Annotated in this window: 54 protein-coding genes and 1 pseudogene (1 of these 55 running past the window's edge); 12 read left to right on the top strand and 43 right to left on the bottom strand. The window is 72.1% G+C overall.

The annotated features are described in order from the left end of the window. Nucleotides 1-528: the 3' end of a UDP-glucose dehydrogenase family protein gene (locus ABT403_RS14500; protein WP_344161425.1), read on the top strand. The gene continues 810 nt to the left of window position 1, outside the view; 528 of the gene's 1338 nt are visible here — the last part of the coding sequence; its start codon lies beyond the left edge, outside the window; the stop codon is at nt 526-528. Between the two features lie 44 nt (nt 529-572). Here ABT403_RS14500 and ABT403_RS14495 read toward each other — a convergent pair whose 3' ends face one another. The 26 genes from ABT403_RS14495 to ABT403_RS14370 form a co-directional block, all read right to left on the bottom strand. Beyond that, nucleotides 573-1361 (bottom strand): AfsR/SARP family transcriptional regulator, encoded by a 789-nt coding sequence (locus ABT403_RS14495; protein WP_344161428.1) that lies wholly within the window; start codon nt 1359-1361, stop codon nt 573-575. 281 nt (nt 1362-1642) lie between these two features. Beyond that, entirely contained in the window at nt 1643-5491 is a 3849-nt protein-coding gene (bpsA, locus tag ABT403_RS14490) for an indigoidine synthase BpsA (RefSeq protein ID WP_344161431.1), read from the bottom strand. 101 nt (nt 5492-5592) lie between these two features. Continuing rightward, complete coding sequence (locus ABT403_RS14485; RefSeq protein ID WP_344161595.1) at nt 5593-6534, bottom strand: ribose-phosphate diphosphokinase; 942 nt, start codon at nt 6532-6534, stop codon at nt 5593-5595. Nucleotides 6535-6548: 14 nt separating this feature from the next. Next, the gene (locus ABT403_RS14480) at nt 6549-7628 is read right to left on the bottom strand and encodes an alkene reductase (protein WP_344161434.1); all 1080 of its coding nucleotides are present in this window, start codon (nt 7626-7628) and stop codon (nt 6549-6551) included. Between the two features lie 53 nt (nt 7629-7681). Then, complete coding sequence (locus ABT403_RS14475; protein WP_344161437.1) at nt 7682-8626, bottom strand: pseudouridine-5'-phosphate glycosidase; 945 nt, start codon at nt 8624-8626, stop codon at nt 7682-7684. Between the two features lie 10 nt (nt 8627-8636). After that, the gene (locus ABT403_RS14470) at nt 8637-8870 is read right to left on the bottom strand and encodes a tautomerase family protein (RefSeq protein WP_344161440.1); all 234 of its coding nucleotides are present in this window, start codon (nt 8868-8870) and stop codon (nt 8637-8639) included. 134 nt (nt 8871-9004) lie between these two features. Next, nucleotides 9005-9928: an EamA family transporter gene (locus ABT403_RS14465; protein WP_344161443.1), complete on the bottom strand. Its 924-nt coding sequence runs from the start codon at nt 9926-9928 to the stop codon at nt 9005-9007. After that, a complete protein-coding gene (upp, locus tag ABT403_RS14460) occupies nt 9928-10593 on the bottom strand; it encodes a uracil phosphoribosyltransferase (protein ID WP_344161446.1) in 666 nt (221 codons plus the stop codon). The genes ABT403_RS14465 and upp overlap by 1 nt, the downstream gene beginning before the upstream one ends. A 98-nt stretch (nt 10594-10691) precedes the next feature. Further along, the gene (locus tag ABT403_RS14455) at nt 10692-11381 is read right to left on the bottom strand and encodes a phosphoribosylanthranilate isomerase (RefSeq protein WP_344161449.1); all 690 of its coding nucleotides are present in this window, start codon (nt 11379-11381) and stop codon (nt 10692-10694) included. Nucleotides 11382-11568: 187 nt separating this feature from the next. Continuing rightward, entirely contained in the window at nt 11569-12486 is a 918-nt protein-coding gene (locus tag ABT403_RS14450; protein ID WP_344161452.1) for an alpha/beta hydrolase, read from the bottom strand. A 49-nt stretch (nt 12487-12535) separates the two neighbouring features. Then, entirely contained in the window at nt 12536-12751 is a 216-nt protein-coding gene (locus tag ABT403_RS14445; RefSeq protein WP_344161455.1) for a hypothetical protein, read from the bottom strand. Nucleotides 12752-12758: 7 nt separating this feature from the next. Then, the gene (locus ABT403_RS14440) at nt 12759-13256 is read right to left on the bottom strand and encodes a nuclear transport factor 2 family protein (protein ID WP_344161458.1); all 498 of its coding nucleotides are present in this window, start codon (nt 13254-13256) and stop codon (nt 12759-12761) included. Nucleotides 13257-13355: 99 nt separating this feature from the next. Next, nucleotides 13356-13595: an acyl-CoA carboxylase subunit epsilon gene (locus ABT403_RS14435; protein ID WP_344161461.1), complete on the bottom strand. Its 240-nt coding sequence runs from the start codon at nt 13593-13595 to the stop codon at nt 13356-13358. Nucleotides 13596-13730: 135 nt separating this feature from the next. Further along, nucleotides 13731-14681, bottom strand: a complete 951-nt coding sequence (locus ABT403_RS14430) for an ACP S-malonyltransferase (RefSeq protein ID WP_344161464.1) — start codon at nt 14679-14681, stop codon at nt 13731-13733. 23 nt (nt 14682-14704) lie between these two features. Next, nucleotides 14705-15532 (bottom strand): 4'-phosphopantetheinyl transferase family protein, encoded by an 828-nt coding sequence (locus tag ABT403_RS14425; RefSeq protein WP_344161467.1) that lies wholly within the window; start codon nt 15530-15532, stop codon nt 14705-14707. Beyond that, a complete protein-coding gene (locus tag ABT403_RS14420) occupies nt 15529-15891 on the bottom strand; it encodes an acyl carrier protein (protein WP_344161470.1) in 363 nt (120 codons plus the stop codon). The genes ABT403_RS14425 and ABT403_RS14420 overlap by 4 nt, the downstream gene beginning before the upstream one ends. 68 nt (nt 15892-15959) lie before the next feature. Beyond that, on the bottom strand, nt 15960-17312 hold the full coding sequence (locus ABT403_RS14415; RefSeq protein ID WP_344161473.1) for an MFS transporter: 1353 nt from the start codon (nt 17310-17312) through the stop codon (nt 15960-15962). A gap of 149 nt (nt 17313-17461) precedes the next feature. Then, on the bottom strand, nt 17462-19822 hold the full coding sequence (locus ABT403_RS14410; protein ID WP_344161476.1) for an SDR family oxidoreductase: 2361 nt from the start codon (nt 19820-19822) through the stop codon (nt 17462-17464). Between the two features lie 129 nt (nt 19823-19951). Further along, entirely contained in the window at nt 19952-20221 is a 270-nt protein-coding gene (locus ABT403_RS14405) for an acyl carrier protein (protein ID WP_344161479.1), read from the bottom strand. 131 nt (nt 20222-20352) lie between these two features. Beyond that, the gene (locus tag ABT403_RS14400; protein ID WP_344161482.1) at nt 20353-21567 is read right to left on the bottom strand and encodes a ketosynthase chain-length factor; all 1215 of its coding nucleotides are present in this window, start codon (nt 21565-21567) and stop codon (nt 20353-20355) included. Next, entirely contained in the window at nt 21564-22835 is a 1272-nt protein-coding gene (locus ABT403_RS14395) for a beta-ketoacyl-[acyl-carrier-protein] synthase family protein (RefSeq protein ID WP_344161598.1), read from the bottom strand. Before ABT403_RS14395 ends, ABT403_RS14400 begins: the two co-directional genes overlap by 4 nt. A gap of 34 nt (nt 22836-22869) precedes the next feature. Further along, nucleotides 22870-23199, bottom strand: a complete 330-nt coding sequence (locus tag ABT403_RS14390) for a TcmI family type II polyketide cyclase (protein ID WP_100865011.1) — start codon at nt 23197-23199, stop codon at nt 22870-22872. A 36-nt stretch (nt 23200-23235) separates the two neighbouring features. Beyond that, nucleotides 23236-23931 (bottom strand): TetR/AcrR family transcriptional regulator C-terminal domain-containing protein, encoded by a 696-nt coding sequence (locus tag ABT403_RS14385; protein ID WP_344161490.1) that lies wholly within the window; start codon nt 23929-23931, stop codon nt 23236-23238. Between the two features lie 81 nt (nt 23932-24012). Beyond that, nucleotides 24013-25482 carry an FAD-dependent monooxygenase gene (locus tag ABT403_RS14380; protein WP_344161493.1) on the bottom strand — a complete coding sequence of 490 codons (1470 nt, stop codon included), beginning with the start codon at nt 25480-25482 and terminating at the stop codon, nt 24013-24015. Between the two features lie 236 nt (nt 25483-25718). After that, nucleotides 25719-26579, bottom strand: a complete 861-nt coding sequence (locus ABT403_RS14375) for a hypothetical protein (RefSeq protein WP_344161496.1) — start codon at nt 26577-26579, stop codon at nt 25719-25721. Between the two features lie 36 nt (nt 26580-26615). Beyond that, nucleotides 26616-27389, bottom strand: coding sequence for a response regulator transcription factor (locus ABT403_RS14370; protein WP_344161499.1), 774 nt, complete (start codon nt 27387-27389; stop codon nt 26616-26618). Between the two features lie 231 nt (nt 27390-27620). Here ABT403_RS14370 and ABT403_RS14365 point away from each other — a divergent pair, with 231 nt between their 5' ends. Beyond that, nucleotides 27621-28235, top strand: coding sequence for a ScbR family autoregulator-binding transcription factor (locus ABT403_RS14365; RefSeq protein ID WP_344161502.1), 615 nt, complete (start codon nt 27621-27623; stop codon nt 28233-28235). Between the two features lie 104 nt (nt 28236-28339). Here ABT403_RS14365 and ABT403_RS14360 read toward each other — a convergent pair whose 3' ends face one another. The 4 genes from ABT403_RS14360 to ABT403_RS14345 form a co-directional block, all read right to left on the bottom strand. Further along, nucleotides 28340-29293, bottom strand: coding sequence for an SRPBCC family protein (locus ABT403_RS14360; RefSeq protein WP_344161505.1), 954 nt, complete (start codon nt 29291-29293; stop codon nt 28340-28342). 74 nt (nt 29294-29367) lie between these two features. Continuing rightward, complete coding sequence (locus ABT403_RS14355) at nt 29368-29631, bottom strand: phosphopantetheine-binding protein (RefSeq protein WP_344161508.1); 264 nt, start codon at nt 29629-29631, stop codon at nt 29368-29370. 153 nt (nt 29632-29784) lie between these two features. Next, entirely contained in the window at nt 29785-30606 is an 822-nt protein-coding gene (locus ABT403_RS14350; protein ID WP_042811903.1) for an AfsR/SARP family transcriptional regulator, read from the bottom strand. Nucleotides 30607-30933: 327 nt separating this feature from the next. After that, nucleotides 30934-31755 carry an AfsR/SARP family transcriptional regulator gene (locus ABT403_RS14345; protein ID WP_344161516.1) on the bottom strand — a complete coding sequence of 274 codons (822 nt, stop codon included), beginning with the start codon at nt 31753-31755 and terminating at the stop codon, nt 30934-30936. 1164 nt (nt 31756-32919) lie between these two features. On the opposite strand from ABT403_RS14345, the gene ABT403_RS14340 reads away from it, so the two are divergent. The 3 genes from ABT403_RS14340 to ABT403_RS14330 all read left to right on the top strand — a co-directional run bounded on the left by ABT403_RS14340 (nt 32920) and on the right by ABT403_RS14330 (nt 35565). Continuing rightward, the gene (locus ABT403_RS14340; RefSeq protein ID WP_344161519.1) at nt 32920-33915 is read left to right on the top strand and encodes a ScbA/BarX family gamma-butyrolactone biosynthesis protein; all 996 of its coding nucleotides are present in this window, start codon (nt 32920-32922) and stop codon (nt 33913-33915) included. 182 nt (nt 33916-34097) lie between these two features. After that, nucleotides 34098-34763, top strand: a complete 666-nt coding sequence (locus ABT403_RS14335) for a ScbR family autoregulator-binding transcription factor (RefSeq protein ID WP_344161521.1) — start codon at nt 34098-34100, stop codon at nt 34761-34763. Nucleotides 34764-35061: 298 nt separating this feature from the next. After that, nucleotides 35062-35565 carry a GNAT family N-acetyltransferase gene (locus tag ABT403_RS14330; protein WP_344161524.1) on the top strand — a complete coding sequence of 168 codons (504 nt, stop codon included), beginning with the start codon at nt 35062-35064 and terminating at the stop codon, nt 35563-35565. Here the strand turns inward: ABT403_RS14330 and ABT403_RS14325 are convergent. The 3 genes from ABT403_RS14325 to ABT403_RS14315 form a co-directional block, all read right to left on the bottom strand. Continuing rightward, on the bottom strand, nt 35562-36542 hold the full coding sequence (locus ABT403_RS14325; protein WP_344161527.1) for an AraC family transcriptional regulator: 981 nt from the start codon (nt 36540-36542) through the stop codon (nt 35562-35564). The genes ABT403_RS14330 and ABT403_RS14325 overlap by 4 nt on opposite strands. Nucleotides 36543-36581: 39 nt before the next feature. Further along, nucleotides 36582-37409: an NAD(P)H-binding protein gene (locus ABT403_RS14320; protein ID WP_344161530.1), complete on the bottom strand. Its 828-nt coding sequence runs from the start codon at nt 37407-37409 to the stop codon at nt 36582-36584. 77 nt (nt 37410-37486) lie between these two features. Continuing rightward, nucleotides 37487-37690 carry a DUF4287 domain-containing protein gene (locus ABT403_RS14315; RefSeq protein ID WP_344161533.1) on the bottom strand — a complete coding sequence of 68 codons (204 nt, stop codon included), beginning with the start codon at nt 37688-37690 and terminating at the stop codon, nt 37487-37489. Nucleotides 37691-37879: 189 nt separating this feature from the next. On the opposite strand from ABT403_RS14315, the gene ABT403_RS14310 reads away from it, so the two are divergent. Continuing rightward, nucleotides 37880-38425, top strand: coding sequence for a flavoprotein (locus tag ABT403_RS14310; RefSeq protein ID WP_344161536.1), 546 nt, complete (start codon nt 37880-37882; stop codon nt 38423-38425). A gap of 111 nt (nt 38426-38536) precedes the next feature. On the opposite strand, the pseudogene ABT403_RS14305 reads toward ABT403_RS14310, so the two are convergent. From ABT403_RS14305 to ABT403_RS14270, 8 genes and pseudogenes are all read right to left on the bottom strand, one after another. Continuing rightward, a pseudogene (locus tag ABT403_RS14305) lies at nt 38537-38842 on the bottom strand (mycothiol transferase); the annotation flags it as partial. A gap of 195 nt (nt 38843-39037) precedes the next feature. Beyond that, nucleotides 39038-39958: an NAD-dependent epimerase/dehydratase family protein gene (locus ABT403_RS14300; RefSeq protein WP_344161539.1), complete on the bottom strand. Its 921-nt coding sequence runs from the start codon at nt 39956-39958 to the stop codon at nt 39038-39040. A 93-nt stretch (nt 39959-40051) separates the two neighbouring features. After that, the gene (locus ABT403_RS14295) at nt 40052-40873 is read right to left on the bottom strand and encodes an AfsR/SARP family transcriptional regulator (RefSeq protein ID WP_344161542.1); all 822 of its coding nucleotides are present in this window, start codon (nt 40871-40873) and stop codon (nt 40052-40054) included. A gap of 65 nt (nt 40874-40938) precedes the next feature. Beyond that, complete coding sequence (locus ABT403_RS14290; protein WP_344161544.1) at nt 40939-41667, bottom strand: ScbR family autoregulator-binding transcription factor; 729 nt, start codon at nt 41665-41667, stop codon at nt 40939-40941. Between the two features lie 89 nt (nt 41668-41756). Further along, nucleotides 41757-42608: an AfsR/SARP family transcriptional regulator gene (locus ABT403_RS14285; protein WP_344161547.1), complete on the bottom strand. Its 852-nt coding sequence runs from the start codon at nt 42606-42608 to the stop codon at nt 41757-41759. Between the two features lie 238 nt (nt 42609-42846). Further along, nucleotides 42847-43473 carry a ScbR family autoregulator-binding transcription factor gene (locus ABT403_RS14280; protein WP_344161550.1) on the bottom strand — a complete coding sequence of 209 codons (627 nt, stop codon included), beginning with the start codon at nt 43471-43473 and terminating at the stop codon, nt 42847-42849. 405 nt (nt 43474-43878) lie between these two features. Further along, the gene (locus ABT403_RS14275) at nt 43879-44616 is read right to left on the bottom strand and encodes a TetR/AcrR family transcriptional regulator (RefSeq protein ID WP_344161553.1); all 738 of its coding nucleotides are present in this window, start codon (nt 44614-44616) and stop codon (nt 43879-43881) included. Nucleotides 44617-44700: 84 nt separating this feature from the next. After that, on the bottom strand, nt 44701-45666 hold the full coding sequence (locus tag ABT403_RS14270) for an NAD-dependent epimerase/dehydratase family protein (RefSeq protein ID WP_344161556.1): 966 nt from the start codon (nt 45664-45666) through the stop codon (nt 44701-44703). Between the two features lie 189 nt (nt 45667-45855). Between ABT403_RS14270 and ABT403_RS14265 the strand changes: the two genes are divergently transcribed. From ABT403_RS14265 to tpg, 6 genes are all read left to right on the top strand, one after another. Beyond that, the gene (locus ABT403_RS14265) at nt 45856-46611 is read left to right on the top strand and encodes an SDR family oxidoreductase (RefSeq protein ID WP_344161601.1); all 756 of its coding nucleotides are present in this window, start codon (nt 45856-45858) and stop codon (nt 46609-46611) included. A 217-nt stretch (nt 46612-46828) separates the two neighbouring features. After that, a complete protein-coding gene (locus ABT403_RS14260; RefSeq protein WP_344161559.1) occupies nt 46829-47497 on the top strand; it encodes a ScbR family autoregulator-binding transcription factor in 669 nt (222 codons plus the stop codon). Between the two features lie 137 nt (nt 47498-47634). Continuing rightward, the gene (locus ABT403_RS14255; RefSeq protein ID WP_344161562.1) at nt 47635-48891 is read left to right on the top strand and encodes a ParA family protein; all 1257 of its coding nucleotides are present in this window, start codon (nt 47635-47637) and stop codon (nt 48889-48891) included. After that, on the top strand, nt 48888-49820 hold the full coding sequence (locus tag ABT403_RS14250; protein ID WP_344161565.1) for a ParB/RepB/Spo0J family partition protein: 933 nt from the start codon (nt 48888-48890) through the stop codon (nt 49818-49820). The genes ABT403_RS14255 and ABT403_RS14250 overlap by 4 nt, the downstream gene beginning before the upstream one ends. Nucleotides 49821-49933: 113 nt before the next feature. Continuing rightward, the gene (tap, locus tag ABT403_RS14245; RefSeq protein ID WP_351648968.1) at nt 49934-52111 is read left to right on the top strand and encodes a telomere-associated protein Tap; all 2178 of its coding nucleotides are present in this window, start codon (nt 49934-49936) and stop codon (nt 52109-52111) included. A 3-nt stretch (nt 52112-52114) separates the two neighbouring features. Next, nucleotides 52115-52669 carry a telomere-protecting terminal protein Tpg gene (gene tpg / locus ABT403_RS14240; protein ID WP_344161571.1) on the top strand — a complete coding sequence of 185 codons (555 nt, stop codon included), beginning with the start codon at nt 52115-52117 and terminating at the stop codon, nt 52667-52669. 145 nt (nt 52670-52814) lie between these two features. Here tpg and ABT403_RS14235 read toward each other — a convergent pair whose 3' ends face one another. Continuing rightward, a complete protein-coding gene (locus tag ABT403_RS14235) occupies nt 52815-53288 on the bottom strand; it encodes a helix-turn-helix domain-containing protein (protein ID WP_042811489.1) in 474 nt (157 codons plus the stop codon). After that, the gene (locus tag ABT403_RS14230; protein WP_042811490.1) at nt 53285-54001 is read right to left on the bottom strand and encodes a hypothetical protein; all 717 of its coding nucleotides are present in this window, start codon (nt 53999-54001) and stop codon (nt 53285-53287) included. The genes ABT403_RS14235 and ABT403_RS14230 overlap by 4 nt, the downstream gene beginning before the upstream one ends. Between the last annotated feature and the right edge of the window lie 1669 nt (nt 54002-55670).

The following is a 55670-nucleotide window of genomic DNA, read 5'->3' as shown; positions in this document are numbered from 1 at the left end:
TCCGCCCGCCAGCTCGGCGCCGACCGCGCGGCCGCCCTCCTGCGCGCCGCCGAAGAGGTCAACGAGTCCCGCACCGACGTCGCCATGCGCCTCATCGACAGCGCCCTGGCGGGCAGGCCCCTCAGGGGTGCCCGGGTCACGGTGTGGGGGGCGGCCTTCAAGCCCGGCACCAACGACGTCCGTGAATCCCCTGCCCTCGCCCTCGCCCACGCCCTCCGGCAGGCCGGCGCCACCGTCACCGTCCACGATCCCCAGGCCGTGGCCACCGCCATGATCCGCAACCCCGAGTTCGACTACACCGACGAGCTCCCCGCCTCCCTCGACGGCGCCGACCTCGTCGTCCTGGCCACCGAATGGCCCGAGTACCGGCAGGTGGACCCCGCCGCCCTCGTCGAGCGCCCCGACACCCCCCTGCTCGTCGACTGCCGCACCACGCTCGACCCCGAGCCCTGGCGCACGGCGGGCTGGACCCTCCACCAGCTCGGACGACCCGGGAAACAGCGCGGTCCCGCAGCGGCGACCGCTTGACGGCGTCCCCCACTGATCAGCCGGCGCGGAGACGCCGCCACGGCTCAGACGGCCGCGCCCACCGCGTGCCGGTCGCCGCGTGCCGGGCTCAGGAGACGGCCGTGCAGTCGCTTGAGTTCCGCGGAGGGTTCCAGGCCCAGTTCCTCCGCGAGCAGCCGGCGCACCTTCTGGTAGGCCTGGAGGGCCTCCGCCCGCCGTCCGGCGGCGCCGAGCGCGCCGATGAGCCGGCTGTGGAACCACTCGTTGAGCGGGTAGTCGTTGATCAGCTTGCGCAGCTCCGGGATGGACTCGCGGTGGCGGCCCAGCGCCTCCTGCGCCTCGATGCGGGTCTCGAAGGCCCTGATCCGCAGCTCCTCCAAGTGCACGACGTGCCCGGCGAGCACGTCGCCGGCGGGGAAGTTCGACAGGGCGGGCCCCCGCCACAGGTCGAGCGCCTGGGCGACCGTGCGCAGCGCCCGCTGCGGCTCCTCCTCGGCCAGCTCGTACCGGGCCCGGGTGACGAGCCGCTCGAAGATCCGCACGTCGACCTCGGAGTCCTCGACGCGCATCACGTAGCCGGACGGCCCGGTGACGATCAGGCAGCGCCCGGGGGGCGCCAGCTCCTCCTGGGTGAACATCCGGCGCGCGTGGTAGACGTACGTCTGGAGCGTGGTGACGGCGCTGCGCGGGGGGTTCTCGCCCCACAGCTCCCGGATGAGGGCCTCGGCCGTGACGATCTCCCCGGGCCGGGTGAGCAGCAGGGCGAGCGTCTGGCAGACCTTGGGGGTACCGGGCTGGTAGGTCCTGCCGTCGTCGGTGACGATCTCGAAGGGGCCGATGAGATTGAAGCGCATGGAAGATGACTCCTCATCAGCGATGAACAACAAAAAACAGGACGGCTGGAATCAATAGAAGTGTCTTGTGTGGGGAATGTGGACGTCAACAGGAGGTATGTCAGAACGCGGTCAATCTGCGTCAGAATTGAGCCACCCGACGCCCTCTGATGGCCGGAAGCTGAAACCGGAAGTTGAAACCGGGAGTTGAAACCGGAAGCCGAAATGCGAAAAGGCGGCCGCCCCGCCGGATTTCTCCGGTGGGGCGGCCGTCTTCATTCGTCCCGCTTTTCCTTACCCGGTCACTCGCCGAGCAGGTAGCGGATGTGCTTGACCAGCTCGCCGATGTCCTCGCGCAGCAGGCTGTAGTGGTCGGCGTCGAGGTCGATGACCGTCGGCGGCTCGGCCGAGTAACCGCTGCTGTTCTCCAGGAACGAGTAGTCGTCGCCCACGGCCTTGAAGATGCTGATCGGCGCCTGGAGGGTGCGCTCGGCCAGCTCGTGGAAGGAGTACTCGAATTCGTACGTCTGGCCCACGACCGAGATGATCCGGCGGGCGAGGTCGACGTCGATTCCCTTGAGCTCGCTGATGAACTCGGCGAAGGAGGCCTCGTCCGTCACGGTCTCCAGGCACCGGTCCAGGTCCGGACCGGAAATGGTGCCGGTGAAGACCGAGAACAGGATCGTGGTGTAGCCGCGGTTGGCGAAGGACGCCTCACGGCCCCACACCTTGCCGTTCTCGGCGCGCACCTTCGGGGAGCCCGGGGCGATCAGGAAGAGGTTGTCCACCTTCTCGCCCGCCTGCTCCAGCTGGTAGGCGGTCTCGAAGGCCACGCGGGCGCCGAAGGAGTAGCCCCACAGGGTGTAGGGGCCGGCCGGCTGGATCTCCTTGAGGGCCTCGATGTCCTTCTTGGCCATCTCGGTGATGGTCTCGTACGGGGTCTCGCCCTCGTTGATGCCGAAGGACTGGACGCCGTAGAACGAGCGGCCGAGGCCGATCTCGCCGGCCAGGCTGCGCAGGTTCATCGGGTAGCCGCCCAGACCCGGCCAGCAGATCACGGGCCGCGCCTTGCCGGTCTCCGCGTGCAGGCGGACGAAGCGCGAGGACTCCTGGGCGACCTCGCGCTCCAGGCGGCGGGCCAGCTTCTCGATGGTCGGGGACTCCAGAACGCTCTGCAGCGGCAGGGAGATGCCCAGGCGGGAGTTGAGCTCGCGCACCAGGCCGACGGCGATCAGCGAGTTGCCGCCCGACTCAAAGAAGTCGTCCTGGACGGAGGCGTTCTCGCGGCGCAGGGCCTTCTCCCAGACCGCCGCGATCTCCTTCTCCGTCTCCGTGCGCGGGGCGACGAAGGGACGCTCGACGAGCTCGGCGTTGACCTGGTCGGAGGCGGCGAGCGCCTTGACGTCGATCTTGCCGTTGGCGGACAGCGGCAGCCGCTCGAAGACCACGACCCGGTTGGGGATCATGTAGTCCGGGAGGAAGCTGACGAGGTCGTCGCGGATGAGCTCGGCCGGGCCGCGCATGTGGACGCTGTCCTCGCGCATGCCCTCGTGGCCGATCTGCTCGTCGCTGATGCGGCCGCCGACGAAGAAGTACATCGGGCCGCTCTCGACGCCGTTCTGGGCGAGGACGGCGTCCATGCGGCGCGAGGCCGGCAGCGGGTTGCCCGTCTTGGAGCTGTAGCCGGAGGACATGAAGCCCAGGTTCAGCCCGTTCATCGACAGGTGCTGGAGCTTCTTGCCGAGGGTGATGTACTTCAGCCACTCCTCCTCGGCGCGGCTGTAGACGCTGATGCCGAAGCTGGCGGCCTGGTACACCGACTGGTTGATCGCGATGACGTGCTTCTTGAGGACGATGTCGTCCGAGAAGCGGGTCAGCTCGCCGTTCTCGTAGCGGTACTGGCCCTCGGGCAGACCGGCGATCTTGCCGCCGTGCGTCTGGACGTAGACCTCGGCCTGGTCGTCGCGCGCGCCCGCGTGCGGGACCAGCTCGAAGGTGCCCAGGTAGTAGTCCTCGTCGGCGACGTCGAGGAGGTCCTTGACCGCCGGCTCGTAGGCGCGGTCGTGGATGTCGAGGCCGTAGGCCGGCAGGATCTGCTCGAAGAGGCCGACCATGTGGCCGGTCTCGATCTCGAGGACCTCGACGATGTTGTTCTTGTAGACCGGCTCGATGCCGCTCTTCTTGCCGATGAAGTGGATCTGTGCCGTGGCCTTGCCGGTGGCCTCGCGCTCGCTGATGAGGACGAGCTGGTGGCGGACCGGCTGGTAGTAGTAGTAGCCCGGCTTGAGACCGCCGACGCCCTCCAGCTCGAAGTACATCTGCGTCGCGTACAGCGCGCCCGGGGAGGCGTAGCCGTACTTCGGCAGGAGCCGCTCGTCGCTGATGTACTGGCCGAACCAGCGCAGGATCTGGCCGAGTTCGGCGGGGGCCAGGTCGGCCGCCTTGCGCGACTGGCCCGCGGTGACCTTGGCGCTCAGCAGGCCCAGCAGGTCGGCCTGGGTGACGGCGCCGCCCTCGTAGAAGCGGTACGTCTTGCGGGCGAAGACCCGGGCGCGCTGCTCGGGGGTGGGCTCGGAGCCCTCCAGGTCGAAGGCCGGGCGGGCGGCCAGCTCGGCGTCGTCGCGCAGGCCCGGGTTGGACAGCTGCGCCTTGACCTGGAGCTTGCTCTTCTTCGACGCGTGGTGGGAGCCGTGGTTGCCCTGGTCCATCAGGGCGGCTTCCTTCTCGCTCAGCTCGATGCAGGCGATCAGGTTCTGGAAGCCGGTGCGGCCGTCGTTCTTGACGATGACGGCGGCGTTGCGGACCCAGTCGTGGTTCTCGATCGCCAGGGATATCTCGTCGAGCTCGACGCGGTAGCCGCGCAGCTTGACCTGGTTGTCGGCGCGGCCGGCGAACTGCACGGTGCCGTCGGTGTTCCACTGGCCGAGGTCGCCCGTCTTGTACAGGCGGACGGGCTCGGCGCCCTCCTCGAGCTCGATCTCCAGGAAGCGCTCGGCGGTCAGGTCGTCGCGGTGCAGGTAGCCGCGGGCCAGCTGGACGCCGCCGATGTACAGCTCGCCGATCTCCCCGACGCCGACCGGCTTGAGGGTCTCCTTGTCGAGGATGTGGTACGTGGTGCCGTGCACCGGGGAGCCGATGGAGATGGACTGCGGTCCCTCGTCCAGGGCGGCCGGGTCGACGGGGAACGAGGACGAGTTGATCGTCGTCTCGGTCGGCCCGTAGACGTTGATGAGCGCCCGGCCGGGCATCTCCTGCGTGGTCTGGATCGCCAGCAGGCGGGAGAGGGCCTCGCCACCGCTGAAGATCTGCTGGAGGGAGACGCACTCGGGGAACTTCTCGGTGTCGATCAGACCCTGGAGCAGCGTCGGGACGCACTGGAGGGTGGTCACGTTGTGCTTGACGATGGTCTCGATGAGGCCCTCGGGGTCGGCGTAGACGCCCGGGGCGCCCATGACGACGGTCGCGCCGTTGGCCGGGGAGAGGATCTCCCACTGGGCGGCGTCGAAGCTCATCGGGGTCTTCTGCAGGATGACCTTGCTGCGGTCGATGGCGTAGGTCTCGCGCAGCCAGTTGAGCTGGTTGACGATGCTGCGGTGCTCGATCATCACACCCTTCGGCTTGCCCGTGCTGCCGGAGGTGTAGATGACGTACGCGAGGGTGTCCGGGCGGGCGCCGCCGGCGGCCGGGGCCTCCGTGCCTTCGGGGCGGACGAAGGCCTCGGACTCGCGCAGGGTCACGATGGTGACGTCCTTCGGCGCGAGCTCGCGCAGGCGGGACACCAGGCGCTGCTGCGCCAGGATGATCTTCGCCTGGCTGTTCTCGATCATGTAGCGGAGCCGGTCCTCGGGGTACTCCGGGGACAGCGGCAGGTAGGCCGCACCGGCGTTGAGGATGCCCCAGGCGCCGACCATCAGGTCGATCGACGGCTCGACGAACAGGCCGACGCAGTCGTCGGCGGAGACACCGAGGTGCTCCAGGTAGTCGGCCAGGGCCGCGCTTCTGGACGCCAGCTCGCGGAAGGTGAGCTTGTCGTCCCGGTAGGCGACCGCGATCGCCTCGGGGTGTTCGGCCACACGCTGGGCGAGCAGGCCGGGCAACGTGGTGGTCCCCTGCAGGGTGGGCTCGAGCACGCTGGTCTCCTGAAGAGTCATTTCCCGCTTCCTTATGACATTCCGTTGTGGAGCGGCTCGGTGCGTGCGGCCGCCTCCCCCTTCGGACGGACGGGCCCCGTCGGGCCCGTCCGTCCGGGCGATCACCGGCTCTGCAGGAGCCTGGTGACGGATCCGTTCTCGAACACGGCGCGCGAGGCGCCCGCGATGAGCGGGGCGATGGACAGGACGGTGACCTTGTCCAGTCCGAGGGCCCCGGGCACCGGCAGGGTGTCCGTGAACACGAACTCGCTCACCTGCGAGTTCTTCAGGCGGTCCGCCGCGGGGCCCGAGAGCACCCCGTGCGTGGCCGCCACGATGACGTCCCGCGCCCCCTGTGCGAAGAGGGCGTCGGCGGCGGCGCAGATCGTGCCGCCGGTGTCGATCATGTCGTCGACCAGGACGCAGACCCGGTCGCGGACCTCGCCGACCACCTCGTGGGCCGTGACCTGGTGGGCCACGTCCTTGTCGCGCCGCTTGTGGACGATGGCCAGCGGAGCGCCGAGGCGGTCGCACCAGCCGTCCGCCACACGCACGCGGCCGGCGTCGGGCGAGACCACGGTCAGCGCCTCACGGTCCACCTTGGAGCCGATGTAGTCCGCGAGGACCGGCATGGCGAACAGGTGGTCCACCGGGCCGTCGAAGAATCCCTGGATCTGGTCGGCGTGCAGGTCGATCGTCAGGATCCGGTCGGCGCCGGCGGTCTTGAGCAGGTCCGCCACCAGGCGGGCCGAGATGGGTTCCCGGCCGCTGTGCTTGCGGTCCTGTCGCGCGTATCCGTAGAAGGGCAGGATCACCGTGACGCTGCGCGCCGAGGCCCGCTTCAGCGCGTCGATCATGATGAGCTGTTCCATGATCGACTTGTTGATGGGGGCCGTGTGGCTCTGGACCACGAAGCAGTCCGCGCCGCGCACGGAGGCGTGGTAGCGGATGTAGATCTCGCCGTTGGCGAAGTCGATCGCCTTCGTCTCGACCAGCTCCGTGCCCAGCTCCGCCGCGATGGCCTGAGCCAGCTCGGGGTGCGCGCGCCCCGAGAAGAGCAGCATCTTCCCGGAGTAGCTCACGCGGCGGTGCCGTCGAGCGTCGGGTAGTCGGTGTAACCGGTGTGGTCACCGCCGTAGAACTTGCTCTGGTCGGCCTCGGCCAGCGCGGCACCGGAGCGGATGCGCTCCGGCAGGTCCGGGTTGGCGACGAAGGACGAGCCGAAGGCGACGGCGCAGGCGACGCCGGCCTCCAGCGCCGCCTCGGCGATCTCGCCGTTGACCGGGACGCCGTTCTCCGGGTGCGGGCACAGCACGATGGTGCCGGTCCACTGCGCGCGCAGGGCCTCGATGTGGTCGCGGTTGCCGCCCTCGAGGATGTGCAGGAAGGCGACGGGCGGCAGGGCCGCGACGAGCGCCTCGTAGATCGCGCGGGTGTCGCCCTCGACGATGTCGTTGTACGGGTTCGACGGCGAGATGCGCACGCCGACGCGGTCGGCGCCGATGCGCTCGGAGACCGCCTCGATGACCTCGATCGCGAACCGGATGCGGTTCTCGATGGAACCGCCGTACTGGTCGGTGCGCTGGTTGGTGTTCTCCGCCAGGAACTGGTGGAGCAGGAAGCCGTTGCCCGCGTGGATCTCCACACCGTCGAAGCCGGCCTCGATGGCGAGCTCGGCGGAGTCCGCGTGCTCCTTGACGACCTCGGCGATCTCCTCGACCGTCAGGGCGCGCGGCTCCGGGTAGTCGAGCGGGCCCTGCGGGCCGTACGCCTGGCCGGCCGCGGCGATGGCGGACGGGGCGACGGACTGGTGGCCGCTCGGGTAGAGCGAGGGGTGGCCGATGCGGCCGCAGTGCATGAGCTGCGCGACGATCAGACCGCCGCGGGCGTGCACGGCCTCGGTGACCGGCTTCCAGGAAGCGGCCTGCTCCTGGGTGTGCAGACCCGGGCTGTTGCCGAAGCCCTGGCCCGTGACGGAGGGCTGGACGCCCTCGGTGATGATCAGGCCGGCTCCCGCGCGCTGGCCGTAGTAGGTGGCCATGAGGTCGGTGGCGAGGCCGTCGGCGGTGGCCCGGTTGCGGGACATGGGCGCCATGACCACTCGGTTGCCCAGGGCCAGCTTCCCCAGGGTGACCGGCTCGAACAGCTTCTCGGACATGTGTGTCTCTCCAGACTGAGGTGCGTGGTGCGGTGGTGGTTCGAAGGTGCGGGTCAGCGCCCGGCGCGCTCGGCGAGGTGTGCCGCGTGCGCGACGGCCAGCCGGCCCGCCGCCTCGGCGCAGGAGGCGAGGACGGCCATGTTGGCCTTGGCGCTGCGGCCGTCGGTGGCGGCGTCGACGGCGCGCATCAGGTACTTGGTGATGGCCTGGCCGGAGACTCCGTCGCGGGTGGCCTCGGCGACCGCGGCCCGGATGGCCGTGTCCACCTCGGTGGAGTCGATGGCGTCCTCTTCCCGGACCGGGGTGGTGATCAGGAAGGAGCTGTTGTTGCCGAGCGCCCAGTGGGCCTCGATGGCGCGGGCGATGACCTGCTCGTCGTCAAGGCGGTGGGGCGCCTTGTGGCCGCTCGTACGGCAGTAGAACGCGGGGAAGTCGTCCGAGCGGTAGGCGACGACGGGGACGCACTGCGTCTCCAGGTACTCCAGGGTCAGCCCGAGGTCGAGGATCATCTTGGCGCCCGCGCAGACCACGGCGACCTTGGACCGGGTGAACTGGATCAGGTCCGAGGACACGTCCCAGGTCTCCTGGGCGCCGCGGTGCACGCCGCCGATGCCGGCGGAGGAGAAGAAGGGGATCCCCGCGAGCTCGGCGGCGACGACGGAGGAGGCCACCGTGGTGGCGCCCAGGCCGCCCTGCGCCAGGATGACGGGCAGGTCCCGGCTGGACACCTTGGGGATGTCCGGCAGGGAGGCGAAGCGCTCGATGTCGGCGTCGGACATGCCGACGCGGATCTCGCCGGCCTCGATGCAGATCGTCGCCGGAACGGCACCGCCGGCCCGCACCGCGTCCTCCACCTTGCGGGCGGTGGCCGCGTTGTCCGGGTAGGGCAGGCCGTGGGTGATGACGTTGCTCTCGAGGGCCACGACGGCCTTGCCCTCGTGGAGGGCCTCCCGGACTTCCTCGGTGTAGACGACGGGGATGCCGCTGCTTGCGCTCATCGGGTCTCTCTCAACTCTCGTTCCAGTAGCCGGGTCGCTTGACCAGCAGATCCGGGCGGGCCGCTATCTCGGAGAGGACCTGGGCGTCCCAGTCCTCCGGGCTGACCGGCTCGACGGAGATCGAGACGGTGTCCTCGCCGGTGGCGAAGGTCTTCGTCACGGCGGCGGTGACCGCCTCGTCGATCGCCTGGAGCTGCTCGGCGGTGAAGTCCCTGGGGTAGTGCCTGATGTGGATGTGGGGCACCGCTTCGGTCCTCTCACGAGTCGTTCGTGCAGGGGGTTGGTGGCACACCGCGGACGGGGGAGGCCGCGGTGTGCCACCACCTCTCCCCGCCCGCCTCGGGGGCGGGGACGGGCGGGGAGTCTGGAGCGGTTGTCCTAGGCCTGGGCCTTGGCGGACGCCCGCGGGGTCTCTCGGGCCGGCTCGGCCTCGGGCTTGGGCTTGCCCTTGCGCGGCTGGGCCAGGATCACCGAGGCGACCACGGTCAGGGCTCCGACGATCTGGATCGGCGAGAGCGACTGGTCGAGGACGAAGTAGCCGAGCAGGGTGGCCGCCAGGGGCGAGGCGAAGCTCAGGAACGAGACCGCCAGCGCGGGCAGCCGGGCCACACCGCGGAACCAGATCGCGTAAGCGAACAGGGCCCCGATGATGCCGAGGTAGGCGAAGCCCCAGAGGTTCTTGCCGGTGATCTCGCTCGGCAGCCCCTCGCCGATCAGCGTGATCGGGAGCAGCACCAGTCCGCCGACGGTGAGCTGCCAGCCCGTGAAGGGCAGCAGACCCACGCCCTCGGGGCGTCCCCAGCGCTTGGTCAGCACGATGCCGGAGGCCATGCTGAGCGCGCCCAGCAGACCGGCGATGACACCGGTGGCGTTGAGCCCGGCGTTCGGCTGGAGGACCAGCAGGGCCACACCGCCCGCGCCGAGGGCGCAGGAGATCAGGTGGATCGGCTTGATCTTGTCCTTCAGCAGGGCCGCGCCCAGCAGGAGCACGATCATCGGCTGGATGGACATCACCAGCGCCGCGACGCCGCCCGGAAGGTGGTAGGCGGCCACGAAGAGCAGGTAGAAGAAGGCGCCGATGTTCAGCACGCCGAGCACCAGCGCGCGCCACCACCAGATGCCCTTGGGCAGCGTCCGCCCGATGAGCACCAGGATCAGGCCTGCGGGCAGGGCACGGAGCAGGGAGGCCAGCAGCGGCCGGCCCTCCGGGAGCAGCTCCGTGGTGACCAGGTACGTGGACCCCCAGATGGCCGGCGCGAGGGCCGTCAGCGCGGAGTCGGCAAGCGTACGGCTGGTCTTCATCAGGCGACTGCCGAGTCGGTCGTGCCGAAGTAGCGGTCGCCGAAGTCGCCGATGCCCGGGATCATGAACGCGTTCTCGTTGAGGCGCTGTTCGATCGAGGACGTGACGATCTTGACGAGCGGGTACGCGGCGTGGACGGCGTCGATGCCCTCGGGGGAGGCGAGGAAGTTCACGAAGACGATGTTCTCCTCGTGCACGCCGGCGTCGAGGAGCACCTCGATGGCCGCCTTGGCGCTGCCGCCGGTCGCGAGCATCGGCTCCAGGAGGAGGACGTGCCGGTCGGCGATGTCCTCGGGGAAGTTCTTGTAGTACAGGTGCGGGAGCTTGGTGGTCTTGTCCCGCTGGATGAGCAGCTTGCCGACGGTGATGTCGGGGATGACCTGGCGCAGTTCGTCGAGCATCGAGTCACCGGCCCGGACGACGGGCACGGCGCAGAGCTGGGGACCGAGTCTCAGGCCCTCGTACGTCTCCCCGACCGGCGTGATGGCCTCGTGCTGGTCGAACGGCAGCTGGTTGAGCGCCGATTCGAGCAGGAGGCGGATGATGCGCCGGGAGTAGAACACGAAATCCGCGCGGGAGGCTCTGCGGTCACGGATGATCGTGTGCATGGCGCGGAGCTGGTTGGTCTGCGGCAGCGGGTGGACATTGTGGTGGCCGGTCGCCATGAGAAACCTGCTTCTCGTCGGTCGTGGAGACGTGCTGCGGCCGGGCCCGGGGCCGCGTGGGCCCCGGGAACCGCAACCGTGTGGGTCGGGTGCCGAGATCAGGCGGTGGCGATCTCGGCGAAGGCCTTGCGCGACTCGGCCACGAACTTCGCGACCTTGGCGCGGTCCTTGCGGCGGTCGTCGCCCTCGAGGAGGCTGTGCGCGTCGACGGCGGCGGGCTTGACGAAGCGGATCGCGTCGGCGACGTTCTCCGGGCTCAGGCCGCCGGCCATCATGAGCGGCTTGGGGGAACGGCGCACGAGCTCGGCGCTGACGTTCCAGTCGTGGGTGAGGCCGGTGGCGCCCTTGGCACCGGTGGCCGGGTTGAAGGTGTCCGTGATGAACATGTCCACGAACTCGGCGACCTCGTCGACGAACTGCAGGAGCTCCTCGGCGTTGTCCTCCTTCACGACCAGGCTCTTGAGCACGTAGAGGTCGGGACGGATGTCCTTGAGCTTGCGCAGCTCCTCCGGCGTGACGTCACCGTGCAGCTGGACGGCCTTGACGCCGAGCTGCGTGGTGAACGCGCTGATCTCGTCGGCGTCGACCATGTAGCTGATGAGGACGCCCTCCTGGGGGGCCGTCAGGCCGGCGATGATCTCCGTGGCCTCGGCCTCGGAGATGTCGTCCTTGCCCGACGGGAGGCGGAGCGGGAAGCCGAACCAGTCGACGCCCTCCTCGGCCAGCAGCTTGGCCTCTTCGGCGTCGATGATTCCGGCGACCTGCACCAGGTCCTTCACGTCACTCATGTGTGTTCCTTTGCGGAATGATCTGATGAATCAAGCAGATATGTGAATCAAACAGACTTACGAGAGGCTCCGAGTGGACGTGTCCCGGTATGACGGACTTCGTTACACGTCACGGGATGCTCACGAAAAGCCTCGTTGGTACCGATCTGTAGGTCAACGGGGTATATGTCAGATCCCCGTCAACCTTCTACAGTTCCGCGTCAGTCGTGGCCGGAACCCGACCTGCCGCGGGCACCGGGGCGAGTAGACGTTCCTCCAGGAAGGCCATGGCCCGCAGGTGGTAACTGCGGGCCGCCCAGCCCAGACTGACGTTGTGTCCAGCATGGGGCTGGATGACCAGTTCTGTGGAGGCCCCCCTCAGCGGAGTCAGCAGTTCCTCGACCGCCGCGCCGTCCCGCCTCCACCACAGCTCCTGTTCGGCGAACGTGAAGCGAACGGGAGCCCTCACTCCGGCCACCACGCCCGGGTACATGCCGGGCCACAGCGGCGTCTCGCGGGCCTCCTCGACGGGGACGGGGCACACCAGCCCGGCACAGGCCCGGAAGGCCTCCGGCGGGTAGAAGCGCAGCGCGCCCCAGTGCCGGCGCCACTGCCCGGGGAAGTCCGCCCCGGGCAACTGCCCGGGCTCCACCGCGAAGTGGCGGCCGACGCCGCACAGGTCCACGCCGATCGGCGCGAGGGGTCCCCGGGCCCCGGCGGCGGCGGCGGACAGCGCGAGGCGGCCGCCGTTGGAGTGGGCGACGAGGAAGAGGCCGGCGCCGAGCTCGTGCTCCCGGGCGTACCCGTCCAGGGCGGTGAGCAGGGCGGCCGTCTGCCCGGCCAGGTCCAGCCCCCGGGGCAGGGCGGCCGCGGAGGCCCCGTACCCGGGCCGGTCCAGGGCGAGTACGGCGAAGCCCAGCGAGGCGCCGAGCTCCAGCAGGGAGAACCCGGGCCGCACCCGGCTGTCGAAGTAGCCCGCGCTCATCCCCGCCCCGTGCAGGGCCACCACCGTGGCCCGGGGCACGGGGTCCGCCGGCAGGGCGAGCAGCCCGGACAGCGGGATCCCGTCCGCGTCGAGGACGACGGACCGCACCGGGGGCACGGCGGGGGACGGGGTGGGGTGCATGGGGGCTCTCCGGAGCTGGGTCGGCGGCCCGCCGGGGTCCCCGGCGGGGTCAGGCGGGCCGGGCCGGCCGGCCCGGGTCGGGGCGCGCGGTCCGGCCCCGGGTGAGGGCCAGCCCCCAGGCCGCCCTGCGGCGCAGGAGCGTGGTCAGGGGCGGCGCGGGGTGCGGCCGGCTCCGGTACGCGCGCTCGCGCACGGGGTCCCGTACGGGCTCCCGTGCGGGCTCCCGTGCGGGACCCCGGTGGCCGGCGATCCGTACGGCGTTCATCCGGCGCTCACAGCCGGACTCCCGCGAGCTCGGGCAGGCGGACGCCGGAGTCCCACACCACGCGGAAGGAGACGTGGCTCAGCCGCCAGCCGTCCGGGGTGCGCACGGCGCGGGCCTCGGTGTGCCCGCCGACGTCGAAGTGGGAGACGGGGCCCGGCCCGCCGTGGTGGACGTGGGTGGTCACCTGCTGGGCGCGGACCAGGGCCCGGTCCCCGTCGAGGGTGACGCGGTGGTTGGCGCTGACGTGGTGGGTGCGTGCCCACCGGTCCCGCGCCTCGCGCTGAAGGGCCGCGAAGGCCTCGACGCCGGTGCACACGCCGATCGGGAAGGCGAAGGTGGCGTCCTCGGTGAACAGCGCGCGGAAACCGGCCTCGTCCGGGCCGGTCCCGTCGAAGGTGTCGAGGGCGGTGACGTAGCGGTCGAACAGCTCGCGCAGCTCTGCGCGGTCGCGCAACACCCGTATCTGGTCGCGCAGTTCCGCTATGTCGTCATGGCTCGATGGCATGGCCTCTCCTGTGGGCGGACTCTCGGGAATGCGGCGCGCAGGAGTGTCCGCCCACGAACTCCTCGGCCGGAGCGGTCTCGCGCCACGGCCCCGGTCCGTTCAGGCCGTGCGTCCTCCGCCGGGGTTGCCCCGCCAGGTGCGCGCGCCGCGGAAGGCCCGGGGCTCGCGCGGACAGCTCCACCCCGCGAGGGTGGGCCCGCCGCCGGCCGTGCCGCCGTGCTCGCCCTCGTACGCCGCCGCGCGGGCCAGGACGACGGCGGTGAGCGCCGCCAGTTCCTCGGCGTCGGGACGTCCCTTCACCACGTGGATGAGCCGGCCGGCCTGCGGGTGACTGTCCATGGACTGCTCCTCGTCTCGTGACCTCCCGCCGCCGTTCACCGCGGCGGGTTTCCGTGCTTGCGGGCGTTGCGGTCCTGCGGGCGTAGTGGTCCTGCGGGGGTAGTGGTCCTGCCTGCGTGGTGGTCCTCGCGCCGGTCAGACCGCGGTGGCGCTCAGTTCGTCCACGGCCTCGGCCAGCCGCTCGGACGTGTCCGTGCTGTGGACGCGGGCCCCCGGCAGGATGCGGCGGACCAGCCCGCCGAGCACCCGGCCGGGGCCCACCTCCACGAACCGGTCGGTGCCGGAGGCGGCGAGGGTCTCCACCGCCCCGGTCCAGCGCACCGGGCTGGTGAGCTGCCCGCGCAGGGCGACGACGGCCTCGGCAGCCGTCGTCACCCACCCGCCGGTGACGCCGGAGACCAGCGGCACGGCCGGGTCGCGGAACTCCGTCGCGATCAGCGTCTCGGTGAACTCCGCCTCCGCCTCGCCCAGCAGGCTGGAGTGGAACGGGCCGCCGGTCCGCAGCCACTCCACCCGCGCACCCGCCTCCCGCGCCGCCCCGGCCACCCGGGCCACCGCCTCGGCCTGACCGGACACCACGGTCTGCCGGGGCTCGTTGTCCCCGGCCACCTCCACGACCTGGCCCGTGGCCGCCCGGGTCTCCGCGCACAGGCGCGTGAGGTCCGGGCGGCTCAGGCCGATGACCGCGGCCGTGGCGCTGCCGACCCGGTCCCCGACGGTGGCCACCAGTTCGCTGCGCAGCCGCACGAGCCACAGCGCCTCGGTCCACTCCAGGGCGCCCGCGGCCACCAGCGCCGCGTACTCACCCAGGCTGTGGCCGGCCACCGCGTCCGGCTCCAGACCCCGGCCGCGCAGCACTTCCAGTACGGCCATGCTGGTCAGGAAGGCGGCCGGCTGAGCCACCGTGGGGTCCTCCAGGTCCCGGGGGGACCCCTCGACGCACAGCCGGGACAGCGGGAACCCGAGGAGGTCGTCGGCGGTGCGGTAGTAGGTGGCGGCGAGGTCGGGCCGCAGGGCGAGCAGCTCCTTGCCCATACCGGCGCATTCGGAGCCCTGGCCCGGGAAGACGAAGGCGGTGCGGGTCATCCGGTCACGTCCTTACTTGCGGTTCAACTGGCGAGGACCGTGTCGCTCGGTCCGGGGGCGGCGTCGCCGCACACGGTGTTGCCTGCGGCCAGCCAGGTGTCGGGCACCCACCTGACGTTGACGACCTTCGGCGCCTGTCCCTTCACCGCCACGGCGGCGGCGTGGGTGGTGTCGGCGGGAACGCCGACCATGGTCCAGCCGTCCGGGTGGCGGCCCTCGTCGGTGCCCAGGTAGTCCTCGGCGGGTGAGCGGCTCAACCCTGTCCCAAGCCCCTTGAGAAACGCTTCCTTCCGCGTCCAGATCTGGCCGAAGAGGTGCCGGCGCGCGTCACCGGACCCGGCCTCGGCGATTTCCAGCTGCTCGTCCGGGTGCAGCGCCCGGGAGCAGATGTCCACCGTCTCGGCGCCGGGGAGTTTCTCCACGTCAACGCCGAGCGGAACCGTTCCGACGCCGACCATGGCCACTCCCCCACTGTGCGAGAGGGAGTAGTGCAGGGGCGGCGGCGGGGGCGACAGCGCCGGGCGGCCGTGCGGCTCGCCGCAGCCGGGGCAGGGCTCGCGCATGAAGCGGACGTCCTGGGGCAGGGTCGCGGTGTAACGTCCGAGCAGCCGGCGCACGGCGACGTGCGCGGCGGCGTAGAGCATGCCGTCGGAGCGGCGGATGAAGGCGTCGGCGCGCTTGCGCTCGTCCGCGTCGAGTTCACCGACCGCGAGGGCGTCGGCGTCCGCCCCGGTGGGGCGGCGGATCAGCCAGAGGTCGACCCGGTCGGCGGAGAGGGTGAAGTCGGGCCGGTCCAGACCCTGGTGGTTCACCACCGGGCGGGCGGCCGGCAGCAGAGTGGTAGTCGTCATGCCGGCACCGCTGCCCCGTGCAGGTGGGCCTCGGGACCGAGCTGGCCGGCGAGGCAGTCGATGAGCTCCTGGGCGCTGTTGGCGAGCAGCAGCCGCTGGAGGTTCACGTCGACGCCGAGCGTGGCTTCCATCCGGTACTGGAGTTCGATGCCGGAGATCGAGCCGATGCCGAGGCAGCCCATGGGACGGCCCGTGGTGTCGACGAGGTGCGGCTCGATGCCGAGGATCCGGCCGAGCTCCTCGCGCACGTACTGCTCCAGGATCCGGGTGCGCTCGCGCAGCCCGGCCGTGGCCAGTACGGCCATGTCGGGCCTGGTCATGTGGACCAGGCCGGCTTCTGTTTCGTATGTCTGTGACATGTGAAGTGTGGTCATGATGCTTTCCGGTCGTGGTGGGGACCGCCGGTGGGAGAGGGACCCGGCGGTACTCAGGAGGGGTCGGTCGAAGGGTGTGCGAGGCCGGCGAGGGCTACGCCCGCGCCGGCCACGCCGACCGCGGTGACCAGCCGGAGCGCGGCGCCCGGGCCGGAGGCCGCGTACAGCGCGGACACCAGCGCGGGGGTGAGCGCCGCGCCGAGCTGCACGCAGGTCTGGTAGAGGCCTCCGGCCGCCGCCTGGAGGCCGGTCGGGAGGGATCCGGTCGCCTGGAGGTGCAGCGCGGTGAAGGCGAGGACGAAGGCGAGGCCGACGAGGGACATGGCTGGAACCAGTTCGGCATACCGCACACCGCCCGCGCCGGAGTGCGGGTAGAGCGCGTATCCGGCCGGGGCGGCCAGTGCCCCGGCCGCGACGGCCCGGGCCGGTCCCAGCCGGGCGGCGATCCGCCCCGAGTGCAGGGCGGTCAGGGCCAGCGGGGCTCCGGCGGGCAGGAAGGCGAGGGCCGTCTCCCAGGAACTCCAGCCGCCGCGCCGCAGGTCGAGCGCGGCCACCAGCAGGAATCCCACGTAGGAGCCGTTGAGCGCGGCGGCCCCGAGCGCGGAGCGCACGAGCGGGGCGTGGCGCAGCAGCGCGGTGTTCACCAGCGGTCGCGGGGAGGCCCGTTCGGCCCGGAGGAAGACGAGGCCCGCCGCCACGGCCGCGACGGCGCCGCCCCACGCTCCGCCGGCCAGCGCGTACACGAGCAGCAGCACCGCCGCCGTCAGCGCGGCCCCGGCCACCACCGCGTGCCGGCGCGGCCCGCCGCCGCCCCCGGCGCTCCCGGCGGGCTCGCGCGGGACGACCCGCAGCCCGGCGGCGAACAGCGCCAGTGCGACGGGCGCCGGGAAGGCCAGGGTCCACCGCCATCCGGCGCCGGTGAGCGAACCGGCCAGCAGCAGCCCCGAGCAGAACCCGGCGGCGCCGAACAGCGAGTAGACGGACACGGCCCGCCGCCGCGCCTCCCCCTCGGGGACGGAGGCGACGATGATGGCGAGCCCGGTGGGCGCGGTCAGCGCGACGCAGAAACCTTTCACCACACGGGTGGCGATCAGCAGGCCCACCTCGTCGGCCAGCGCGCCGGCCAGCGAGGCGGCGGCGAAGACGAGCAGCGCGGCCAGGAAGACCCGCCGCCGCCCGAACCACTCCACCAGCCGCCCGCCGAGCAGCAGCGCCCCGCCGAACCCGGCGGCGAAGCCGGTGACGATCCACTGGACCCGGGTGACGGGAGCCCCCAGCCCGCTGCCGACGGCCGGCAGCGCCACCAGGGTCGCGGACACCTCCAGGGCGTCCACCAACATGTTCGCGGCGAGCACCGGGACCAGAGCCCAACGGGCCCCGGCCCGGGCGCCGGAGGCAATGCTCATCGAGGACTGCACGCTCGCATTCCGGAGAAGGGGCGGACCGCCCGGGGAGGGATCCCCGGCCGGCCCGCCCGCCGCCGGCGTGGCGCGTGGGATACACACGCCGGCGGAGTCGAAGGGGTACGGCACGCGTGCGGCGGTACCCGGGGGTGTCAGCCGAGCAGCGTGCCACCGGTGGCGTCCACGAACGACCCGGTGATCCACCGCGCCTCGTCCGTGGCGAGGAACGCCACCACATCGGCGACGTCCTCCGGCTCGCCGACCCGTCCGAACGCCGACAGCCCCGCCATGTGCTCGACCGCCTCGGGGATGTCGAAGACGGGGTTCCCGTTCCGCGTGATCCCCGGCGCGACCGAGTTGATGGTGATCCCGCGCGGCCCGAGCGCCTTCGCGAAGTGCAGCGCGAGCTGTTCCAGCGCGCCCTTGCTCATCGCGTACGCGATCTCGTCCGGGTTGGCGAACCGTGTGAGCCCGGAGGAGATGTTGATGATCCGGCCGCCGTCCGGCATGTTCCGCAGGGCCCGCTGGATCAGGAAGAACGGCGCCTTCGCGTTCACCGCGAAGATCCGGTCGAACTGCTCCGGCGTGACCTCGTCCGCCGATACCCCGCCCATCACCCCGGCGTTGTTGACCAGGATGTGCAGGTCGGTGGAGCCGGTCCGCTCCAGGAGGTCCTCCTCCAGCACGGCGAAGAGCCCGGCCACGTCACCGTCGACGCCCAGCTCCGTCCGCACGGCGAACGCCCGCCCGCCGTCCTTCTCGACGGAGGTGACCACCTCGCGCGCCGCCGCCTCGTCCCGGTTGTAGTGGACGGCGACGAGCGCGCCCTCCTGCGCGAGCCGGATCGCGGCCGCCCGGCCCATGCCCCGGCTCGAGCCGGTGACCAGCGCGGTCCGGCCGGTGAGCCGCTCCGCGCCGACACCCCGCCGGACCCCGGCGAGCACCGCCGGGGTGACGGCGGCCCGGGCCTGCACCGTCGTGGCCGGGGCGCCGTCCGCGCCGGCCGAGTCCCGTGCCGCCGGCGGGGCGACCGGCCGCTCGGCCCCGAACCAGCGCGTGAGCGCGTCGGCGAGCGGCCCCGCCTGCGGTCCGTCGGCCCAGACCACGTACCCGTCGGGCCGTACGAGGACGGCGCCCCCGGGGCCGTCGGCCGCGTCGCCCACCGACACCGCCGGGACGATTCGGACCCGGTCGCCCCAGGCCGCCGCCGCCTCCGCGAGTTCCGCCCGCCGCGCCTCCTCGCCCGGCGGCAGGAGCAGCAGCCCCCGCCCCGGCCGCAGCAGGCCCAGCGTCGTGGTGGTCCCCTCGGCGGTGGTGACGTCCCAGGCCGGCACCCGCAGGCCGGGGAGCCCGGTGCCGTCCCCGCCGACGTCGTGGCGGACGGAGAGCCCGGAGATCAGCCCGGCCAGGTGCGTCCGTACGTTCTCCTTGGCTCCGAGCTCCGCGAACACCTCCCGCACCGCGTCCACCTCGGGCCCGCCGAGCAGCAGCAGTGCCTGGGTGCGCACGTTGCTCTGGACGGCCTGCCCGACGGCGTGCCGCTCCTCGTGGTAGCTGTCCAGCAGGGCGTCGCTGCCGTGCCCGGCGATCCGGGCGCCCAGCTTCCAGCCGAGGTTGAAGGCGTCCTGGAGCCCGAGGTTGAGGGCCTGGCCGCCGATCGGCATCTGCTGGTGGGCCGCGTCCCCGGCGAGCAGCAGCCGGCCCCGCCGGTAGGCGGAGGCCTGCCGGGAGGCGTCGCCGAACGAGTTCACCCACAGCGGGGTGCCACCGCCGATGTCCTCTCCGGTGATGCGCTTCCAGGTGTCGGCGACCTCCTCGTAGGAGGGCTGTCCGGACCTGGGGCGCGCCCCGAACTCGTGGACCATCACCCGGGTCACCCCGTCGGGGCGGCGGGCGGCGATGACGAGTCCGCCGTCCTTGCGCTCGAAGCGCCGGTTGGGGATGTCGATCCCGGTCACGTCGGCCCGCAGCAGTTCGCGCTCGGCGTCGGTGCCGGGGAAGTCGAAGCCGCCGAGCCGGCGGACGGCGCTGTTCTCGCCGTCGCAGCCGACGACGTACGCGGCCCGCAGGGAGAGTTCCCCGTCCTCGGTGCGTACGGCGGCCCGTACCCCGTCCCCGGTCACGGTCAGCCCGGTCAGCTCGTGGCCGCGCCGGATGTCCGCGCCCAGGTCGGCGGCCCATTCCCCGAGGACTTCCTCCAGGCGGGTCTGGGCCACCTTCCACTGCCCCGGGTAGGGGCCGGGCAGACCGAGGTCGAGGGGGATGCCCCCGAAGTGCCCCGCGTTCTCGTGCGGTACCTCGCCGATCGGGTCGAGCAGACCGCGGCTGTCGAGGAGCTCCATGGTGCGGGCGTGCAGGGTGGACGCCCGCGATTCGCGGGTGGGGGCGGTGAGGGTGTCGAGCACCACCACGTCCGTGCCCGCCAGCCGGAGTTCTCCGGCGAGCAGCAGTCCGACGGGGCCCGCGCCGACCACGATCACCTGGGTCTCGGTGAGGTCCTGATCGATGGCCATGGGCGTACTCCCTTTCTGTGGGCGGGGTGGGGGCGGGGTGGGGGCGGAGGTGGTGGCGGGCCGGAGCGGCGGCCCCGGCGAGGGGGCCGCCGCTCGGGCGGCACGGCCGGACGGCCGGGTCCGCGCGGCTCAGGCGTTGACCGTGACCTTGAGGCTCGCGTTGATGGCCTCGACGAGGGAGCGCGGGGTGGTGTGGTCGGCGAAGATGTCGTCGTCGAGCGTGATGTCGAACTCGCGCTCGATGCGGCTGCCGGTTTCGAGCAGCGCCAGCGACTCGTAGCCGAGCGACTCGAAGTCGGTGTCGAGGATGTCGCCGTCGAGGTCGACCTCCTCGTCGGCTCCGGCGCCCTCCAGGAGGATGCGCTTGAGGTCGTCGAAGGTGAATTCCTGCTTGGACACGTGGGGTCCCTTCATCGGTGTTCCGCACCGGAGTTTCCGGCTGCGGGAGTTCGGCGCGGGGCACGCGCGGCGCCCGCCCCGGCCGGTGGGGCCGGACGGGGACGGGCGCGGTCTCGGGGAAGCGGGTGCGCTCAGTCGAGCGCGCGCAGCACCACCGCGGAGTTGAAGCCGCCGCGGCCGCGCGCGAGGACGAGCGCGGTGCGCACCGACGCCGTCCGGGGCCGTACGGCCACCAGGTCGATGTCGTGCGCCGGGGATTCCACGTTGGTGGTCGGCGGGATCAGTCCCTCGCGCATGGCGAGGACCGCCGAGACCACGTCGACGGGGGCCCCGCCCGCCCCGAGCCGCCCGGTGGTGGTCTTGGGCGCGGTGACCGGGACTCCGTGCGGGCCGAAGACCGCGGTGATGGCCTCGGCCTCCTCCCGGTCGAGGCGCGGGACGCCCGCCCCGTCGGCGAAGACCACGTCGACCTCGGCCGGATGGCATCCGGCGTCGGCGAGGGCCGCCTCGGCGGCCCGGCGCAGGCCGGGTGGGCGGCCGCTGCCGGGGCGGGGGTCGAGGGTGGCCCCGTATCCGGCGAACTCGGCGTAGACGTTGCGCGCCCCGCGGGCGGCCGCGCTCTCCTCGTCCTCCAGGATGATCAGGGCGCCGCCCTCGCCCGGTACGTAGCCGGAGGCGGCCTCGTCGAAGGGCAGGTAGGCGCGTTCGGGCTCGTCACTGGTCGACATGGCGCCGGTGGCGAGGTGCGCGGCCCAGCCCAGCGAGCAGATCGAGGCGTCGAAGCCGCCGGTGGCGATCAGCCGGCTGCCCTTGCGGAGCCTGCGCCGGGCCTGGGCGAGGGCGTCGAGACCGCCGGCCTGATCGCCGACGAGGACGCCGGTGGGGCCGCGCAGGTCGTTGCGCACCGCGATCTGGCCGGTGTTGACGGCGTAGAACCAGGCGAAGGACAGGTACGCGCTGACGTGCTTGGGGCCCTGGCTCCAGAGCTTGCGCAGTTCGGCCTCGCCGAACTCGGAGCCCCCGGAGCCGGCCGCGGTGACCACGCCCATGTCGCAGGGGTGCAGGTCCCCGGCGGCCAGTCCCGCGTCCTCGAAGGCGCAGTCGGTGGCGACCAGGGCGAGCTGCGTGACCCGGTCGGTCTGCGGTACGAGCCGGCCCGGCAGGTGTTCGCCGGGGTCGAAGCCGTGGATCTCCCCGGCGAGGCGCGCCGGGTAGGGGGAGGCGTCGAAGCGGGTGACGGGCCCGACGGCGTTCTTGCCGATGCGGGTCGCCGCCCAGAAGTCCTCCACCCCGAGGCCGCTGGGGGCGGCCACGCCGATGCCCGTGACGAGGGTCCTGGCGCTCATGCGGTCCTCCTGTCGGGCCGGGCCAGCACCATCGCGCTCTGGAACCCGCCGAACCCGCTGCCGACGGTCAGGACGGCATCGGTGCGGTGGTCCCGCGCGGCGATCGGGACGTAGTCGAGGTCGCACTGGGGGTCGCGGGTGCGCAGGTTCGCCGTGGGGGGCACGACGTGGTGGCGCATCGCGAGGACGGACGCGGCGATCTCGATGGATCCGACGGAGCCCAGCGAGTGCCCGATCATCGACTTGACGGAGCTCACCGGGGTGCGGTGGGCGTACGGGCCGAGCGCCAGCTTGTAGGCGGCCGTCTCGTGGGCGTCGTTCTGCCGGGTGCCGGAGCCGTGCGCGTTGACGTAGTCGAGGTCGGAGGGGTTCAGGTGCGCCTCGTCGAGCGCCACCGTGATGGCTTCGGCCAGCTCGCGGCCGTCGGGGCGCAGCCCGGTCATGTGGAAGGCGCTGGAGCGGGAGGCGTAGCCGGCGATCTCGGCGTAGAGGGTGGCGCCCCGGCGGCGGGCGCTCTCCAGCTCCTCCAGGACGAACACCGCGGCGCCCTCGCCGAGGACGAAGCCCCGGCGGGTGGCGTCGAAGGGCCGGGAGGCCCGGGCCGGGTCGTCGTTGAGGCTGGTCGTCGCCTTGATCGCGTCGAAGGACGCCAGGGTGAGGGGCGTGATCGGCGCGTCGGTGGCGCCGGTGACCATGACGTCGGCGCTGCCCTCGCGGATGAGGTCGACGGCGTGCGCGACGGAGTCGATCCCGGAGGTGCAGCCGGTGGAGACGACCGTGGAGGGACCCTCGGCGCCGACCGCCCAGGCCACTTCGGTGGCGAAGGAGCCGGGCACGAAGTGGTCGTACAGGTCGCCGGGGGCGCGGGTGTGGTCGACCGCGGCGAGCCGGCCGTACTCGGCGGCCGCCCGGTAGGCCTTGTCGAGGCTGGAGACGGCCCCCACACCGGTGCCCATGCTGACGCCGGTGCGGTACGGGTCGAGCCCGGCGAGGTCGAGGCCGCTGTCGGTGACCGCCTCGCGCGCGGCGACCACGCCGAACTGGGCGGCGCGGTCCATGCGGCGGATCTCCTCGTCGGTCAGACCGTGGAGCTCCGGCAGGAAGTCGGCTTCGGCCGCCACCCGCGAGCGGAAGGGCGCGGCGTCGAAGTGGGTGATCTCCCGCGTGGCCGTGCGCCCCGAGCTCAGCAGCTCCCAGAACTCCCGGACGCCGATGCCCCCGGGCGCCAGCACCCCGATGCCTGTGATGACTACCCGGCGGGCCACGATCGGTGCCCTCCCGTCATCTCTGCGGTCGCGGACATCACTCCGTCGCCGTCCAGTCGTAGAAGCGGGTGGCCATGGCGTCCGCGGGGGAGCGCCAGGTCTCCGGGTCGTACGGCTGTATGAAGGGCTGGAGGTCGTAGCTGATGCGCATGAACCGCGGGTCGTTGCGGGACTGCTCGATGCGCTCGCCGCCGTCGTCCTCGGCGAAGTCCTGCAGGTGGAAGTAGAGACCGTTGTACGAGAACAGCCGCCGGCGCAGCGTGCCCATGCGCTCCGGCATGTCCGTGCGGTCGAACTCGGCGAAGATCTTGGCCACCTCGGCGCTCGAACGGACGTCCATCCGCGCCACGATCAGGTTGCTGTGCATTGTTTCTACTCTCTCCGGGGATCGGCGGGTCAGCGGTCAGCGGGAGGCCGGGCCGTACAGGCGGATGAAGTCGTCGACTCCGTCGGCGATGAGCGCGTCCTCCTCGGCGCGTCCGAGGGGCAGCGCGCCGTGGAAGGAGCGCTGGACGACGGACGACGGCACCAGCAGGATGAAGCGCTCGGCCGCCTGGTCGGCGTCGGCGATGTCGAGCAGGCCCTCGGCGGCGACCTGCCTGAGGCGGCGGGCGAGTTCACGGCGGGCCTGGCGGGGGCCGGTGGCCTGCCACTTGTCGACGGCCTCGGCCGGCAGGTGGGTGACCTCGGCGCTGATGTGCCGGACGATCGCGAAGTGCTCGCGGAAGGCCTCCAGCGGCGCCAGCCAGGCCCGGCCCAGGGCGATCAGGTCCTGGCGGAGGTCGTGGATCTCCGCGAGGTAGCTCTCGGCGACGGCCCCGAGGGAGGCGGCGACGGAGGCGGCGCTGTCCAGCAGCACGCCCAGCAGCAGCTGCTCGTGGTCGGGGAAGTGCCGGCCGACGGCGGCCGGTTCGACCCCGGCCTCGGCGGCGGTGGCTTCGGCGGTGCAGTGCCTCCAGCCCTCGCGGGCGAGGACGGTCCGGGCCGCCCGGACGATGTCGCGTCGTTCCCCTTCGGGGCCGGCCGGGCGGGCCGGGGCGGCCGCTCCGGTGCCGGTGCCTGCGGGGAGGCGCTCGATCGTTGCTTGCGGCGTTGCCATGTGTGGTTCCTCCGGTTGACGTGCTCGTCGGCCGTCGCCTGCGGCGGCCTCAGGGGGTGCCGGTCGCGCGGGGCCCGGTCGTCAGGGGGTCCCGAACCAGCGGTCGAGCGCCATCGGCAGGTCGTGGTGGCTGCCGGGCGCCGCCCATGCCACGTATCCGTCGGGCCGGACGAGCAGGGCGGTGGTGTCGTTCAGTCCGCCGGCGGCGGCGCCGGTGCCGCGCGGCCGGGCGGTGACGGTGTCGACCCGTTCCGCCCAGGGATCGGCCCTGCGGCGCAGCCGCGGGTTGTCCGCCAGGTCGAGGAGCACCCCGCGGCCGGGGCGCAGCAGCTCGGTGGTGGACGTGGGGCCGTCGGGGCCGGTCAGCTCCAGGTGGGGCATGCGCCGGCCGAGGAGCGGGTGGGTGCCCCGGCCGACGTCGTAGGAGATCTCCAGGCCGGTGACCATGGCGGCGAGGTGGCGGGCCACGTCCTCGTACGCCATGAGCTCCTTCAGCGAGTCGCGCAGTGGCTGCACCTCGGCGCCGCTCAGGAACAGCAGGCCCTGGGCGCGGGTGTTCATCAGGAGCCGCCGGCCGACCGCGTGGCGTTCGGTGTGGTAGGTGTCGAGCAGGCTCAGCGGGGCCCGCTCCCGCACCACGGAGGCGAGCTTCCAGCCGAGGTTGAAGGCGTCCTGGATGCCGGTGTTCATGCCCTGTCCGCCGGCGGGCAGGTGGATGTGGGCGGCGTCGCCGGCCAGCAGGACGCGGCCGCGCCGGTACTCGGTGACCTGCCGGGCGGCGTCGCCGAAGGCGCTCACCCACACCGGTTCGGCGGCCGAGATGTCCTCGCCGGTCAGCCGCTGCCAGGCGGCGGCGACCTCGTCGAAGGAGGGCGGGCTCTCGCGCCGCCGCGGGGGCGTGCCGCGCTCGCAGACCACGATGCGGGTGGTGCCGCCGGGCAGCGGGCCCACCATGACCATGCCGCCGGGGAGGGTCTCGCCGATCATGCGGGGCTTGAGCTCGATGCCCTTGATGTCGGCGAGGAACATCTCCATGGTGGCCGGGGTGCCGGGGAAGTCGAAGCCGGCGGCCTTGCGCACGGTGCTGCGTCCGCCGTCGCAGCCCACCAGCCAGGAGGCCCGCAGGGTCTGCGCGCCGCCGGGGCCGCGGACCTCGACGTCGACGCCTTCGCCGTCGTCGTGGACGGAGAGCACCTCGTGGCCGCGCCGGATGTCGGCGCCCAGGCCGGCGGCCCACTCCTCCAGGTGCGTCTCGGTGACCGACTGCGGGACGGTCTTCGCGGCCTGACAGGCGTCGTCCAGCACGCCGAAGTCGAGGGGCAGCCCGCCGAAGTGGCCCAGCGTGCTGCGCTCGATGTCGCCGAAGCGGGCGAGGATGCCGCGCTGGTCGAAGGTCTCCAGGGTCCGCGTGGTGAAGCCGAGGCCGCGCGATTCGCCGGTCCGCCGCTCCAGGCGTTCCAGGACGACGACGGGGACTCCCGCCACCCGCAGCTCACCGGCGAGCATCAAACCTGCGGGACCCGCGCCGACGACGATCACAGGGGCGTCCATCACGTCTCCTTGAATTCGCCTCCGGAGACAGTGCACCGGATCTTGACTACAAGGTTCTTCGGGCACGAGCGGTCGTTCAACAGCGCTGGATTCAGGACTCGGTCAGGTTCCACAAGGGCCGGTCCGCTGCCTCGGGAACCGGCCAAGGGAATGTCAAACAGCGGTCAGGCGTCTCGATCCGGCTCCTACCGGATCGAGTGCCGACCGCTGTCGGGGGTCGTGCGAAGGGGACCGTCTCAGGCGCGCGCGGCCGCCCGCCGGTCGAAGCAGGTCCGGACGTCGGTCTCGTTGTAGTAGGTGCGGCCCGCGCGGTTGCGCCGGCGCCACCGCTGTTCGCTGGCCAGCCGGTAGACGGTGCCGGTGGAGGTGTGCCACAGGCGGGCGATGTCGGCGGCGGTGAGCCAGCGTTCGGTGGCCGCGGGCCCGGGCGTGCCGGATTCCCCGCCGGAGTCCATGGTGCGGCTGAGCTCGCTCCACCGGTCGCTGGTCCAGCGGTGTTCCGGGTCGGCGTCGCAGACGACCGCCCCGTCGGCGCCCGGGCCGGCGTCCGGCGCGCCGGCGCGGACGGCGACGGTGAGGGAGCCGGCGCAGCCGGGCCGGGGACAGGCGCCGAGGCGGATGCTGCGGGCCTGCTCGGGGAAGGCCGCGCGGCGCCCGGCGCGCACCAGGCGGGCGATCTCCTCGGTGGCCTCGGCGGCCGCGGGGTGGGCGGCGAGCCACTCCCCGTTGCGCCGCAGGAAGGCGGTGAGCGCGGCGACGGTACGCGGCGGGGAGGCGAAGCCGCGCTCCTGCGCGACCAGTCCGCTCCAGGAGCCCAGTACCGAGACCATCTTGGCCCGTACGTCGGCGGCGGTCCCGTTGAAGGGCAGGCCGGGCAGGTCTCCGCCGGTGGTCCGCTCGCGCAGGCCCGCGGGGGCCGCGCCGGCGAGCATCCGGCCGCACTCCTCGTAGAGGTGCGTGAGTTCCGCGAGGCCGGCGTCGAGGCGCTCCCGGCAGGGCCGGCACAGCAGGCCGCCGTCGGCGGTGCGCCGGCGGGCGCGCCCGTCGGCGGCCCGGCGGCGGCAGCCCTCCCCCTGGCACGGTGCCTTCACTGCCATGGTTCTCCCCCCTCGGCTCGCGGCGGTGTGGACGGTTCAGCCCTGGCCGAACCGGAAGCCGACGCCGCGGATCGTGATGATCCAGTTGGCGCCGATCTTGTTGCGCAGCGTGCTCACGTGCGTGTCGACGGTCCGGCGGGACCAGGAGTCGCCCCAGACTTGCTGCATCAGCATCTTGCGCGGGATGACCGTGTCGGGGTGCGAGGCGAGGAGGTAGAGCATGTCGAACTCCTTGCGGGTGGTCTCGACGGGCTCCCCGTGCAGGGTCACCTCCCGCGTGCCCGCGTCGATGCGCAGCGGCCCGCAGGTGATGGTGGCCGCGGCGGGCCGCGACGGTCTCGCCCGGCGCATGACCGCCTCCATCCGCGCCATCAGCTCGCGGAACCCGTACGGCTTGACCAGGTAGTCGTCCGCGCCTGCCTGGAGGCCCAGGACGCGGTCCAGCTCGCTGCCGCGGGCGGTGACCGCGATGACGGGGATCTCGTGGGCCGCGCGGATGCCCCGGCAGACCTCCAGCCCGTCCAGGTCGGGGAGTTCCAGGTCCAGGAGGACCAGGTCGGCGTCGGCGTAGCCGCGCAGCGCCTCGCTCCCGGTGCCAACGATGTCCACCTCGTGACCGTGCCGGCGCAGTCCGCGCGCCAGGGTCTCGGCCTCGACCGTGCTGCTCTCCACGATGAGGATCCGCCACAGGGCCGACTGGGCCGGCGCGTGCGGTGGCACCCTCAGCCCCTCGGCCGGCAGGAACGCACCGTTCGCCGTCCCCGCGGCGGTGGTGTGAGGTTCCAGTACAGCGAAGGTCCGCTGGTTCATCCGCCCCCCTCCCTCAAGCTCAGTTGAGCCAACGTCAACGAAGATACAAACCGCTTCGTCGGTTTGTCAAAGCCCGCAAAACGCGGCAAGGTTCGCGATAAGTAGATCAAATCAGGCCACAGCGGGGCACGAATCGCCGTTGATCAGGCCACCAAGCGGAGCCGGGGCACTCTTCCAATACCAACGGGGCGGTTTAATAATAGAAGGAAACTGATACAGGAGCTATGCGTGATGAAACAAGAACGCGCCGTCCGAACCCGTCAAGCACTGCTCGAGTCAGCGGCCACGGTGTTCGGGCGGCGCGGGTACGCAGAGGCGACGCTGAGCATGATCAGCGTGGGTGCCGGAGTGAGCCCGGGCGCGCTCCACTTCCACTTCGAGAACAAGGCGGCCGTCGCGGAGGCCGTGGAGACCGCCGGGGCCCGGACCCTGCGCGCCACCACCCGCGAGGTGTACACGCGGCGGACATCGGCCCTCCAGGCCCTGGCCGACAGCTCCCAGGCACTCGCCGGGCTGCTCCTGTCCGACGTCGTGGCCCGGGCCGCCTTCCAGCTCAACCGGGAGCCGGCCTACCCGTCGTCCTTCGGCCTGCCCGGCGAATGGCACGACTACGTACACCGGCTGCTCCTCGAAGCCGCGGAGGAGGGCGCCCTGCTGCCCGGACTCAACCACCGCAACGTGGCGACCACCGTGGTGGCCGCCACCCTCGGCTTCGAGGCCCTCGGCCGTGACGACCCCCAGTGGCTCGCCCCGCGCACGCTGGCCGGGTTCTGGCGGGTGGTCATGCCCTGTCTCGCCGGCCCCGCCACGCTGCGACGGCTGGACACGGCCGGAAGGGGGAGCTGACACGTCCGTGGCCCGTCGCCCCCTCGGCGGCGACGGGCCACACACCCGTACGAAGACACCCGCACCCGCACCCGCACCCGGACACGGGCCGGGGCCTTGCGCGCTCACACCGACCGCAGGGCCCTGACCGGCTCCCCCGCGTACTCCTGCGCCGCGTCCAGCACGGCCCGGCTCTCCCTCCCCAGCAGCTCGCGCACGTACCGGCGCGCCCGCGCGGGGTCCGCGTCCGCCACCCGCTCCGTCTTCCTCCCGTCCAGCAGCACGTCGTGCCGGCACACCACCGTCACCCCGGCCGGGTCCGGCTCCACGGACCACTCCCCGGAGTGCGCCGCGAGCAACGGGTGCGGCCGCAACCGCTTGAAGACGATCCGCCCGGCCGCCGGGAAGCACACCCGCACCTCGTCCGTCGGGTACGGGGAGCCGTCCGCGTCCCGGTTGGCCAGCCGGACGCGCTGCACCCCGGGCCGGTGCTCCGCCACCTCGGCCCCCGTGACGTGCGCCACCCGGCCGGGCCAGGACCCGGCCTCGTACAGGAACGTCTGGACGGGCTCGGCCGGCCCCTGGATCCGCACGGACTCCTCGAAGGACACCAGGCGCCCGTCGAGCCCCCGCCAGCGCTCGGCGACGGCCCGCAGCCCGTCGGCCGCCGCCCGCCCCCGCGCCGCGGCGGCGTCGAGGACCCGCTGCGCCCCGGGGACCTCCGCGACGGTGAGGTCCTGCTCCAGGAGCAGCCGGGACCAGCCCGGGGCCAGCCGCTCCACGCGCCAGCTGCCGCTCGAAGCCGTCACGGGCGCCTCGGGCCGCTCCTCGCGGAAGTCGACGCGCCGCCGCCCGGCGTCCAGGTTCCGCCGCCACAGCGACGCCCGCGGCTCCCCCTCCGCCCCCGCCCAGTGCAGGTACCGCTCGGTGAGCCCGTCGAAGTCCAGCCGCTCCGTGTGGACGGTGTCCGCCAGGAACAGCGGCCACGGCGTGGTGTCGGCCACCAGGGTGTACAGGGTTCCCGCCGGCGCGGCCGCGTCCACCGCGTACGACAGCCGGTGCACTCGCTCCACTGACATCGGACACCTCTCTCAGCGCTTGGCACAGATCCTGTCTCGATCCGCCGGAGTCCGAGTGGACCGCCGCTGGTGTCTCAGACCGCGGCCCGGCTGCCCAGTACGCGGTTGACCAGTTCGAGGAAGCGCCGGGGGGTGTCGCCCAGTTCGAGGAGCTCCCCGTCGAGGAGGACGTCGAACTTGCGCTCGATGGAGCCGGTGGTCTGCAGGACGGAGAGCGAGTCGTAGCCGAGCTCGTCCCAGTACAGGTCCTGGACGTCCTCGGTCAGCTCGACGCACTCCTCCTCGCCTCCCCAGATCCGCAGGATGCGGGTCAGGTCGGTGAGTTCCAGCCGGTGCATGGTGTTCCTCTCTCCTGGTCCGCCGGCGTGGCGACGCGTACCGGGTCGCCACGAGCCTCGCCGACGGTCCTGGAGGGCCGCTCACGCCGGGGCCCAGCCGCACTGGAGCCCCGCCACCACACCGCCCGGCGGCCCGGCCGCCCCCTGATATACCTATGCGGCGTACAGATCGAAGGTGGAGCTGCGCCGCGGTCCCGCGACCACGTCCAGCGCGGGGTCCACCCGCAGCATCGCCTGGTGCAGGCGCTGGAGCTGCTGCGAGGGTTCCACCCCCAGTTCGCCGATCAGCCGGGCACGCAGCCGGCGGTAGACGTCCAGGGCGGTCGCCTGCCGGCCCGAACGGTAGAGGGCCACCATGGCCTGCGAGTGCAGGCCCTCGTGCTGCGGGTTGCGGGCCATCAGCTCGGTGAGCTCCGCGAGGAGTTCGGTGTGCCGGCCCAGCCGGAGGTCGACGTCGATGCGGCGCTCGGTGGTCACGAGGCGGCTCTCGGCGAGCCGCAGCACCTCGATCTCCAGGATCGGCCCGACGCGCACGTCGACCAGGGCGGGGCCCTGCCACAGGTCGAGCGCCTTGCGCAGCAGGTCGGCGGCGCGCTCGTCGTCGCCCTCGTCGAAGGCGTTCTGGCCGGCGGCCGCGAGGGCCTCGTAGGTGTGGACGTCCACGGACTCCTGCGGGATCTGGAGCAGGTAGCCCCCGTGCCGCGTCGCGAGCACGTCCTTGGCCGTGCCCGGCGCACCCGGCCCCATCGCCGTGCCGAGTCTGCGGCGCAGCTGGAGGATGTACGTCTGCAGGGTGGTGAGCGCGCTCTCGGGCAGTTTGGTGCCCCAGATCTCCTCCATGAGGGTCGGTACGGGCATCACCCGGCCCGGGTAGAGCGCGAGAAGCGCCAGGATCTGACGCGGCTTGCCCGCCGTAGGAACGATCGATGCCCCGTTGACCTCGGCACTCAACGGACCCAGAACCTGAATCTCCACGGTCTCCCCGTCTCCCCTCCACATTTCGTCGAGATACTCTCGGTTATCAGTATTCGACCCGATGACGGTAAGGCAGCCCAGGGCAACATCACCGGGCGCTCAAGCCGACGTCGAGCAGACCTCCGAAACGGGCGAACAGCTGGCGGATTCCTAGCACAAGATTCCGACAGGACGTCAAAACCGGTGCTCAGCCCATGGATCAGGCCCGTCGTATCTGTTCCGATTCCCGGCTGTGCAAATTAATTCTCAGGTTTTCCGGCAGTTTCTGTAAAAGACCTGACAGAGATCTCTCCTATCGGCGGCCGCCGCGCCCGCTCCCCGGACGGGTCAGCCGACCCGGGCGAGGCGCTTGCGCGCGGTCTCCGGGGATTCCGCCGGGGTCTCGGGGCTGCTCATCAGGATCGAGCGCTGGAGGCTGCGCAGGGCGGCCGACGGCTCGATGCCGAGTTCGCGCACCAGGGTGGAGCGCAGCCGCTGGTACACGCTGAGCGCCTCGCCGCGCCGGCCCGAGCGGTGCAGGGCGAGCATGAACTGCCCGTGCAGGTTCTCGTGGATGCGGTAGCGGCTGGCCAGCACGGTCAGCTCCGCGAGCAGCTCGCGGTGCCGGCCGAGGCGCAGGTCGGCCTCGATGCGCTGGTCGAGCGCACACAGCCGGGTCTCCTCCAGCCGGCGGGTCTCCATGTCCAGCTGCACCCCGCCCTCGACGTCGGCGAAGGCCTGCCCCTGCCACAGGGCGAGCGCCTCGCGCAGCAGCCGCGCGGCATTGGGGAAGTCCCCGGCGTCCATGGCCCGGTAGCCCATTCCGGCCAGCCGGTCGAATTCACGGACGTCACTGGTCCCGCCCGCGCTGTTCAGCATGTATCCGCCGGGCAGCGTGACCAGCACGTCCTTGGCGGTGCGCGACCCGTCGGTGCCCTCGAGAGCGTGGCCGATGAGCCCGCGCAGCTGGAGCACGTACGTCTGGAGCGTGGTACGGGCGCTGCGCGGCGGCTCGGTCCCCCACAGCTCCTCGATCAGCGCGGCCACGGGCACCACCTGGTCCGCGTGGAGCGCGAGCAGCGCCAGGACCTGGCGGGGCTTGGCGGCGGTGGGGGTGATCGAGACCCCGTTCTCCCGCACGGTCAGAGCGCCCAGTACATCGATGTCCACGCCGTACTCCCCTGCTTCGTTCTTGGATGAACCCTCGAAGTTCGCTGGAACGAGGAAAAAACAGCTGCGCCGGTTTGTCAATACCAAACCGGCTGTACCGTTTTTTGCTCCGCGGGCCCGGCCGCCCCTCCCTAAAACAGCCTCTGACCTGCATATTCAATGGTCTGACGATCATCGGGCGCCCCTCAGAACCGCCTTCCGGGCCAGATGAACTCCTTCAGATCGCCCCTCAGAACGACGGGAAACGGCCGAGAACAGACCGAAGAGTTGGCTGATTTTCGCCTATTGAGGCCGCCACACCCCACCCGAAGGCACGCTTCGAGAGCCTCCGAGTCCAGGCAGTACGGAATTACGGCGGCTCCACAAACCGCTTTCCCGGTTTGCTGAACTGCACTTTCGGTAGGCAGACGGCAGGGCGGAAGCGGAACACCGCTGGAGCACCACTCGAAACGGAGGCGCGGAGCCCACCTCCGGCAGGGGGTCTCCCCACGGCATTCGAGCCTCGGACCAGCGGTTGCCGGAACCCCTTTCACCTGTCGGCGACCCACCCCGTCGAGGTGGCCGGCCGGGCGCCCGCTGGCCGGTTCCCCGTGGTCCACATGCCGGACATCCCCGCGCGGGGACGCCGCCGCACCGCGGCCACTTCACGTTGGCGAACCCTCCGGGCACGGCCCGCGCTCCCCCGGAGCCGCGCCCGGCCGCCCGGCCCCGCTCCACCCCCCGGTACCACCCTCACCGCCATCGATCGAGCTGAACTGCGCGAACCGGTACATGTCACCGGTGTCCGGCGCCCCGCGGCCTCCCCTCCCACCCCTGCGCCGCACTCCGCGCCCCCCGGAGCCCCCGCCGGATCCCCGGGCACGCAAAGGGAATGCCATCACCGCGCAACCACCCGCCGCCCCCCTCGCCCGGCCGCCCCGCACCCGCCCTCCGGCTAAAGGATTGCTCTTGACGCGCTTGAGATCATTCTCTGCGGGTGGCGAAGATTCACCTCCGCCCGACCGCCGGAGACCTGGGCAAATATGCGCCGACGAGTTGGCCGGAATCTGGCCTTCCATATATTTCCCGGACCTGCTCGCAGCTACCTCTGGAGAAAAAACCGGTTGGTATATATTTTTCTGAGCAGTCACACCTGTTACTGGTCAGCGCTGTCTAGGGGGAACAATGAGCGCGAGCACGTTTCACGTTGGGCGCACAGCGGTCTACGACCGGGCGGAGTCGGTCACGACTCCGGAAGAGCTGCACGACTCCTGCTTCCCGTCCCTCACCACCGTTCCGAAGGAACTGGTACACCGCACGTCCACGGCGCAGGTCCTGCTCACCGACTGGCAGCGGCTGGATGACGCCCGCTTCTCCGTGACCGCTCGCTGGCCCCTCTCCCACGCGTTCTTCACCCCCGTCGGCGACGGCTACTACGACCCGCTCATGTGCGCCGAAACGATTCGTCAGATCGCCTACCTCCTGGGCCACGCGGAGTTCGCCGTCCCCTTCGGCCACCAGTTCGTCCTGTGGGACCTCAGCGTCAGCGTCGTGAGACCCGAGCGCCTGCGGGTCGGCCTGGTGCCCGCCACCGTCGACCTCGAGATCACGTGCGTCGAGATCAAGCGCCGCGCGGGCCGGCTCTCCGGGCTCGGCTACGAGGCGGTCGTACGCCGGGACGGACAGGTCGTCGCGACGGGCCGGGCCTCCGTCACCTGCACCAGCCCGGCCGTGTACCAGCGGATCCGGCCCGAGCACGTCCTGACGCCCGAGCACCGTCCGCTGCCGCTGACGGCCCCGGCCGCTCCGCAGAGCGTGGCCCGGCTGTCCCCGACCGACGTGGTCCTCTCCCCCCTCGACCGGGAGAACCGCTGGCAGCTCCGGGTCGACACCAACCACCCCGTCCTCTTCGACCACTGGGTCGACCACGTACCGGGCATGGTCCTCATGGAGGCCGCCCGGCAGGCCGCCGCATCCGCCCTGGGCCGCCCCTCCTTCATGCCGCTGGCCGTCGCCGGCGAGTTCAAGCGGTACGTCGAACTGGACGCACCCTGCGTCATCGAGTCCGAGCGCCTGTTCCAGGACGTGCCCGGCGCGGAGGAAGTCGCCCGCGTGACCGGCCACCAGAACGGCGAGCTCACCTTCGTCGGCACCGTCACGGCGTCCTCCTACGGCTACTGACCCCCAAGCTCCCGGCTTTCCCCCTCATCGGCACACCACGGCCCGACCACCCTCGGTCATTTTTCGCGCCGCGGTGCCGCCGCTCGTTGGCGTTGGCATCACCCGCTGTAAGATACGAACGGGACGGACGGTTTGCAGCAGGGCTTCCGACGCTCCGAACATCTGCGAGGGAAGGAGCCAACGTGGCTGAACAGGTCCGAGCCATCCGCACGCGCCAGGCGATCCTGAGCGCGGCGGCCAGGGTGTTCGACGAACGGGGCTACCAGGCGGCCACCATCTCGGAGATCCTCACCGTCGCGGGGGTGACCAAGGGCGCCCTGTACTTCCACTTCCAGTCCAAGGAAGACCTGGCCCAGGGCGTCCTCACCGCGCAGAACGAGGATCTTCTGCTCCCTGAGCGCCCCGCCAAACTCCAGGAGGTGGTGGATGCCGTCATGCTGCACACCCACCGCCTGCGGACCAACCCCATGGTCCGCGCGGGCGTCCGGCTGAGCCTCGACGTGAACGCCGGGGGGCTCGACCGCAGCGCCCCGTTCCGCAACTGGGTCGACAAGTTCACGGACCTCCTGGAGAAGGCCCAGGCCCAGGGCGAACTGCTGCCCCACGTGGTACCGGCCGAGACCGCCGACGTCATCACCGGTGCCTACGGCGGCGTCCAGTCCATGTCCCAGGCGCTCACCGAGCACCAGGACCTGGGGCAGCGGGTCAACGCGCTGCTGCGCCACCTCATGCCGAGCATCGCCCAGCCCTCGGTCCTCGCCTCCCTGCACCTCGGCGAGAGCCGCGCGGAAGAGGTCTACCTCGAAGCCCGGCAGCTGGGCCGCGAGCAGGCGGACGAGGAAGACTGAGCGGCCCCGGCACCGGGCCGCTCACCACCCCCCGCGGGAGGGCTCCGCTTTCCCCTGTGCACCGCCGGCCGGAAGGCTCCCGCGCGGTGCGCTTCGTGCTGCCCCCGCGTCCCTCGGCGGCGACCGGGTTCCGGTCCGCCGGGAAGAGCCGCGACGGCGCCCCGCGCGGCCGTGGGGGTTCCGCCCCGCCGGCCGTCGCTCTTTGTGCCTGCAACACATGCCCCCCTGCTGTCTGCTCCTAGAAATATACCGCACGTCCCGTTCTTTTCAATGGTTCTCACGAACTAGGCTGCGTCGCATGACCGACTCTTCCCCGCGCCTGGTGCCCGTCACCCCGGACAACTTCGACGCGGTGTGCGCCGTACGGGTCCATCCCGCTCAGGAGCACCTCGTCTCCCCCGTCGTGAAATCCCTCGCCGAGGCCTACGTGCACGGCGAGACCGCCTGGCCCCGCGCCATCGTCGACGGGGACGAGGTGGTCGGGTTCGTCATGGCCTTCATGGACTTCGTCTGGGACCCGGCGAAGGACCCCGAGCACCGCCGCTCGGGACTGTGGCGCCTGAACATCGCGGCCGGACGGCAGGGCAAGGGCTACGGCCGCTTCGCCGTCGAGGCGGTCACGGAGGAGATCCGCCGCCGCGGCGGAACGCGGGTGTACGTCACCTGGAAGCCGGTCGAGGACAGCCCCGAGCCCTTCTACCTGGGCCTCGGCTTCCGCCGCACCGGCGAACTCAGCGGCGACGAACCCGTGGGCGTCCGCGACCTCACCCCCGGCCCCGACGCCGCCCCCGTCCCCGCCTAGCCGAGCACCACGGTCCCCGACATCCCCGGCACCTCCGCCCCGGCCCCCGCCCGGTACTGCTGCGGGCTCACCCCGCGGACCCGCTTGAAGGCCGTCGACAGCGCGAACGCGCTCCCGTACCCCACCCGGCGGGCCACCGTCGCCACCGTGGCGTCCGGCTCGCGCAGCAGGTCGGCGGCCAGGGCGAGCCGCCAGCCCGTCAGATGGGCGACGGGCGGCTCCCCGACGAGCTCGGTGAAGCGCCGGGCCAGCGCGGCCCGCGACACCCCCGCCCGCCGGGCCAGCTCCGCCACGGTCCACCCGTACGCCGGGTCCTCGTGCAGCAGCCGCAGCGCCACCCCGACGACCGGATCGCCCTGCGCCCGGTACCAGCCCGGGGCCCCCGCCTCCGGGGCGGCGAGCCAGGCCCGCAGCACCCCGATGAGCAGCAGGTCGAGCAGCCGGTCCAGGACCAGCTCCTGCCCGGGCTCGTCCCGCGCCACCTCCGTGGCCAGCAGCGTGATCAGGGTGACGTCCGCGGCCCGCGCCGGCCGCACCAGCACGGCGGGCAGCGCGCCCAGCAGCCGCCGTCCGATCTCGCCCGGCGCCTGGTACGTCCCGCTCAGCGCCACCGCCGAGCCGGCGCCCGGCCCCGGCCGGCCCCAGGTCCGCACCCCGAGCGCCAGCCGCTCGCCGAGGTCCTCGCCCTCCGGCGTACGGCACCGCTGGTCGGGTCCGACCGTGATCTCCACCGGGGTGTCCCGGGAGTCCGCGAGGGTGTACGCCCCGGGCCCCCGTACGACGGCCACGTCGCCCGGGCCGATCAGCGCCGGCTCCCCGTCGTCGGGCAGCAGCCAGGCCGGCCCCCGCACCATGGTGATCACCGACAGCGGGGCCCGGTCCTCGATCCGCACGGCCCAGGGCGGGTCGAAGACGGACTTCAGCAGGACGGCGCCCCGCGCCTTGGGCCCGTCGAGCAGACCGGTCAACGTGTCCATGGCCCCATCCTCACCCGGCCGCCGCTCCCCCGTCCCCCCTCAGACGTCCCAGACGCCGCTGGCCGCCACCTCGCGCGCGTAGTCGGCGAAGTCCCGGGGCGGGCGCCCCAGTACCTCCTGCACCCCGTGGACCAGGTGCGCGTTGCGCCCGTCCAGGATCAGGGCGAACAGCTCGGCGAACTCCTCCGGGAGCCCCTCCTCGCGCAGCGCCGCCCTGTACTCCCCGTCGGAGACGGGCACGTACGCGATCTCGCGCCCGGTCACCTTCGACAGCTCGGCGGCCACCTCCCCGAAGCCCAGCAGCCGCGGCCCGGACAGCTCGTACGTCCGGCCGACGTGCCGGTCGTCGGTGAGCGCGGCCACCACCACGTCGGCGATGTCATCGGCGTCCACGAAGGGTTCGACCGCGTCCGCCACCGGCAGGGCGATCACCCCGGCCCGTACGGGGTCCAGGAAGAAGGCCTCGTCGAAGTTCTGGTTGAACCAACTGGCGCGCACCACGGTCCAGTCGGCGCCGGAGTCCTTCAGCCGGTCCTCGGCCGCGCGGGCCGCCTCCTCGCCGCGCCCGGACAGCAGCACCAGCCGGCGCGCCCCGGCCGCCACGGCCGCCTCCGCGAAGGCGCCGACCTGTTCGGCGGCTCCGGGGAAGGCGAGGTCGGGGTGGTAGGTGACGTACACCCGGTCCACGTCCCGCAGGGCCGGCCCCCATGTGGCGGGCTCGTGCCAGTCGAAGGCCGGAGCCCCGGTCCGCGAGCCGATCCGCACCGGCCGGCCCTGGACCCGCAGCCGCTCCGCCACCCGCCGCCCGGTCTTGCCGTTGCCGCCGATGACCAGGGTCTTCTTCGTCTCGTTCGTGTTCGTCGTCATGGCACCAGTCAATCCCCGCACGCCGGGACGCGACATGGCCCAGACGCTCGCCCGCATACGCGTGCGTCCACGCCCCGCTACTTCTCGGCGAGGGTGTGCGCGACGAGGGCGTTGGCGTGCCCGTGGCCGATCCCGTGCTCGCTCTTGAGCCAGGAGACCAGCTCCATGTGCCTGGTCAGGGGAGAGGTGCGGATCAGCTCCTGCCACTCCGCCACCGGACGGCCGTACTTCTTCTCGATGGAAGGGAAGTAGCTGGCGGGGCCCTTCACCGGCTCGCTCATATCGTCTCGCTCCTCGTGAGTGTTTCAGCTGTTTGCGCGGGGCGGTTCCCGTCCCCACAGGGGTAGACCGGGGTCCGTGCGGAAACTCATCGCGGATCCCGGAAGTTTTCCGCCCCGGACCACCCGGCTCTCATGATCTGCCGGACCCTCAGGTCAGTCCCGGGCGGGGCATGTGATCCCATGATCCACATGACGAGGACTCTCTACCTGTTCTGCTCCGCCGCCCCGCCCGTCTTCGACGTGGCCCACGTGATCGAGGACGCCCAGTCGCGCGGCTGGAACGTGTGCGTGGGCCTGACCCCGACGGCGGCGCGCTGGGTGTCCGAGAGCCTCGACGGACTCGCCGCCCTCACCGGCAACCCGGTGCGCTGGCAGTACAAGCTCCCCGGGGAGCCCGACGTGTGGCCGGACGCGGACGCCGTGCTGTTCGCCCCCGCCACCTTCAACACGGTCAACGCCTGGGCGCTGGGCCTCACCGACCGGTTCACCGTCGGCGTCGCCGCCGAGGCCCTCGGCAAGGGCGTCCCCGTGGTCGCCATGCCCTGCACCAACACCGCGCTCGCCGCGCACCCCCAGTTCGAGCAGTCCCTCGCCGTCCTGCGCGGTGCGGGCGCCGAGCTGCTGTACGGGGAGGGCGGTTTCGTCCCCGGCCCGGCCGGCACCGACGCCCCGCCGCACTTCCCGTGGCAGACGGCCCTCGACGCGGTGGACCGCGCCGCCGCCGCGCAGGCGTAGGCCTACTCCCCCGTGACCCCGTCGATCGCCTCGCGCAGCAGGTCCGCGTGGCCCGTTGTGCCGGGCGTACTCCTCGATCATGTGGGCCAGGATGTAGTGCAGCGAGTACGGCTGGTCGCCGAAGTGCCCCCGCACGTCGAGGGATTCGGCGGCCGCCACGATCTGCCGGGACCGCTCGCAGGTCTCCTCCCAGATCCGGAACGACTCGGCGGGGTCCGCGTCCTCGACGTGGAACTCCGTCCACTCCCCGGCCTCGTTCTTCGGGAAGTACCCGCGTACGTCCTCACCGGCCAGCACGTTGCGGAACCAGCCGCGCTCCACCTCCGCGAGGTGGCGTACGAGCCCCAGCAGGCTCAGCCCGGACGGCGGGACGGCCTTGCGCCGCAGCTGCTCGTCCGTCAGGCCCGCGCACTTCATCCGCAGGGTGTCCCGCTGCCACTGCAGGACGCTGGTCAGGGTGGCCCGTTCGTCGCCCACCAGCTCGGGCGGGGTGCGTCGTTCATCGCTCATCGGCCGATGATCACACCGGCGACCGCGCCCCGCCGTCCTTTCCACATGCCGGACGAGCGGTCGGCCCGGCGGCCCCCCTCAGGCCGCCACCCGCCGCCCCGCTCAGGCCGCCACCGGCCGCCCCGCACCGGCCAGCGCCCGTACGCCCTCCAGGCTGCTCCCGTACCCGGGCCGCCAGCCCAGTTCCCGCCGGGCCTTGGCGTTCGACATCCGCAGGTCGGTGCCCATGATGGCGTGCGCGAGCGGCGCGGGCCGCAGCACCCACAGCGGTACGGTCATCGGCGCCGGCGCCCCGAAGGCCTCCGCCACCGCCCCCATGTGCCCGCCCCAGCCGACCGGCGCGTCGTCGGCGATGTTGTACGCCTCGCCCGCGCGCCCCGCGTCCACCGCCAGGGCCACCGCCCGCGCCGCGTCCGCCACGTCGACCCAGCTCAGCGCCCGCCCCTTGTCGGCGACGACGGGCAGCTTGCGCCCCCTCAGCAGCGGCACCAGGTGGCTGTCGGTGACGCCCTCCCCGTAGAACAGCCCGAACCGCAGGCTGACGCCCTCGATCCCGTCGGCGGTGAAGGCCAGTTCCTCCTTGGTCCGCATCGCGCCGACGTGCCGCTCCAGCCAGACGTTCGTGCCGTGCGGCCCGAAGCCGTCGTCCTCGCCGATCAGCGCCCCGCCGTGGTCCCCGTACCCGTAGCCGAACATCATCGACTCGACGACGAACCGCCGCGCCCCCGTCTCCCGGGCCGCGGCCAGCAGGTTCACGGTGCCTTCGGTGCGCAGCCGGTTGGTGCCCGCCATGTCCTGGTGGCGGGCCATCGCCTTGCCCGAGAGCGCGGTGGCCGCGTGCACGACGACGTCGAAGCCCCGCCCGTCGACGGCCCTCAGCAGCCCCTCCCGGTCGAGCAGGTCGGCCCGTACGTCCATCCCCGCGCCCCGGCCGAGGCCCGCGACCTCGTGGCCCGCCGCCCGCAGGGCCGCCGCCGCCCGCTGTCCCAGTACCCCGCTCGCGCCCGCCAGCAGCACCTTCATGGCCGTCCTCCTCCGTCGTGGTCTCACTCAGGGGACAGACGGGCCCGGGCGGATGTGACACCTTCCCGGAGGAAATCCGGAAAGATCTCCTCGCTACGCCGCGTAGAGGTCGAAGGTCGATCCCCGTCTGGGGCCCGCCACCACGTCCAGCGCCGGGTCCACGTTCAGCATCGCCTGGTGCAGCCGCTGGAGCTGCGGCGACGGTTCGACGCCCAGTTCCCCGATCAGCCGTCCGCGCATCCGCCGGTACACGTCCAGCGCGCCCGCCTGCCGCCCGGACCGGTACAGCGCCACCATCAGCTGCGAGTGCAGCCCCTCGTGCCGGGGGTGGCGGGCGGCCAGCTCGGTGAGTTCGGCGAGGAGTTCGGTGTGGCGTCCGAGCCTCAGGTCGGCGTCGATCCGCCGTTCGACGGTGCCGAGCCGGCTCTCCTCCAGCCGCATCACCTCGATCTCCAGGACCGGCCCCACCCGTACGTCGACCAGCGCGGGTCCCTGCCACAGCGCGAGCGCCTCGCGCAGGAGGGCGGCCGCGCCCTCGTCGTCGCCGCCGTCGAAGGCGGCCTGTCCCCGGCCGACGAGCCCCTCGTACACGTGGGCGTCGACGGCCTCGGACGGCACCTGCAGCAGGTACCCGCCGTGCCGCGTCGTGAGGACCTCCTTCGCGGCGCCGGGCCGGCCGGCGCCCATGGCCGTACCGAGCCGCCGACGCAGCTGGAGGATGTAGGTCTGCAGGGTGGTGAGCGCGCTGTTGGGCGGCTCCTGCCCCCAGATCTCCTCCATGAGCACGGGCACCGGCAGCACCCGCCCGGGGTGCAGTGCGAGGAGGGCCAGGATCTGCCGCGGCTTGGACGCCGTCGGCACGATCGAGCCCCCGTCCACCTCGGCACTCAGCGGACCCAGAACCTGAATTCTCACGTTCTCCCCCTCCGTACGTCGCTTCGCCCCGCTGTCCGCATCCGGCGGAAATCGCCGGACGCGACCTAGACCCCGCTGCCGAGGTACCGCCGGCCGCGTTCCCCGTCCGCCGGCAGCCGCGTGTCGCGGCCCCGCGTCCGGTACTCCCGCGCCCGTTCGGCGCCGACGAGGCTCGGCAGCAGCAGCCCCCACAGGGCGGCCACCTTCCGCTGGAGCTCCGCGTAGGACAGCCCGGTCCCGGCCAGGACCTCGATGCCGCAGACGGCGGCGGCCACCAGCGCCTCGGCGCTCTCCCACCGGTCGGCGGCCGAGCCCCCGTCACCGGCGGCGTCCCCGCCGTCGAGCCCGTCGAGCGACGGGTCGAGCGGCAGCTCGCCCGCGTCCCGCGCCATCCGCAGCAGTTCGCACACCGCCTCGAGCCACGCCCCGTGGAAGTCCACGGCGGGCGGCTGCTGTCCGGCGCACTCCTTGGTGATGCGGAAGCTCGCCGGGATCGCGGGATCCTCGTGCAGCGTCCGCGCCAGCCAGTGCGTGGTGTCGATCAGTGCCTGCAGGGGCGAGGCCCCGCTCTCCCGCAGGCTCCGGACCGCCTCGCGCAGCAGGCCGCACCCGCGCTGCTGCACGGCGTCTGCGAGTTCGTCCTTCGAGGCGAAGTGAAAGTACAGCGCCCCCTTCGTCACCCCGGCCGCACCCGCGATCTCACCGAGCGTCGCGTTGGCGTACCCGCTGCGGTGGAACAACTCGGCCCCGGCGAAGACCAGCCTCCTGCGGGTCCGCTCCGACCTTTCCTGCACCGCTCCGTCTCCTTCCACCCCCGCTGCCGTTGCCCCCGGCCGTTCCCCGGCCGGTGCCGCCCGCCTCCGGCCGGCACCAGCCGCGCGGGTCAGGCCCGTACGAGCCGGTCCGCCCTCACTCCCGCTCCGGCGGCCGCCGCGGCCGCGGGCGCCTGCTTGCCGCCGACGCCGCCTTCGGGACCGGCCATCAGGATCGACCGCTGCAGGCGGCGCAGGGTGGTCGACGGCTCCAGCCCCAGGTCCCGGACGAGCGTGGCGCGCAGCCGCTGGTACACGTCCAGCGCCTCGCCGCGGCGGCCCGAGCGGTGCAGGGCGAGCATGAACTGTCCGTGCAGGTTCTCGTGGGTGCGGTACCGGCTCACCAGTACCGTCAGTTCCGCCAGCAGCTCCCGGTGGCGGCCGAGCTTCAGGTCGGCTTCGATGCGCTGGTCGAGCGCGCACAGCCGGGTCTCCTCCAGGCGGCGCGTCTCCATGTCCAGCTGTACGCCGCCCTGTACGTCGGCGAAGGCGGGCCCGGACCACAGGGCGAGCGCCTCGCGCAGCCGCTGCGCGGCGACCGGGTGGTCACCCGCGTCGATCGCCCGGTAGCCCAGGCCGGCCAGCCGGTCGAACTCGCGCACGTCGCTGGTGCCGCCGCCGCTGTTCAGCATGTAGCCGCCGGGCAGGGTGACGAGCACGTCCTTCGCGGTGCGCTCCCCGTCGTTCCCCTCCAGGGCGGTGGCGATCAGCGCGCGCAGCTGGAGGACGTACGTCTGCAACGTGGTGCGGGCGCTGCGCGGGGGCATCGTCCCCCACAGCTCCTCTATCAGTGCCGAGACCGGGACGACCTGGTCGGCGTGGAGGGCCAGGAGTGCCAGGACCTGCCGGGGCTTGGGGGCGGTGGGCGTGATGGAGATTCCGTTCTCCCGCACGGCGAGTGCGCCCAGTACATCGATGTCCACGTCGTACTCCCCTGTCCTTTGGATGAGTCGCAAGAGTCAGTAGAAAACAGGCCGGACGGTTTGTCAATACGAAACCGGGCAGCCAGTTTGGACCCCGGCGAGACCTCTACACCGCTCAGCAAACCCGTTTGACCTGGGCTTTTACGGATTCTGCCGCCGCCCAGGGTCATGCGGTGCTCTTCAGCCGCCTCGCAGCAGTAGCCATATAACACCCTCAGGGGCTCAAAAATCAAACCAGTCAGTCTGTTTCATTGTCCGCAGATACCTCCGCAAGGACCGCAGCCGCCGCCTCGTCCCGGGCGATCCCCGGCAGGATCACGGTCCAGATCCGGGTCAGGAGCTGCCGGGCACCGCGCCCGGGCTCGGCCCCCGCGAGCCCCTCCAGTCCGACGGTCAGCGCCACCACCAGCCGCGTCGCCTCCTGCGGGGACACCCCCTCGGCCAGCAGCCCGGCCCGGTCGGCGGCGGCCAGCAACTCCGCGGCCCACAGCCGCCACTGCCCGCGCAGGTCCGTCCGGCTGCTGTGCCCCATGTCCGCGCACAGTGCGAACGCGGCCCGCACGACGATGTCCTCGGCCAGCATCGTGTACGTGGTCCCGACCAGCGCCCGCAACGATCCGTCGGCGTCCCCGCGTTCGCCCCCGGCCTCGGCCGCCTCCCGCAGCGTCCGCGCGGCCCGCTCCTCCACGGCCAGGGCGAGGGAGGTCTTGCCGTCGAAGTGGAAGTAGAGGGCGCCGGGGGTCACTCCGGCCCGCCGGCTGATCGCGGCGATCGACGCGGCGGTGAACCCCTCCTCGGCGAACACCTCCGCGGCGGCGTGCACCAGCGATTCCCTCGTGCGTGCCGCACGTTCCTGCTTGACCATGGGGGGCTCTCCACACCGCGTCCACCGCATCAGCGGTCCGCCCCGCGGAAAGGGGTACGTGGCGTGGCGTCCTGCGCCACAGTCGGGTCCACCACCGGAGCCGGGCCGGACTCCCACCGGAGCAGGACCACCCCCCGTTAACGCCGTTAACACCAGGCCTTGCCCCCAACTCCCCCAGACCGGCAGGTTCAGCCCGAAACGACCGCCACACCCCGCCGACCCGTTAACGCCGTTAACGCCGTTAACGCTCCCCCGACCCACCTCCGGCACCGCCGGACCCCCCACCGCCCCGGGCACCCCCGCCCGTCACCGTTAACGGCGTTAACGCTCCCGGGTACCCCGGGCACACGAAAAGGCGGTGACGCCCGGCGCCACCGCCACGACTCCCCGGACCGGGGCCCCGCCTCAGCCCCCGGCCCGCCGCTCCACCAGCAGCCCGACCCCGTCGAAGATCCGCTCCAGCCCGAACTCCAGCCCCTGGTCCTGCCCCCCGTGCATGGCGATGGACCCCAGCGCCACCGCGAGCGCCGGATACTCCTCCCCCCGCTCGGCCACCACCGCACCGAGTACGGCCCCCAGTTCGGCGTCCACCCCGCCCGTGCCGTCCGCGCCCCGCTCCTGTCCGGCGACCCCCCGCACGTGCCCGGTCACCAGCACCACCACGTCCATGGCCTCCGCCCCGCTCAGCCCGCGCCCCTCCAGCGCGGCCAGCGCCCGCTCCAGCCACCCGACCTCCCGGGGCCCCATCGCCCGCGCCCCCACGGTCGCGTCCAGCAACCACGGGTGCGCCCGGTACCCGGCCAGCAACTCCCGCGCCCAGACTCCGAGCCGCTCACGCCAGCCACCCCCGGCCGCCGCCAACGCGGAGTCCAGCCCCGCGCCCGGGTCGGGCAGGGCCGCCTCCACCATCAGCGCGACGAGCTCGGCCTTGCCCGGCACGTACCGGTAGAGGGCCATCTTGGTGACCCCCAGTTCCCCGGCCACCCCCTGCATCGACACCCCGCCGAGCCCCGCCGCATCGGCGATCCCCACGCCCGCCGCCGCGATCTGCTCCAGGGTCAGCCCCCGACGGGGCCCCCGCGCGGGCGTCACCGGCGGCCCCCACAACAGCCGCACCACCGCACCCCAGGCCCCGTCCGCCACCGCCCGCTCCCCTCACCGCACACCAAAACCGCGTCCACCGTACACAACACGCGCCAACCCCCCACCCCCACACCCCACCCCCACTCACACCCGCGCCAGGAACTCCCGGTACCAGGGGGCGGCCTCGTCCAGGCACGTCAGCGGCCCGGGTCCCGGCGGGCAGTCGGCGGCGGCCCAGACCGGCGCACTGTCGTACCAGTGGTCCTGCGCGACCAGCCTGAACTGGTTCGGCCCCACCCGGCAGCCCGCGGCGGCCATGCGCTCCAGGCATTCGGCCTCGGAGAGGTGACCGTCCACGGGCGGAAGCACACCGCGTTCGGTGAGGGCCCCCACCAGGTCGGCGGCCCTGACCGGCACGGGATGGCTGGCGTGCCAGACGGTCCCTCCGGCCGGGCCGGCTCCGAGCGCGAGCCGGGCGATGAGCCGGGCGAGATCGCGGACCGCCACCACCGACAACAGGGCCCGTCCCTCCTCCCACAGCGCCCCGGTGGCTCCCAGGAGCTGGTCCAGGGCCGGCACGAGCCAGCGGTCCCCGGCCCCGATCACCAGACCGGGCCGGAGCACCACCGCCCCGGCGGCCAGCGCGACTCCCTCGCCGGCGAGCCGGGTCCGGCTCGCCGGCGACTGGGGGGTGGGGACGACGGCGTTCACGGTCATCCCCCGGTGGGGTCCCCGGCCGTAGACCGCCGCGGTGGACAGGTGGACGATCCGCCGGACCCCCGCCTCCCGCGCCTCGGCCATCAGCGCCTCGGTCCCGCCGATGTTGACGGCCGCGCACTCCCCTTCGTCGGATCCGATCCGCGAGGCCAGGTGGAGGAGGACGTCCGCCCCCTCGCAACTCCCGCGCAGCGATCCGGGGTCGGACAGGTCTCCCCCGCGCCATTCATCGGCCGGCCAGTCGGCCGCCGGAGCCGCACGGCCCACGGTCCGCAGGACCAGGCGCGGACCGTCGGGTCCCGCTCCGTCCCGGATGCGCGCGAGTTCGGCGAGTACCGCCGAACCTATGAAACCGGTCGCGCCGGTGATCACCAGCCGCTGCGGCTCGGCCATCAGGTACTGCCCCTCCCCCGGGAAAAACCGAACAGCCGAAATGTTATGTCTGGTGATCCGGACCCGTCCCACAGAACGGCGCTCACCTTGACCTCGTCACCCGTACCGCAGCCCGCCCCTCCGCAGCAGCCGCAGCCGGCGGGCGGCAGACCCTCGGGGCAGCCCCGCAGCAGAACCGCCGGAAGACCCCTGTCCGGCAAGTCGGCCCTGGTGACGGGCGCCTCAAGAGGCATCGGCCGCGGAATAGCCGAGCGGCTCGCGGCCGACGGAGCCCTGGTGGCGGTCCACTACGCGCGCAACGCCGAAGCCGCCGGCGCGGTCGTCTCCTCGATCCGCGCCGCGGGCGGTCAGGCCTTCCCCCTGTGCACCGAACTCGGCGTCCCCGGCGACACCGAATCCCTCTACACCGCGTTCGACGCCGCACTCGTCCGGCGGGGCATCGAGCCCCGGCTCGACGTCCTCGTCAACAATGCCGCGGTCAGCGGCTCGGCACGGATCCACGAGGTCACGGCGGAGCTGGTCGACCGGATCTTCTCGGTCAACGTGAAGGCGCTCCTCCTCCTCACCCGGGAGGGCCTGACGCGCATGCCGGAGGGGGGCCGCGTCATCAACATCTCCTCGGCCATCACCCGCATGTCCTACCCGGAGTCGATCGTGTACTCCATGAGCAAGGGCGCGCTCAACACCCTCACCCTCGCCCTCGCCAAGGAACTCGGCCCCCGGGGCATCACCGTGAACGCGGTGGCCCCGGGCTTCACCGCGACCGATATGAACGCCAAGCTCCGCACCACGCCCGAGGGGCTGGCCCGGCTCGCCGGCCTGTCCGTCTTCGACCGCATCGGCAGCCCGTCCGACATCGCCGGCGCCGTCGCCTTCCTCGCCTCACCCGACGCCCTGTGGGTCACCGGCCAGCTCCTCGACGCCTCGGGCGGCATGCACCTGTAACGGATCACCATTAACGCCGTTAACGCCCCACCCCGTTAACGGCGTTAACGCCCCGCCCACCGACCTGACAAAAAACAACACCCCAAACGCGCCCCAAAGCTCCCGAACCCGTACCTACTAAGCGCCTTAAAAGTACTGGTCGACTGGTTTTTTTCCTGCCCCTCCCACAAGATTGATCTTCAACACCCCTGGACGAAACCGACATCGGGAGACACACGTGGCGAGGGTCAGGCAGGAACGGGCCGAGATCACCCGGCAGGCGATCCTCGACGGCGCGGCCATCGCCTTCGACCACGCGGGCTTCGGCGGCACCAGCCTCAGCGACGTGGTCAAGCACGCCGGAGTCACCAAGGGCGCCCTCTACTTCCACTTCCCGTCCAAGCAGGCCCTGGCCCGCACCCTGGTGGACGAACAGTTCCAGGTCTCCGAGCACGTGCCCGCCATCGAGGACCCGGGCCTCCAGACCGTCATCGACCTCACCCACCGCATGGCGTCCGGGCTGCGCACCAACGTCCGCATCCGCGCCGGCATCCGTCTGGTCATCGAGTTCGGCTCGTTCACGGACCCGGACCCGGCCCCGTACAACGCCTGGATCGAGACCTGTCGCAGCTGTCTGACGCCGGCCCAGGAACGAGGCGACGTACTCCCCTCGGTCGACGTGGACGACCTCGCGACCTTCCTCGTCGGCTCCTTCACCGGCATCCAGGTCACCTCGCACGTCCGCACCGGACGCGAGGACCTGCACGCCCGGATCGTCGACCTCTGGAACCTCCTCCTCCCGGGGATCGTCCCCGCGGATCGCCTCCCCCTCTTCGACCCGGCCGGTTCCGCCGACTGCCGCCGGACCCTCGAAGCACCCACCGTCCCGCCCCTCCCACGCCCCTGACGACCCCTCCAGGGCGGCCCCGCACACCCGCGGTGCCGCCCTTTCGTATGCCGGGCCGCCCCCTCCCCACCCATTTCGTTAGCAAAACCCAAGCGTGGCGCTCACACAGACCCAAGAACGTTAGTAAAGTCCCTCTCATGACTTCGCCCTCGTCCCCGAACGACCGAGAGAAGGTCGTCTCCAAGCTCCCCCCGTGGCTCCGCCAGGAGTTGAAGATCCGCACCGCCCAGCTGCGGGTCGACATCCAGGACGCCGTTCACCAGGGCATCGCCGACTGGAGCGCCCTCGCCTCCGCCCCTTCCCCCGTCGACACCTCCGGCGCCGAGTCGTTCTCGACGTGGCTGCCCGCCGGCCAGTGGGAGTCCTTCCGCACGGCCTCCAAGGACCGCGGTGTCTCCCTCATCCAGGGTCTCGCCCAAGCGGTGCACCTCTGGCTGGAGATGAACCCGGCACCCACCGTGCAGCGCCCCTCGGTCGTCCGCCGCATCGTCGTGTGCAACCAGAAGGGCGGCGTCGGCAAGACCGCCATCACCGCCGGCACCGCCGAGGCCCTCGCCGAGGACCCCTCGACGCTGCACCCGGTCCGCATCGCCCGCCAGCTGGCGAGGCTCGCCGCCCCCGGGGAAACCGAAGGCGCCCACCCCACCACCCCCCTGGACCTGGAGGACCTCCCGGGCCTGGGCATGCGCGTCCTGCTCGTCGACTTCGACCCCCAGGGCCACCTCACCAAGCAGCTCGGCCAGCAGCCGCTCCCCATCGGCGGGGACAGCCTCACCTGCCACATGGCCGGCGAGGCCAAGGGCCCCCTCCAGGACCTGATCGCCCCCATCGAGCACGACCGCTTCGGCGACCGCCTCCACCTGCTGCCCGCCTGCACGGACGCCTTCCTCCTCGACGTCCGCCTCTCCACGGTCCGCGCCCGCGAGGCCGCCCTCGAACGCGCCCTCGCCCCCGTCGAGTCCGACTACGACGTCATCCTCATCGACTGCCCGCCGAGCCTGGGCCTGAGCATGGACGCGGCGATCTACTACGGCCGCCGCCGCGACACCGAACAGCCGGGCGCCTCCGGCGCGCTGATCGTCGTCCAGGCGGAGGACTCCTCGGCCGACGCGTACGACCTCCTGACCTCCCAGATCAACGACCTGCGCGACGACCTCAGCCTGGACATCGACTATCTCGGCCTGGTCGTGAACCTCTACGACGGCCGCCGCGGCTACATCGCGACCAGCTCGCTCCAGGCCTGGATGGACATAAAGGATCCCCGGGTCGTGGCGATCGTCCCCGACCTCAAGGAACAGCGCGAGTCCGTCCGCCTGAAGCAGCCCCTCTTCGTCTACGCCCCCAACGGCGACCAGGCCGTCGCCCTGCGCGCCCTCGCCCGGGAGATCTCATGAGCAGCAAGGCCGACAAGCTCGGCGTCTCGGCGTCCTTCGCACGGGCCCAGCCCGTCGGCGTCAGCTCCCGCCGCGCCGCCATCGCCGAAGCCACGGGCGCCCCCACCTCCGGGGTGGTCCCGCCCTCCGAGGTCCCCATCGAGGCCCTGGCCCACAACCCCTTCAACCTCCGCGAGGACCTCACCGACCTCGACGAGCTGGCCCAGTCCCTCACCGTCCGGGGCCAGCTCCAGCCGCTGGCGGTCGCGACCCGCATGGCCTTCATGGAGGCCCACCCGGGCGCCACCGACGGCCTCGGCCGCGCCCCGTACGTGGTCATCGACGGCAACCGCCGCCTGGCGGCCGCCCAGCTGGCCGGGCTCAAGACGATGCACATCCACGTCAACGACGCCCTGTCCGCCTCAGCCGCCGACATCCTCGAATCGGCGCTCATCGCCAACGTCCACCGGGTCGACGTGGCCCCCATGGACCAGGCCCGCGCCCTCCAGGAGCTCGTCGACGTCCACGGCTCCCAGGCCCAGGTCGCCAAGCGCATCGGCAAGACCCCCGCGTGGGTCTCCCAGCGCCTGACCCTGCTCAACCTGACGCCGGAGCTCCAGGACAAGGTGGAGACGGGCGAGCTGAAGGTCGAGCCGGCCCGCCGCATCGGACGCCTCCCCCAGGAGGAACAGGCGGCGGCCGCCACGGAGAGCATTAACGCCGTTAACCCCCCGCGCCAGCGCACCCGCCCGGCCCCTCCGGCCGTTAACGCCGTTAACGCCCCCGCCCCCACGCCGGCCACCCCGCCCAGCCCCACCCCCTCCGCACCCCCCACGCCCCGCATCACGATCTCCGCCCAGTCCCCGGAGACCATCGCGGACGCCCTCACCGCCCACCTGACCCCGGACGACCTCAAGGCCGTCACGGAACTCCTGATGCAGCGCATCTGAGCCGCCCGCACGCACGCCGGGGGCGCTGACGGCATTAACGCCGTTAACGCCCCCACGTGCGTTTCATGTGCGTTCAACCGTGCGGTTCACATAGGGTGCCCCTGGAGGTAGCAATGAGCGAGACGAACGAACAGACCAGCCTCTTCGCAGCGGTCGACGCCCTGCTGGAAGAAGCCGCAGCGAAGGACGGGCTCCCCGTACCGGACGAGCGCAAGCGCCTGCGTGAGGCGGCGGGCCTCAGCCAGGACCAGATCGCCAAGGCCCTCTCCGTCCGCCGCGAGACCGTCACCTCCTGGGAGACCGGCCGCACGGCCCCCCGTCCCCCCAAGCGCGCCGCCTACGCCCGCCTCCTCGAAGGCCTCGCCGCCCTCCACCCCCTCCCGGGCACCCCCACCGTTAACGCCGTTAACGCCGAACCCCCCGCGGCAACCCCGCCGCCGCCCTCCCCCACCCCCACCGTTAACGCCGTTAACACCCCCCCGGCGGCGCCCCCCACCCCACCCGCCCCCCTGAACGCCGTCGACACCCAGGCCTCCCCCACCCCCCAGCCCCCCGTCAACGCCGTTAACACCCCCACCGCCGCACCGCCCCGCCCCCGCCCCACACCCACCCCCCTCCCCCTCCAGGGCAACGGCCCCCTGGCCGTCCTGGACGGCACCGGTCACGCCCACGCCGCCGGAGGCGTACTCCTCACCCACCCCACCTCCGACCTCCCCTCCCTCATCACCTGGGCCCTGGGCCCCGACGCCGACCTCCGCGCCCCCCGCCTCCACCGCAACGGCAAGGACGGCGACCCCCTCCTCGTCCTCACCGCCGCCGCCGCCGAACGCCTGGGCCTCCCCCTCGTCCTCGAAGACCGCCGCGCCCTGCGCCTCCCGGACAACCACCCCGTCATCAAGCAGCTCACCAAGGCCAAGTGGCAGCTCACCCGGCGCGGCTTCGGCCCCTGGGCCCGCATCTACCGCCCGGCCTCACCCTCCACCGGCCGCCAGTGCGTACAGCTCGCGGTCCTCCCCTGGGGCGCCCTGGACTCCCGCGCCTGGGGCGAGGACACCGCCGGCCTCCCCGCCCCCGAACTCGCCGAGCTGCTCTCCACCTACGCCACCCGCGTCCTCACCCCCCGCGGTTCCACCGCCGTCACGGGCCTCGAACTCATGACGGCCCTCCGCCCGCCCACCCGCGCGGCCCGCAACCCGCAGACGAACACCTGGGAGTCGGCTCCCGTCCCCGGCTCCCTCACCCGCCCCGTCGACCCGGCCCCGCCAGAGGCCCCCGACGAGCACCCGGTGGTCGCCTCCCTCTACCCGCGCTCCCACCAGCGCACCCCGGACGAGGTCCTCGACGAGGAGGCGTACGACTGGATCCGCGACCCGGAGCTCCTCACCGACGCCGAGTGCGCCCGCACCCACGCCGTCGGCATCGACGTGAACATGGCCTTCGCCGCCGCCGCGAACCGCCTCACCGTCGGCATCGGCCCCGCCCTGCACACCACCGCCCCCCGCTTCGACCCGAAGCTCCCCGGCTGCTGGCTCGCGGACCTCTCCTCCCTCTCCCTCGACCCCCGCCTCCCCAGCCCCTTCACCCCGCACGGCAGGCCCCCCACCGGTCCCGCCTGGTACGCGACCCCGACCCTGGCCTACGCCCAGGAACTCGGCCACGACGTCCACCCCACCGAAGCCTGGATCCGCCCGGAGCACGGCCCCTACCTCGACGCCTGGTACTCACGCCTCCGCGACGCCTACCTGGCCACCATGGCGGACATGGGCGTCACGACCACCCTCACGGAACCCGAGTTCCTCACGGCCATGGAGACCCACAAACAGCACAGCCCCCTCCCCACCGCCGTCCTCTCCGCCATCAAGTCCACGGTCAAGGGCGGCATCGGCAAGCTCCGCGAACGCCCCCAGGGCGCCGGCTACCGCCCGGGCGAGCCCTGGCCCGCCCTGGAACGCCCCACCTGGCGCCCCGACATCCGCGCCGCCGTCATCTCCACGGCCCGCGTCAACATGCACCGCAAGATGCGGAAACTCGCCACGGCCGCGGGCCTCTACCCCATCGCGGTCCTCTCCGACTGCGCGGTCTACCTCTCCGACGGCCCCAGCCCGCTGGACTTCCTCCCCCGCACCCCCGAGGGCAAGCCCCTCCCCGGAGGCTTCCGCCTGGGCGTCAGCCCCGGCATGGTCAAGCACGAGGGCACCCAGCCCCTCCTGTGGGCCGTCCAGCTCCTCGACGAACACCTCAACCCCGCCCGCCACATCAAGGGCCACGACGCAGCAGCAGACGGCGAGTAAGAAATGTCCGACATCTCCGACAGCCTCACCAAGGCCGACGAACTCCACTTCACCCGCCCCATCCCCAAATCCGCGGGCGCCCAGATGCGCTTCCTCCTCAAGCAGCTCAAGTCCACCAGGAACGTGGCCGCCCTCCTCGGCATCTCCCAGCGCACCGTCGAGCGCTACGTGAAGAACGAGATCAAGCAGCCCAAGCCGGCCCTGGCGGCCCGCCTCGAAACCGAGGTACGCCGCCGCTGGCAGCCCCTGGTCCGCAAGCGCGCCCGCGAGCAGGCCGCCCGCACCACCGGCCTGGTCATCGAGACCCGCGCCCGCTTCGGCTTCACGGCGGCCCCCGGCACCACCGACGACGGCCGCATGCGCCGCATCACCCAGCACCTCCCCCCGGAGTACGCCCGCCGCCTCTTCGCGGCCCAGGACGCCGGCGCCGGCGAAACCCAGCTGCGCCACATCACGGCCGAAGCCCTCCAGGAGATCTACTTCAAGGACAACGGCGCCCGCGCGGGCGGCCTCCTGGTCGAGTTCACCGACATCGACTACGTGGACTTCGCCTTCTAAAGCAAACCCACGCCCTGCCCCACCCCGACGCCCCACACGCCCCCACAAGCCCCTGAAACCCTTTGAGGGCCCCGGGATATCCCGGGGCCCTCAAAAGCCCTTGAGAGGCCATCAGGAGCCCTTCAGGGCCCCTCCCCCAAGCCTCCTACCCGACAGCGTGCAGGGTCCGCCGACGCTTCGACTCCGCGGCCTTCTTCGCGGCGGCCTGCGCCGCCCGCTTCTTCCGCTGCTCGGCGAGCTGGTCCTGATACTCCGCCACCGCCTGGTGGTAACTGGCGACGTACCCACGCGCGTCGAGCCGCTCGTCGGGAGCCATCTCGTTCACGGCCGCGACGGCGTCCTCGAAGGAGTTGTACCCGGCCAGCATCGGGTTGATCTGGTACACCCCGTTCCTGACCTTCCGCACGAGCTTCGCCAGCTCCAGGCTGCGCAGAGCGGCGTTGACGCTCGGCCTGCTCAGCTCCAGCAGCCCCCCGATGGTGGCCTGGTCGATCAGGATCCGCCCGCCGGGCTCGCTCAGCGAACGCAGCTTCAGCAGCACACGGTACGCGGCAGGCGGGAGGTCGAGGTCGGAGAGAAGCCCGTCGGCGTTGACCGCAGCGAATCGCAAGGTGCTCACTGAGCTGTCCCTTCTTCCTTGCGCTGTGCCCGGCTCAGCCGGCGCGCAGCGCGCTCTTTGGACCGTTCGGCCCGCAGTTCCTCGATTGCCTGCCGCATGTGGTCCAGCGACGGGAACCGCACCAGGTCGGGCAAACTCGTGTCGCTGCGAATCTGCGAGATGGTGCTGTGCTGCTCCACCTTCACGAACTCACCCGCCGTCTCGGTACCCGGGATGAACTCGGCCACCCGGTAACTGTAGGGCGGGTTGAACTGGTACACACCCCGCCGCACCTTGAAGACGATCCCATGAGACATGACGGTGTGCAGTGCCTCCGATGTCTTTGTCCGACTGACGTCCAGGATCGTAGCCATCTCTTCCTGTGTAAGTGGAATCCGCCCTCCCGCCCGCTGGCACGCGATCAGCAGCAGGATCAGCCTCAGGGGCAAGGCTTCCCTGAAGTACTGGGCGATCACCAGGAAGAACTCCAGGCTGTCCATCGAGAACGCGTTTGGCTGACTCTGCGTCCCGTAGAACTCCAGCGGCTTGCGCTCACCGTCGAGCGTGAGCTTCCGGCTGGGGTACCGCTTCGCGAGACTGTCCAGGTCCTTGACCGGAGCCAGCGGCTGACTCCACGCCGAGATCGCGTCATCAACGGGCAGATCAGGACGCGGCGCGCGCGACGGACTCTGCCGGCGGCGCTGTGCTTCTGATGACACGAGGATGCTCTCCACTTCGTTGATCTGCAGAGAGAGTATGTCAACAAGGGTGACACTAATGTCACGCTCGTTGACGTTCGGCGTGTCTTGTGTCCCCCCAGGGGGGACACATCTCGGCCATAGCCCTCCGCCGGGCCCGCTGGAACCCCCCTCACCCAACCCCACCCCGCCCCGGCGCAGTTCAACGACACATCTCCCGGAAAACGTCAGCCCCCCTGACGTTTTGGCCCAAAAAGCGTCAGCCACACTGACGTTTTGCAGCCGTTGTGTCCCCCTACCAGCGACACATCGCCCGAGTTATGTCCCGTCTGAGGGGACATAACTTTCCCCCCACACCCCGCCTGACCTGCGGCAACGCATATCCGTACTCTCTATAGGCCGTCTCCTGCCGCGCTGCGCGCACGAAACGCCGTCGTGAACCTCAAGTCCGGACGCACTTCCTGACGCCGAACCAGTCCAGCCACCCCACCGTCGCGGACCGGACAGCCTGTCCTTAACCACGCAGAATCTGACTGATTCCCATCTCTATCCCCACATCACTTTGAATCACCCACCCAACCGACCATTAACGCCGTTAACACCACACCCCAAACCGCGAGCGGCCCTCCACCACACCCCAAGCACCCCGGCCCAGCGCCTCAAGCCGACACCTCCACCTCACGCCCACACCACCGTGCTCAGCACCTCAGAGCACCCACCGCAAGAAGGTGACAAAAGCCCCTTCCCGGCCTCCGTCCGAGTAGACACTCACGAGCACCCGAAAGCACCTCAACGACGCACCAACCGGAACGCACCTCACTCGAAAACAGCTACAACACGATCAGAAACCCTGCCCAGAACAGCCCCCCAAATCAGCCGCCGAGCGCAGCGAGGCGGCCTCACTCCAAGTCCGAAGCGAAGCGAAGGAAACCCCACACCCACCGCGGCGAGGGTCATAGGCGGAACCAACACCGCCGAACCCAGCGAGAGAGTCCGAAGCAAAGCAAAGGACCCACGGGCCAAAGGCCCGGCCTTGGTCCGCACAGCGGACCGCCTCGAGCTCAGCGGGGGAACCTTCCTCTCCCCGTTCAGTGGGCCCCGGAGGGGGCCTCCCTCCGTATGTCTGCGGAACAAAGGACTGCCAGGCCGAAGGCACCGCCTTAGCCGCGGAGGCCAGCCTCCGCCGAGCGCAGCAAGGCGAGTCCCTTCCCATGTCCGGAGCGAAGCGGAGGACTCACCGGGCCAAAGGCCCAGCCTGGCCAGCGAAGTGCGCCTCCCCCGAGCACAGCGAGCCGCTCTCCCTCCTCCTGTCCGGAGCGAAGCAGAGGACCTCCTGGGCCGAAGGCCCGGCCTGGCCCGCGAAGCGGGCCCCCGCCGAGCGCAGCGAGGCGGGATCTCTCCCCCACGTCCGGAGCGAAGCGGAGGACATACCGGGCCGAAGGCCCGGCCCTGGCCGGCGAAGCGGGCCGCCGCCGAGCGCAGCGAGGCGGGTCCTCTTCATGTCCGCAGCGAAGCGGAGGACCCTCGGGCCGAAGGCCCGGCCCTGGCGGGCGGAGCCCGCCGCCGCCGAGCGCAGCGAGGCGGGTCCCTCCCCATGTCCGCAGCGAAGCGGAGGACCCCCAGGCCGAAGGCCCGGCCCTGGCCCGCGAAGCGGGCCCCGCCGAGCGCAGCGAGGCGGATCCCTTCCCAGGCGCGCAGCGCCTGG

The organism is Streptomyces sp. NPDC000075 (assembly GCF_040301925.1).
In the GTDB taxonomy this organism is placed as follows: Bacteria; Actinomycetota; Actinomycetes; order Streptomycetales; family Streptomycetaceae; genus Streptomyces; species Streptomyces polychromogenes.
The sequence above is the reverse complement of the archived record's forward strand: the minus strand, read 5'-3'. Positions and strand labels throughout refer to the sequence as shown.

Bases quoted from the DNA above. Each gene is read 5' to 3' on its own strand.
- ABT403_RS14330 (WP_344161524.1), top strand. From the start codon at position 35,062: ATGACCGACTCTTCCCCGCGCCTGGTGCCCGTCACCCCGGACAACTTC.
- ABT403_RS14375 (WP_344161496.1), bottom strand. From the start codon at position 26,579: ATGGCAGTGAAGGCACCGTGCCAGGGGGAGGGCTGCCGCCGCCGGGCC.
- ABT403_RS14420 (WP_344161470.1), bottom strand. From the start codon at position 15,891: ATGTCACAGACATACGAAACAGAAGCCGGCCTGGTCCACATGACCAGG.
- ABT403_RS14465 (WP_344161443.1), bottom strand. From the start codon at position 9,928: ATGAAGACCAGCCGTACGCTTGCCGACTCCGCGCTGACGGCCCTCGCG.
- ABT403_RS14450 (WP_344161452.1), bottom strand. From the start codon at position 12,486: ATGCACCCCACCCCGTCCCCCGCCGTGCCCCCGGTGCGGTCCGTCGTC.
- ABT403_RS14475 (WP_344161437.1), bottom strand. From the start codon at position 8,626: ATGAGCGCAAGCAGCGGCATCCCCGTCGTCTACACCGAGGAAGTCCGG.
- ABT403_RS14455 (WP_344161449.1), bottom strand. From the start codon at position 11,381: ATGAGTGACGTGAAGGACCTGGTGCAGGTCGCCGGAATCATCGACGCC.
- ABT403_RS14360 (WP_344161505.1), bottom strand. From the start codon at position 29,293: ATGTCAGTGGAGCGAGTGCACCGGCTGTCGTACGCGGTGGACGCGGCC.
- ABT403_RS14250 (WP_344161565.1), top strand. From the start codon at position 48,888: ATGAGCAGCAAGGCCGACAAGCTCGGCGTCTCGGCGTCCTTCGCACGG.
- ABT403_RS14410 (WP_344161476.1), bottom strand. From the start codon at position 19,822: ATGGCCATCGATCAGGACCTCACCGAGACCCAGGTGATCGTGGTCGGC.
- ABT403_RS14370 (WP_344161499.1), bottom strand. From the start codon at position 27,389: ATGAACCAGCGGACCTTCGCTGTACTGGAACCTCACACCACCGCCGCG.
- ABT403_RS14385 (WP_344161490.1), bottom strand. From the start codon at position 23,931: ATGGCAACGCCGCAAGCAACGATCGAGCGCCTCCCCGCAGGCACCGGC.
- ABT403_RS14280 (WP_344161550.1), bottom strand. From the start codon at position 43,473: ATGGTCAAGCAGGAACGTGCGGCACGCACGAGGGAATCGCTGGTGCAC.
- ABT403_RS14380 (WP_344161493.1), bottom strand. From the start codon at position 25,482: ATGGACGCCCCTGTGATCGTCGTCGGCGCGGGTCCCGCAGGTTTGATG.
- upp (WP_344161446.1), bottom strand. From the start codon at position 10,593: ATGGCGACCGGCCACCACAATGTCCACCCGCTGCCGCAGACCAACCAG.
- ABT403_RS14400 (WP_344161482.1), bottom strand. From the start codon at position 21,567: ATGAGCGCCAGGACCCTCGTCACGGGCATCGGCGTGGCCGCCCCCAGC.
- ABT403_RS14495 (WP_344161428.1), bottom strand. From the start codon at position 1,361: ATGCGCTTCAATCTCATCGGCCCCTTCGAGATCGTCACCGACGACGGC.
- ABT403_RS14430 (WP_344161464.1), bottom strand. From the start codon at position 14,681: ATGACCCGCACCGCCTTCGTCTTCCCGGGCCAGGGCTCCGAATGCGCC.
- ABT403_RS14415 (WP_344161473.1), bottom strand. From the start codon at position 17,312: ATGAGCATTGCCTCCGGCGCCCGGGCCGGGGCCCGTTGGGCTCTGGTC.
- ABT403_RS14365 (WP_344161502.1), top strand. From the start codon at position 27,621: ATGAAACAAGAACGCGCCGTCCGAACCCGTCAAGCACTGCTCGAGTCA.
- bpsA (WP_344161431.1), bottom strand. From the start codon at position 5,491: ATGACTCTTCAGGAGACCAGCGTGCTCGAGCCCACCCTGCAGGGGACC.
- ABT403_RS14480 (WP_344161434.1), bottom strand. From the start codon at position 7,628: ATGTCCGAGAAGCTGTTCGAGCCGGTCACCCTGGGGAAGCTGGCCCTG.
- ABT403_RS14255 (WP_344161562.1), top strand. From the start codon at position 47,635: ATGACTTCGCCCTCGTCCCCGAACGACCGAGAGAAGGTCGTCTCCAAG.
- ABT403_RS14300 (WP_344161539.1), bottom strand. From the start codon at position 39,958: ATGAAGGTGCTGCTGGCGGGCGCGAGCGGGGTACTGGGACAGCGGGCG.
- ABT403_RS14340 (WP_344161519.1), top strand. From the start codon at position 32,920: ATGAGCGCGAGCACGTTTCACGTTGGGCGCACAGCGGTCTACGACCGG.
- ABT403_RS14325 (WP_344161527.1), bottom strand. From the start codon at position 36,542: ATGGACACGTTGACCGGTCTGCTCGACGGGCCCAAGGCGCGGGGCGCC.
- ABT403_RS14445 (WP_344161455.1), bottom strand. From the start codon at position 12,751: ATGAACGCCGTACGGATCGCCGGCCACCGGGGTCCCGCACGGGAGCCC.
- ABT403_RS14310 (WP_344161536.1), top strand. From the start codon at position 37,880: ATGACGAGGACTCTCTACCTGTTCTGCTCCGCCGCCCCGCCCGTCTTC.
- ABT403_RS14315 (WP_344161533.1), bottom strand. From the start codon at position 37,690: ATGAGCGAGCCGGTGAAGGGCCCCGCCAGCTACTTCCCTTCCATCGAG.
- ABT403_RS14270 (WP_344161556.1), bottom strand. From the start codon at position 45,666: ATGGCCGAGCCGCAGCGGCTGGTGATCACCGGCGCGACCGGTTTCATA.
- ABT403_RS14355 (WP_344161508.1), bottom strand. From the start codon at position 29,631: ATGCACCGGCTGGAACTCACCGACCTGACCCGCATCCTGCGGATCTGG.
- ABT403_RS14425 (WP_344161467.1), bottom strand. From the start codon at position 15,532: ATGACGACTACCACTCTGCTGCCGGCCGCCCGCCCGGTGGTGAACCAC.
- ABT403_RS14440 (WP_344161458.1), bottom strand. From the start codon at position 13,256: ATGCCATCGAGCCATGACGACATAGCGGAACTGCGCGACCAGATACGG.
- ABT403_RS14435 (WP_344161461.1), bottom strand. From the start codon at position 13,595: ATGGACAGTCACCCGCAGGCCGGCCGGCTCATCCACGTGGTGAAGGGA.
- ABT403_RS14390 (WP_100865011.1), bottom strand. From the start codon at position 23,199: ATGCACAGCAACCTGATCGTGGCGCGGATGGACGTCCGTTCGAGCGCC.
- ABT403_RS14320 (WP_344161530.1), bottom strand. From the start codon at position 37,409: ATGACGACGAACACGAACGAGACGAAGAAGACCCTGGTCATCGGCGGC.
- tpg (WP_344161571.1), top strand. From the start codon at position 52,115: ATGTCCGACATCTCCGACAGCCTCACCAAGGCCGACGAACTCCACTTC.
- tap (WP_351648968.1), top strand. From the start codon at position 49,934: ATGAGCGAGACGAACGAACAGACCAGCCTCTTCGCAGCGGTCGACGCC.
- ABT403_RS14485 (WP_344161595.1), bottom strand. From the start codon at position 6,534: ATGCTGCTCTTCTCGGGGCGCGCGCACCCCGAGCTGGCTCAGGCCATC.